Annotated in this window: 53 protein-coding genes (1 of these 53 running past the window's edge); 42 read left to right on the top strand and 11 right to left on the bottom strand. The window is 71.8% G+C overall.

Annotation, left to right across the window (positions count from 1 at the left end; genetic code table 11):
* From ABZY12_RS25550 to ABZY12_RS25540, 3 genes are all read left to right on the top strand, one after another.
* Positions 1-621, top strand: the 3' portion of a protein-coding gene (locus tag ABZY12_RS25550; protein WP_356894168.1) for a lysophospholipid acyltransferase family protein. The gene continues 132 nt to the left of window position 1, outside the view; only the last 621 of its 753 coding nucleotides appear in the window; its start codon lies beyond the left edge, outside the window; it ends in the stop codon at positions 619-621.
* A complete protein-coding gene (locus ABZY12_RS25545; RefSeq protein ID WP_356894166.1) occupies positions 618-1619 on the top strand; it encodes an NAD(P)H-dependent glycerol-3-phosphate dehydrogenase in 1002 nt (333 codons plus the stop codon). The genes ABZY12_RS25550 and ABZY12_RS25545 overlap by 4 nt, the downstream gene beginning before the upstream one ends.
* A 102-nt stretch (positions 1620-1721) precedes the next feature.
* Positions 1722-2861 carry a D-alanine--D-alanine ligase family protein gene (locus tag ABZY12_RS25540; RefSeq protein WP_356894164.1) on the top strand — a complete coding sequence of 380 codons (1140 nt, stop codon included), beginning with the start codon at positions 1722-1724 and terminating at the stop codon, positions 2859-2861.
* Positions 2862-2864: 3 nt separating this feature from the next.
* Here the strand turns inward: ABZY12_RS25540 and ABZY12_RS25535 are convergent, their stop codons facing one another.
* Both ABZY12_RS25535 and ABZY12_RS25530 read right to left on the bottom strand, forming a co-directional pair.
* A complete protein-coding gene (locus ABZY12_RS25535) occupies positions 2865-3347 on the bottom strand; it encodes a DUF3515 domain-containing protein (protein ID WP_356894212.1) in 483 nt (160 codons plus the stop codon).
* A gap of 23 nt (positions 3348-3370) precedes the next feature.
* Positions 3371-3604 (bottom strand): Lrp/AsnC ligand binding domain-containing protein, encoded by a 234-nt coding sequence (locus ABZY12_RS25530; protein WP_356894162.1) that lies wholly within the window; start codon positions 3602-3604, stop codon positions 3371-3373.
* A gap of 218 nt (positions 3605-3822) precedes the next feature.
* On the opposite strand from ABZY12_RS25530, the gene ABZY12_RS25525 reads away from it, so the two are divergent.
* Both ABZY12_RS25525 and thiD read left to right on the top strand, forming a co-directional pair.
* Complete coding sequence (locus ABZY12_RS25525) at positions 3823-4785, top strand: thiamine-phosphate kinase (protein ID WP_356894160.1); 963 nt, start codon at positions 3823-3825, stop codon at positions 4783-4785.
* Entirely contained in the window at positions 4785-5576 is a 792-nt protein-coding gene (thiD, locus tag ABZY12_RS25520; protein WP_356894210.1) for a bifunctional hydroxymethylpyrimidine kinase/phosphomethylpyrimidine kinase, read from the top strand. The genes ABZY12_RS25525 and thiD overlap by 1 nt, the downstream gene beginning before the upstream one ends.
* Positions 5577-5688: 112 nt before the next feature.
* Here the strand turns inward: thiD and rpmB are convergent, their stop codons facing one another.
* Positions 5689-5874: a 50S ribosomal protein L28 gene (gene rpmB, locus ABZY12_RS25515; protein WP_003957616.1), complete on the bottom strand. Its 186-nt coding sequence runs from the start codon at positions 5872-5874 to the stop codon at positions 5689-5691.
* A gap of 257 nt (positions 5875-6131) precedes the next feature.
* Here rpmB and ABZY12_RS25510 point away from each other — a divergent pair, with 257 nt between their 5' ends.
* The gene (locus tag ABZY12_RS25510; protein ID WP_356894158.1) at positions 6132-7718 is read left to right on the top strand and encodes a DAK2 domain-containing protein; all 1587 of its coding nucleotides are present in this window, start codon (positions 6132-6134) and stop codon (positions 7716-7718) included.
* Between the two features lie 50 nt (positions 7719-7768).
* On the opposite strand, the gene ABZY12_RS25505 is transcribed toward ABZY12_RS25510, so the two are convergent.
* Complete coding sequence (locus tag ABZY12_RS25505) at positions 7769-10552, bottom strand: tetratricopeptide repeat protein (protein WP_356894156.1); 2784 nt, start codon at positions 10550-10552, stop codon at positions 7769-7771.
* The gene (locus ABZY12_RS25500; protein WP_356894154.1) at positions 10549-12375 is read right to left on the bottom strand and encodes an HSP90 family protein; all 1827 of its coding nucleotides are present in this window, start codon (positions 12373-12375) and stop codon (positions 10549-10551) included. Before ABZY12_RS25500 ends, ABZY12_RS25505 begins: the two co-directional genes overlap by 4 nt.
* A gap of 277 nt (positions 12376-12652) precedes the next feature.
* Here ABZY12_RS25500 and recG point away from each other — a divergent pair, with 277 nt between their 5' ends.
* The 8 genes from recG to mutM all read left to right on the top strand — a co-directional run bounded on the left by recG (position 12653) and on the right by mutM (position 19984).
* Positions 12653-14818 carry an ATP-dependent DNA helicase RecG gene (recG, locus tag ABZY12_RS25495; protein ID WP_356894208.1) on the top strand — a complete coding sequence of 722 codons (2166 nt, stop codon included), beginning with the start codon at positions 12653-12655 and terminating at the stop codon, positions 14816-14818.
* Positions 14819-14879: 61 nt separating this feature from the next.
* Positions 14880-15464 (top strand): 16S rRNA (guanine(966)-N(2))-methyltransferase RsmD, encoded by a 585-nt coding sequence (gene rsmD, locus ABZY12_RS25490; protein WP_356894152.1) that lies wholly within the window; start codon positions 14880-14882, stop codon positions 15462-15464.
* 26 nt (positions 15465-15490) lie between these two features.
* Positions 15491-15982: a pantetheine-phosphate adenylyltransferase gene (gene coaD / locus ABZY12_RS25485; RefSeq protein WP_356894206.1), complete on the top strand. Its 492-nt coding sequence runs from the start codon at positions 15491-15493 to the stop codon at positions 15980-15982.
* Positions 15983-16092: 110 nt separating this feature from the next.
* Positions 16093-17145, top strand: a complete 1053-nt coding sequence (locus tag ABZY12_RS25480; protein WP_356894150.1) for an ATP synthase F0 subunit B — start codon at positions 16093-16095, stop codon at positions 17143-17145.
* Positions 17146-17330: 185 nt separating this feature from the next.
* Positions 17331-17936, top strand: coding sequence for a DUF177 domain-containing protein (locus ABZY12_RS25475; RefSeq protein WP_356894148.1), 606 nt, complete (start codon positions 17331-17333; stop codon positions 17934-17936).
* A 2-nt stretch (positions 17937-17938) separates the two neighbouring features.
* Entirely contained in the window at positions 17939-18112 is a 174-nt protein-coding gene (gene rpmF, locus ABZY12_RS25470) for a 50S ribosomal protein L32 (protein WP_030496967.1), read from the top strand.
* A gap of 19 nt (positions 18113-18131) precedes the next feature.
* Positions 18132-18944: a ribonuclease III gene (rnc, locus tag ABZY12_RS25465; protein ID WP_356894146.1), complete on the top strand. Its 813-nt coding sequence runs from the start codon at positions 18132-18134 to the stop codon at positions 18942-18944.
* Between the two features lie 179 nt (positions 18945-19123).
* The gene (mutM, locus tag ABZY12_RS25460; RefSeq protein ID WP_356894144.1) at positions 19124-19984 is read left to right on the top strand and encodes a bifunctional DNA-formamidopyrimidine glycosylase/DNA-(apurinic or apyrimidinic site) lyase; all 861 of its coding nucleotides are present in this window, start codon (positions 19124-19126) and stop codon (positions 19982-19984) included.
* A gap of 13 nt (positions 19985-19997) precedes the next feature.
* Here the strand turns inward: mutM and ABZY12_RS25455 are convergent, their stop codons facing one another.
* Together ABZY12_RS25455 and ABZY12_RS25450 are read right to left on the bottom strand one after the other, a co-directional pair.
* The gene (locus tag ABZY12_RS25455; RefSeq protein WP_356894142.1) at positions 19998-20390 is read right to left on the bottom strand and encodes a helix-turn-helix domain-containing protein; all 393 of its coding nucleotides are present in this window, start codon (positions 20388-20390) and stop codon (positions 19998-20000) included.
* Positions 20391-20490: 100 nt separating this feature from the next.
* Positions 20491-21429 (bottom strand): CAP domain-containing protein, encoded by a 939-nt coding sequence (locus ABZY12_RS25450; RefSeq protein ID WP_356894140.1) that lies wholly within the window; start codon positions 21427-21429, stop codon positions 20491-20493.
* Positions 21430-21599: 170 nt separating this feature from the next.
* Here ABZY12_RS25450 and ABZY12_RS25445 point away from each other — a divergent pair, with 170 nt between their 5' ends.
* The 4 genes from ABZY12_RS25445 (at position 21600) to ABZY12_RS25430 (ending at position 28222) form a co-directional block, all read left to right on the top strand.
* Positions 21600-21881: an acylphosphatase gene (locus ABZY12_RS25445; protein ID WP_158990922.1), complete on the top strand. Its 282-nt coding sequence runs from the start codon at positions 21600-21602 to the stop codon at positions 21879-21881.
* A 392-nt stretch (positions 21882-22273) separates the two neighbouring features.
* On the top strand, positions 22274-22489 hold the full coding sequence (locus ABZY12_RS25440) for a hypothetical protein (protein ID WP_356894137.1): 216 nt from the start codon (positions 22274-22276) through the stop codon (positions 22487-22489).
* 177 nt (positions 22490-22666) lie between these two features.
* Positions 22667-26584, top strand: a complete 3918-nt coding sequence (locus tag ABZY12_RS25435) for an AAA family ATPase (protein ID WP_356894135.1) — start codon at positions 22667-22669, stop codon at positions 26582-26584.
* A 204-nt stretch (positions 26585-26788) separates the two neighbouring features.
* The gene (locus ABZY12_RS25430; RefSeq protein ID WP_356894133.1) at positions 26789-28222 is read left to right on the top strand and encodes a sugar porter family MFS transporter; all 1434 of its coding nucleotides are present in this window, start codon (positions 26789-26791) and stop codon (positions 28220-28222) included.
* A gap of 49 nt (positions 28223-28271) precedes the next feature.
* On the opposite strand, the gene ABZY12_RS25425 is transcribed toward ABZY12_RS25430, so the two are convergent.
* Positions 28272-29243, bottom strand: a complete 972-nt coding sequence (locus tag ABZY12_RS25425; protein ID WP_356894131.1) for an LLM class flavin-dependent oxidoreductase — start codon at positions 29241-29243, stop codon at positions 28272-28274.
* Between the two features lie 67 nt (positions 29244-29310).
* Positions 29311-30765, bottom strand: a complete 1455-nt coding sequence (locus ABZY12_RS25420) for a cytosine permease (RefSeq protein WP_356894129.1) — start codon at positions 30763-30765, stop codon at positions 29311-29313.
* A gap of 84 nt (positions 30766-30849) precedes the next feature.
* Between ABZY12_RS25420 and ftsY the strand changes: the two genes are divergently transcribed.
* The gene (ftsY, locus tag ABZY12_RS25415; RefSeq protein WP_356894127.1) at positions 30850-32082 is read left to right on the top strand and encodes a signal recognition particle-docking protein FtsY; all 1233 of its coding nucleotides are present in this window, start codon (positions 30850-30852) and stop codon (positions 32080-32082) included.
* Between the two features lie 156 nt (positions 32083-32238).
* Here the strand turns inward: ftsY and ABZY12_RS25410 are convergent, their stop codons facing one another.
* Entirely contained in the window at positions 32239-32892 is a 654-nt protein-coding gene (locus ABZY12_RS25410) for a bifunctional DNA primase/polymerase (protein WP_356894125.1), read from the bottom strand.
* A gap of 415 nt (positions 32893-33307) precedes the next feature.
* On the opposite strand from ABZY12_RS25410, the gene ABZY12_RS25405 reads away from it, so the two are divergent.
* The 6 genes from ABZY12_RS25405 to ftsH all read left to right on the top strand — a co-directional run bounded on the left by ABZY12_RS25405 (position 33308) and on the right by ftsH (position 43041).
* The gene (locus ABZY12_RS25405) at positions 33308-34783 is read left to right on the top strand and encodes a hypothetical protein (RefSeq protein WP_356894123.1); all 1476 of its coding nucleotides are present in this window, start codon (positions 33308-33310) and stop codon (positions 34781-34783) included.
* 350 nt (positions 34784-35133) lie between these two features.
* Complete coding sequence (locus tag ABZY12_RS25400) at positions 35134-36480, top strand: ammonium transporter (protein WP_356894121.1); 1347 nt, start codon at positions 35134-35136, stop codon at positions 36478-36480.
* Positions 36477-36815: a P-II family nitrogen regulator gene (locus ABZY12_RS25395; RefSeq protein WP_101390346.1), complete on the top strand. Its 339-nt coding sequence runs from the start codon at positions 36477-36479 to the stop codon at positions 36813-36815. The genes ABZY12_RS25400 and ABZY12_RS25395 overlap by 4 nt, the downstream gene beginning before the upstream one ends.
* 22 nt (positions 36816-36837) lie before the next feature.
* Positions 36838-39288 (top strand): [protein-PII] uridylyltransferase, encoded by a 2451-nt coding sequence (locus ABZY12_RS25390; protein ID WP_356894119.1) that lies wholly within the window; start codon positions 36838-36840, stop codon positions 39286-39288.
* Positions 39289-39408: 120 nt separating this feature from the next.
* Positions 39409-40962 carry a signal recognition particle protein gene (gene ffh / locus ABZY12_RS25385; RefSeq protein ID WP_356894117.1) on the top strand — a complete coding sequence of 518 codons (1554 nt, stop codon included), beginning with the start codon at positions 39409-39411 and terminating at the stop codon, positions 40960-40962.
* 138 nt (positions 40963-41100) lie between these two features.
* Positions 41101-43041: an ATP-dependent zinc metalloprotease FtsH gene (gene ftsH, locus ABZY12_RS25380; RefSeq protein ID WP_356894115.1), complete on the top strand. Its 1941-nt coding sequence runs from the start codon at positions 41101-41103 to the stop codon at positions 43039-43041.
* Between the two features lie 105 nt (positions 43042-43146).
* Here the strand turns inward: ftsH and ABZY12_RS25375 are convergent, their stop codons facing one another.
* Positions 43147-43896, bottom strand: a complete 750-nt coding sequence (locus tag ABZY12_RS25375) for a class I SAM-dependent methyltransferase (RefSeq protein WP_356894113.1) — start codon at positions 43894-43896, stop codon at positions 43147-43149.
* A gap of 436 nt (positions 43897-44332) precedes the next feature.
* Here ABZY12_RS25375 and ABZY12_RS25370 point away from each other — a divergent pair, with 436 nt between their 5' ends.
* The 17 genes from ABZY12_RS25370 to ABZY12_RS25290 all read left to right on the top strand — a co-directional run bounded on the left by ABZY12_RS25370 (position 44333) and on the right by ABZY12_RS25290 (position 57627).
* A complete protein-coding gene (locus ABZY12_RS25370) occupies positions 44333-44926 on the top strand; it encodes a hypothetical protein (RefSeq protein WP_356894111.1) in 594 nt (197 codons plus the stop codon).
* A gap of 204 nt (positions 44927-45130) precedes the next feature.
* The gene (gene rpsP / locus ABZY12_RS25365) at positions 45131-45571 is read left to right on the top strand and encodes a 30S ribosomal protein S16 (protein WP_158990950.1); all 441 of its coding nucleotides are present in this window, start codon (positions 45131-45133) and stop codon (positions 45569-45571) included.
* Between the two features lie 2 nt (positions 45572-45573).
* A complete protein-coding gene (locus ABZY12_RS25360; RefSeq protein ID WP_003980229.1) occupies positions 45574-45813 on the top strand; it encodes an RNA-binding protein in 240 nt (79 codons plus the stop codon).
* Positions 45814-45913: 100 nt separating this feature from the next.
* Entirely contained in the window at positions 45914-46513 is a 600-nt protein-coding gene (gene rimM / locus ABZY12_RS25355; protein WP_356894109.1) for a ribosome maturation factor RimM, read from the top strand.
* Positions 46510-47331 carry a tRNA (guanosine(37)-N1)-methyltransferase TrmD gene (gene trmD, locus ABZY12_RS25350; protein ID WP_356894107.1) on the top strand — a complete coding sequence of 274 codons (822 nt, stop codon included), beginning with the start codon at positions 46510-46512 and terminating at the stop codon, positions 47329-47331. The genes rimM and trmD overlap by 4 nt, the downstream gene beginning before the upstream one ends.
* A 127-nt stretch (positions 47332-47458) precedes the next feature.
* Positions 47459-47809 carry a 50S ribosomal protein L19 gene (rplS, locus tag ABZY12_RS25345; protein WP_356894105.1) on the top strand — a complete coding sequence of 117 codons (351 nt, stop codon included), beginning with the start codon at positions 47459-47461 and terminating at the stop codon, positions 47807-47809.
* Between the two features lie 71 nt (positions 47810-47880).
* Positions 47881-48828: a signal peptidase I gene (lepB, locus tag ABZY12_RS25340; protein ID WP_356894103.1), complete on the top strand. Its 948-nt coding sequence runs from the start codon at positions 47881-47883 to the stop codon at positions 48826-48828.
* Complete coding sequence (gene lepB, locus ABZY12_RS25335; RefSeq protein ID WP_356894101.1) at positions 48821-49885, top strand: signal peptidase I; 1065 nt, start codon at positions 48821-48823, stop codon at positions 49883-49885. The genes lepB (ABZY12_RS25340) and lepB (ABZY12_RS25335) overlap by 8 nt, the downstream gene beginning before the upstream one ends.
* On the top strand, positions 49800-50720 hold the full coding sequence (gene lepB, locus ABZY12_RS25330) for a signal peptidase I (protein ID WP_356894204.1): 921 nt from the start codon (positions 49800-49802) through the stop codon (positions 50718-50720). Before lepB (ABZY12_RS25335) ends, lepB (ABZY12_RS25330) begins: the two co-directional genes overlap by 86 nt.
* Before the next feature lie 72 nt (positions 50721-50792).
* Positions 50793-51527, top strand: a complete 735-nt coding sequence (gene lepB, locus ABZY12_RS25325; RefSeq protein WP_356894099.1) for a signal peptidase I — start codon at positions 50793-50795, stop codon at positions 51525-51527.
* A 5-nt stretch (positions 51528-51532) separates the two neighbouring features.
* Positions 51533-52138 (top strand): NUDIX hydrolase, encoded by a 606-nt coding sequence (locus ABZY12_RS25320; protein WP_356894202.1) that lies wholly within the window; start codon positions 51533-51535, stop codon positions 52136-52138.
* A gap of 55 nt (positions 52139-52193) precedes the next feature.
* Positions 52194-52502, top strand: a complete 309-nt coding sequence (locus tag ABZY12_RS25315) for a DUF2469 domain-containing protein (protein ID WP_005311352.1) — start codon at positions 52194-52196, stop codon at positions 52500-52502.
* A gap of 150 nt (positions 52503-52652) precedes the next feature.
* Entirely contained in the window at positions 52653-53018 is a 366-nt protein-coding gene (locus ABZY12_RS25310; protein ID WP_356894097.1) for a YraN family protein, read from the top strand.
* Positions 53018-54631, top strand: a complete 1614-nt coding sequence (locus tag ABZY12_RS25305) for a YifB family Mg chelatase-like AAA ATPase (protein ID WP_356894095.1) — start codon at positions 53018-53020, stop codon at positions 54629-54631. Before ABZY12_RS25310 ends, ABZY12_RS25305 begins: the two co-directional genes overlap by 1 nt.
* Before the next feature lie 2 nt (positions 54632-54633).
* Positions 54634-55941 (top strand): DNA-processing protein DprA, encoded by a 1308-nt coding sequence (dprA, locus tag ABZY12_RS25300; protein WP_356894093.1) that lies wholly within the window; start codon positions 54634-54636, stop codon positions 55939-55941.
* A 238-nt stretch (positions 55942-56179) separates the two neighbouring features.
* A complete protein-coding gene (gene whiG, locus ABZY12_RS25295) occupies positions 56180-57016 on the top strand; it encodes an RNA polymerase sigma factor WhiG (RefSeq protein ID WP_356894091.1) in 837 nt (278 codons plus the stop codon).
* Between the two features lie 53 nt (positions 57017-57069).
* Entirely contained in the window at positions 57070-57627 is a 558-nt protein-coding gene (locus ABZY12_RS25290) for a helix-turn-helix domain-containing protein (RefSeq protein WP_356894200.1), read from the top strand.
* The last annotated feature ends 44 nt before the right edge of the window (positions 57628-57671 follow it).

Below are 57671 nucleotides of genomic sequence, written 5' to 3'. Positions count from 1 at the left end.
GTCAACCACAACTCTTATCTGGACCCGCTGTCCTACGCGCACTACCAGTACAACACCGGGCGCGTCCCGCGCTTTCTCGCCAAGGCCGGCCTCTTCAAGGGCTCGTTCGTCGGCATGATGCTGCGCGGCACCGGACAGATCCCCGTCTACCGCGAGACCACCGACGCGCTGGACGCCTTCCGCGCCGCCGTCGAGGCCATCGAGCGCGGCGAATGCGTCGCCTTCTACCCCGAGGGCACCCTCACCCGCGACCCCGACATGTGGCCCATGGCCGGCAAGACCGGCGCCGCCCGCGTCGCACTGCTCACCAAGGCCCCCGTCATCCCGGTCGCCCAGTGGGGCGCCAACCTCGCGATGCCGCCGTACGCCAAGGAGAACAAGCTCAGGCTGTTCCCGCGCAAGACGCTGATCGTCCAGGCCGGTCCGCCGGTCGACCTCTCCCGGTTCTACGGCAAGGAACCGACGCCCGACGTGCTGCGCGAGGCGACCGAGGTCATCATGGCCGCGATCACCGCACTCCTGGAGGACGTACGCGGGGAGAAGGCGCCGGCCCAACCGTACGACCACCGCAAGGCACGGCTGGAACAGCGGCGCAAGGCCGCCGGAGAGGGCAAGAAGTGACCAAGGCAGCCGTCTTCGGTACGGGATCGTGGGGCACCGCCTTCGGCATGGTGCTCGCCGACGCGGGCTGCGAGGTGACCCTCTGGGGGCGCCGCGCCGAACTCGTCGACGCGATCAACACCACCCGCACCAACCCCGACTACCTCCCCGGCATCGAACTCCCGGCGAACGTCCGGGCCACCACCGACCCCGCCGAGGCCGCCCGCGACGCCGAGTTCACCGTGCTCGCCGTCCCCTCCCAGACCCTGCGCGGAAACCTCGCCGACTGGGCCCCCAAGCTGGCCCCCGGCACCGTCCTCGTCTCCCTGATGAAGGGCGTCGAACTCGGCACCGCCAAGCGGATGAGCGAGGTCATCGCCGAGGTCGCCGACGTCCCCGCCGCGCGCGTGGCCGTCCTCACCGGCCCCAACCTGGCCAAGGAGATCGCCGCCCGGCAGCCCGCCGCCGCCGTCGTCGCCTGCTCCGACGAATCCGTCGCCCAGCGCCTCCAGGCCGCGTGCATGACCCCGTACTTCCGCCCGTACACCAACACCGACGTCGTCGGCTGCGAACTCGGCGGAGCGGTCAAGAACGTCATCGGGCTGGCCGTCGGCATCGCCGACGGCATGGGACTCGGCGACAACTCCAAGGCCACGCTCATCACCCGCGGCCTGGCCGAGACCACCCGCCTCGGCCTCGCCATGGGCGCCGACCCGCTCACCTTCTCCGGCCTCGCCGGACTCGGCGACCTGGTCGCCACCTGCTCCTCGCCGCTCTCCCGCAACCACACCTTCGGCACCAACCTGGGCCGCGGCATGACGCTCGAGGAGACCATCGCCGCGACCAAGCAGACCGCCGAGGGCGTCAAGTCCTGCGAGTCGGTCCTCGATCTGGCCCGCCGCCACGGCGTCGACATGCCGATCACCGAGACGGTCGTCTCCATCGTCCACGAGGGCAAGCCGCCGATCGTCGCCCTCAAGGAGCTGATGTCCCGCAGCGCGAAGCCCGAGCGACGCTGAGCGACGCCGAGCGGCCCGCCGGGGGAGCCCCGTTGGGCCGGACGCGCGCGGCGCACCGGGGCACTTAAGCCTGTCGGAGACGCAAGGTACGCTCAACGCGATATGAGCGAGAACACCCAGAGCCCCCGCAAGCCGCGCGTGGCCGTCGTCTTCGGCGGACGCAGCTCGGAGCACGCCATCTCCGTCGTCACCGCCGGTGCCGTCCTGCGCGCCATCGACCGGGACAAGTACGACGTGCTGCCCATCGGCATCACCACCGACGGGCGCTGGGCGCTGACCGCCGACGCCCCCGAGCGGATGGCCATCGCCGAGCGCTCCCTGCCGAACGTCTCCGACCTCGCCGAGTCGGACCGGGGCGGGGTGGTCCTCTCCGTCGACCCCGCCAACCGCGAGGTCGTGTACGCCGAGCCCGGCGCCGTGCCCAAGGCCCTCGGCGACGTCGACGTCGTCTTCCCCGTGCTGCACGGCCCGTACGGCGAGGACGGCACCCTCCAGGGGCTCCTGGAGCTCTCCGGCGTCCCCTACGTCGGCGCGGGCGTCCTCGCCTCCGCCGTCGGCCAGGACAAGGAGTACATGAAGCGGGTGTTCACCTCCTTCGGCCTGCCCGTCGGGCCGTACGAGGTCATCCGGCCCCGCGAGTGGGACCAGAATCCGGCGGCCGCCCGCAAGAAGATCGTCGAGTTCGCCGCCGAGCACGGCTGGCCGCTGTTCGTGAAGCCCGCCCGAGGCGGCTCCTCCATGGGCATCACCAAGGTCGACGACCTCTCCGGCCTGGACGAGGCCATCGAGGAGGCCCGCCGCCACGACCCCAAGATCCTCGTGGAGTCGCTGCTGCGCGGCCGCGAGATCGAGTGCGGCGTCCTGGAGTTCGAGGACGGCCCGCGCGCCAGCGTGCCGGCCGAGATCCCGCCCGTCACCGACCACGACTTCTACGACTTCGAGGCGAAGTACATCGACTCGGCGTCCGGCATCGTGCCCGCGCCGATCGGCGACGAGGCCACCGCCGAGGTCCAGCGCCTGGCGGTCGCCGCCTACGAGGCCGTCTCCTGCGAGGGCCTGGTCCGCGCCGACTTCTTCCTCACCGAGGACGGCGACTTCGTCATCAACGAGATCAACACCATGCCCGGCTTCACGCCGATCTCCATGTATCCGCGCATGTGGCAGGAGAGCGGCGTCAGCTACCCGGAGCTCGTCGACCGGCTGATCCAGGCCGCGCTGACCCGCTCCACGGGCCTGCGCTGACCGCTACACGCTCTTCGGGACCGCCTTCTCGACGGGGGCGGCGAGATCCACGAGCGGGCCGACGTCATGCGCGTACCGCTCGTCCAGCGTCACCTCGACGTACGCCTTCCGGTACGTCGTGGTGAAGCGGGGTCCGTCGCCCTGCCGCGGCTCGAACAGCCAGTTCACACCCTCGGCGTCGACCCCCTGTGCCTGGGGATCGTTCATCTTGTCGGGCCGGGGGACGCCGCAGCGCAGTACGATCGCCGCGTCCCCCCACCCGGCGGTCAGCTCGGAGTCAGGCTCCGGGTCGTTCCGTTCCAGCCCCGCCACGGTGTCGGGAAGCTCCTTCGCCAGCGCCCGGCAGAAGGCGGCTTCCTCCGCCGGAGGGCTGGGAACCGGGGCCGACACCTTCGCGTCCGGGGAGGAGCAGCCCGCGGCGGACAGCAGCAGCACGGCCGCGGCCGCGGCGGCGACGGGCAGGCCGAAGGGCCGGTGGGAAGACATCACCGGCCAAGCGTAGACGGGGGCTACAGATGCACGACCGGGCAGGTGAGGGTCCGCGTGATGCCGTCCACTTGCTGGACCTTGGCGACCACCATGCGGCCGAGGTCGTCGACCGTGTCGGCCTGGGCGCGGACGATCACGTCGTACGGTCCCGTCACGTCCTCCGCCTGGATCACCCCCGGGATCTTGGAGATGGTCTCGGCGACGAACGACGCCTTGCCCACCTCGGTCTGAATGAGGATGTACGCCTGTACCACGGAACCTCCAGGGCGACCACGAGGATCTTGTGGGAGAAAGGGACGCCACGGTACCGCGTCGCCGCGGGCCGCGGGGAGACCTGCGCGCCCCGAGGCGCCCACAGTGTGGCGAAGGCACGACAGAAGTTGACGGTCTACTTGACGGTATCTGGCGCAGTGACGGCTCGCGACCCGCGGTCGGCGCGCACGGCCGGCACGACAATACGAGGTGAGACGCGGTGAAGGGCACAGTCGGCGAGTTGGGGGAGTTCGGGCTCATCAAGGAGCTCACGTCCCGGCTCACCTCCACCCCGGCGGTACGGGTCGGGCCGGGCGACGACGCCGCGGTCGTCTCCGCACCCGACCGGCGCGTGGTGGCCAGCACGGACATCCTGCTCGAAGGACGGCACTTCCGCCGCGACTGGTCGACGGCGTACGACGTCGGTCGCAAGGCTGCGGCGCAGAACCTGGCCGACATCGCCGCGATGGGCGCCGTTCCCACCGCGCTCCTCCTCGGCCTCGTCGTCCCCGCGGAACTGCCCGTCACCTGGCCCACCGAACTCATGGACGGCCTGCGCGACGAGTGCCAGGTCGCCGGCGCGGCCGTCGTCGGCGGCGACGTCGTCCGCGGCGACACCATCACCGTCGCCATCACCGCCCTCGGCGACCTGCGCAACCACGATCCGGTGACCCGCGGCGGGGCGCAGCCCGGCGACGTCGTCGCGTACACCGGCTGGCTCGGCTGGTCAGCCGCCGGCTACGCCGTCCTCTCCCGCGGCTTCCGCTCGCCGCGCGCCTTCGTCGAGGCCCACCGGCGGCCCGAACCGCCGTACCACGCGGGCCCCGCCGCGGCCGGGCTCGGCGCCACCGCCATGTGCGACGTCAGCGACGGACTCATCGCCGACCTCGGCCACATCGCCGAGGCCAGCAAGGTCCGGATCGACCTGCGCTCCGGCCTCATCGACATCCCCACCCAGATGCACGACATCGGCCAGGCCGTCGGCGTGGACCCCCTGCAGTGGGTGCTCACCGGCGGCGAGGACCACGCGATCGTGGCCACCTTCCCGCCGGACGTGAAGCTGCCGGCCCGCTGGAAGGTCATCGGCGAGGTCCTCAACCCCTCGGCGCTGCCGCAGGTGACCGTGGACGGCGCGCCCTGGCACAGCACGGGCGGCTGGGACCACTTCGGGGAGACGGAGTGATTCCGCCCCTGGTCCTGACCGTCGCCGGATCCGACTCCGGCGGCGGCGCGGGCATCCAGGCCGACCTGAAGACCATGCTCGCCCTCGGCGTCCACGGCATGAGCGTGATCACCGCCGTCACCGCCCAGAACTCCCGGGGCGTCCAGGGGGCGTGGGAACTGCCCGAGGAGGCCGTACGGGCCCAGTACCGGGCCGTCGTCGACGACATCGGCGTACAGGCTGTGAAGACCGGCATGCTCGCCTCGGCGACCCTCGTGGAGACCGTCGCCGAACTGCTCGCCGCGACGGACGCGCCCGTGGTCGTCGACCCGGTGGGCGTCTCCAAGCACGGGGACGCGCTGCTCGCCGCCTCCGCGCTGGACTCCGTACGGACGAGGCTGCTGCCGGTCGCGACCGTCGCCACGCCCAACCTGGACGAGGTGGCGCAGCTCACGGGGGTCCACGTCGTCCACGAGAGCGACATGCGGACCGCCGCCGAGGCGATCCTGTCGTACGGCCCGCGCTGGGCGCTGATCAAGGGCGGACACCTGCCGACCGGCGAGGGGGCTGTGGACCTGCTCACGGACGGCGACGAGGAGCACTGGCTGCGCGCGCCGCGCCACGACAACCGGCACACGCACGGCACGGGCTGCACGCTGGCCTCGGCGGTGGCGTCGGGCCTCGCGAAGGGGCTGCCGGTACCGGAGGCGGTGCGGGAGGCGAAGGCGTATGTGACGGGCGCTATCGCGGCCGGTTTCGCGCTGGGCGCGGGGATCGGCCCGGTGGACCACGCCTGGCGGCTGCGCGTTTAGCGGCTGCGCGCTTAGCGGGCTCGGTCTCCGGGCACGGCAAAAGGCCGGTTCACCGAGGTGAACCGGCCTTTCAAGGCAACCGCAGGGGCTGCGCTACGACCAAACGTCGGCGTTAGCGCGAGACCTTGCCGGCCTTGATGCACGAGGTGCAGACGTTGAGCCGCTTCGGCGTCCGACCGACCACGGCACGCACGCGCTGGATGTTCGGGTTCCAGCGACGGGACGTACGGCGGTGCGAGTGCGAAATGTTGTTGCCGAAGCCCGGCCCCTTGCCGCAGACGTCGCAGTTGGCAGCCACGGGTCACTCCAAAGACTTCAGATTTACAGTGAAATCCGGCGCACCGGAATCAGAGTTCTGAAGTGGCTTGCCGGGGGAATGGCCCGACTCTCGCCGGGCAACCGAAGCAGCATACAACGGCTGCTCCCGTGAAACGAAACTACCATGACCTCGGCGGCCCCCGCCCCGGGCCCAGGTCACGAGCGGGTCTACCCTGCGGTGAGTTCGCTGCCGAGGCCGCCCCCGGCCGCCCAGGCCGTCCACAGGAGGATCACCCGTTGCCGCAGACCGCGCAGACCCTCGACGCCGCAGCGGTCCGATCCTGGTGCGTGAGGGCGCTGGAGGCGCTCGGCCGGGAGCGCGAGGAGATCGACGCGATCAACGTCTATCCGATCGCCGACGGGGACACCGGGACCAACCTCTATCTGACCGTGGAATCCGCCGCCCAGGCGGTCGAGGCGGTCTTCGCGGCCGACGAGCCGGACGCCGTGGACGCGATACGGGCCATGGCGCACGGCGCCCTCATCGGGGCGCGCGGCAACTCCGGGACCATCCTGTCGCAGCTGCTGCGCGGCATGGCGTCCGTCCTCGCCGACGGCCGGGACGGCGATCACCTGGCCAGGTCGCTGACGGCGGCCTCCGCCGCCGCCCGCCAGGCCGTGGCACACCCGGTCGAGGGCACCATCCTGACCGTCGCGCACGCGGCGGCGGACGCCTGTGCGGGGGGCGGGGACCTCGTGACGGTGGCCAGGGGGGCGTACGAGGGGGCCAGGACGGCCCTGGAGGCGACCCCTGGGCAACTGGCCGTCCTCGAGCGCGCGGGGGTCGTGGACGCCGGTGGACGCGGTCTGGTGGCGGTCCTCGGCGCCCTGGTCGAGGTGGTGTCGGGCGAGGCGCAGGTGCGGCCGGTACGCCCCGGGCGACCCGTGCGGGACGAGGAGGAGTGCGCGGCCGAGGAAGGGCGGCGCGGGCCGGCGTTCGAGGTGATCTACCTCCTGGAGGCGGAGGACGCGGCCGTGGCACGACTGCGGGCCCGGCTGGACGACCTGGGGGACTCCCTGGTCGTCGTCGGCGGCGACGGGCTGTGGAACGTCCACGTCCATGTCGACGACGCGGGAGCGGCGGTCGAGGCGGGCGTGGAGGCGGGACGCCCGTACCGGATCCGGATCACCCACTTCGCGGGGGTGGCACCGGCCGAGCGGGCGCAGCGCGCGGTGGTCGCGGTGGTCCCCGGCGAGGGCATCGCGGGCCTGTGCGAGGAGGCGGGCGCCACGACGGTCCTGGCGCGGGCGGGGGAGCCGCCGGGCAGCGGGGAACTGGTCGACGCGATCCGGCGGGCCCACGCGCGCGAGGTGGTCCTCCTGCCGAACGACACCACCCTGCGGCACACGGCGGGCGCGGCGGCCGAACAGGCCCGCGCCGAGGGCATCCGGGTCGCCCTGATCCCGACCCGCGCGGCCGTCCAGGGCATCGCGGCCCTGGCCGTCCACGAACCGGAGCGCCGCTTCGACGAGGACGTGGTGGCGATGACGGCGGCGGCGGGCGCCACGCGCTACGCCGAACTGGCCGTCGCCGAACGGCAGTCCTTCACCTCGGCGGGCGTGTGCCAGGCCGGCGACGTCCTCGGCCTGATCGAGGGCGACGTGGCGGTCATCGGCCAGGACCTGACGACGACGGCACGGACGGTCCTGGACCGGATGCTGTCGGCGGGCGGCGAACTGGTCACCCTGATCGTCGCGACCGACACCCCCGAGACCCTGGCGCCCGCCCTGGAACGCCACGTCCGCGACACGTACTTGGCGGTCGACACCACGACCTACCACGCGGGCCCTGGCGCACCGCCCCTCCTCATCGGCGTGGAGTAGCCCTCGGCGGACCCCCGCCCCGTGGTGGGGCGGGGGATTCACCCGTCCGCTCAGGCGGCCGCGCGCTTCAGGAGGTCCGCCGCCTCCACGTGCCGGGGCGCGTCCTCGTCCGGGTACTCCGCCAGTACGCCCCGCGCCGCGTCCGCCGCCGCCGAACCGTCGCCCAGGTCCAGGTGGAGCCAGCCCACCAGCAGCTCCGCCGCAGCCCGGCCGTCCCCGAAGTCCGGGCCCGCCTCGGCGAAGGCGGCCGCCGCGCGCCGCGCGTACGGCAGGGCGGCCCGCAGCTCCCGCTCCCCGGCCCCCTCCGCGCCCGCGATCAGCTCGGCGGTCTGGCGGTACGTGTCCGCGCGTTCCGCCGCGTCCTCCCCGCACGCCTCCGCGGCCGCGTCCATCAGCTCCACACCCCCCGACTCCGGCCCGGCGATCCACGCACGGACCCGGACCGTGCGGACGTACGCCGTCGTGTCGCCCAGCTCCCGCCACAGCTCGCCGGCCCGCTCGTAAGCCGCCGCGGCCTGCGGCTTCAGCTCCGCCCGCATCAGCGCCTGGGCCGCCAGGTTCGCCAGCATCGCGTGGTCCCGCTGCTCCGGCCACTCCTTCGCCAGCTCCGCCGCCCGCAGCCACTGCTCCGCCGCCGACCGGGGTTCGCCCAGCTCCGTCAGACAGTCGCCCAGCCACCACAGGGTCTGGACGACCATCCCGTCACCGTGGTCCTCCACGGACAGGTCCGGCAGCACCGCCTCCAGGACCGCCGCCGCCTCCGCCGTCCGCCCGTCGCGCAGCAGCCAGCCGCCGAGCAGATGCCGCGCGTACGTCCCGAGGCCCCGGCTCTCGCCCGCCTCGTCCGCCCAGTGCGCCGCCTCCAGCGCGTGCTCCGCCGCCTCCCCGAACCGTCCGGTCCCGCCCAGCACTTCCGCGAGCCGCAGCCGTAGCCGCGCCTGACCGGCCGCCGGAGCGTGCGCCGCCCCGTGCTCCAGGGCCGCCCGCGCCGCCCGCTCGGCCGTCGCCTCGTCCCCCAGGTGCTGGGCGATTCCGGCGATGTCGGCCTCCGGCTCCGCCGCGTACCAGGGCGTCCCGGCCGCGAGGAAGAGCTCCGCCGACCGCTGGTACCGGGTGATCGCCTCCGGCAGATCACCGTCCCGCGCCGCCAGATCGCCCAGCAGCGACTCGGCCTCGGCGACCCGGTCCGTGGCCGAAGAGCCGCCGTCGCCTTCCTCGCCGTACGCCTCGGCGAACTCCAGGACTTCGCCGACCGCCTCCGCCGTCCTCAGCATCCGCGCCCGCAGCAGCAGCGCCCCGGACACCTGGCGCGGCGTCGCCCCGCCGTCCTCGAACAGCGCGCGCAGCCGGGCGATCGGCTCCGCCACCGCCGCGAGCGCCTCCTCCGGCTTCTCGTCCATCCAGAGCGCGTAGGCGGCCCGGGCCCGCGCGGCCGCGGCCTTGCCGGGATCGCCCACGGCCTCGTACCCCTCGGCCGCCGCCAGGAACAGCCTCACGGAGCCCTCGGGGCCCTCTTCCAGGGACATCGCCCGGTGATCGGCCAGCTCGGCCCGGGCGAGGGCGTCGAGCGTCACCTCGCCCGCGTCCACCGCCCGCCCCAGCGCGGCCCACGCCTCACGGGCCTCCGGACGCCGCTCCCGGGACAGCCGCCGCGCCTCCGCGAGCGGATCACGGGAGACCACCGCGGGATCGGGCACCCGCGCCGGCGCCCGCAGAGGGACCGGCGCCGACGCCCGTACCCCCAACGGCAGCCGGTCGAGGAACGGCCGCGCGTCCATCCGCTTCCGTACGACCTCGCTCACCCGCCCCGTACCGTTGCGCTCGTCGAAGCGACGGGCGATGGCCAGCGCCTCCACGCGCGCGTGGACGCCCAGCTCCCGCGCCGTCCACGACGATCCGGCGGGCCCCGGGACCGACTGCTCGCCGTGCCCGAGCGCCACCAGACGGTCCATGAGCAGCGCCGTCACGGCGAGGAAGTCCGCGTGACTGTCCGGGTCGCCGCTGTCGGTGAAGTACGCCGGACGCTCCGCCAGGATCTCCAGACCCCGCGCCTCGTTGCCGGTCAGCGCGCAGAACTCGATGTGCAGCGCCGCCGAGCCGCGCATGCTCTCCATCGGCCGCACCAGCCGGTAACCCCGCAGATGGTTCGCCCGCGCCTGCTCGGCCCGGCCCAGCCGGAGCAGCGGCAGCAGCGAGGACGCCAGGACCGCGTGCGGTTCATGAGCGCAGGTGTGCTCGCCGTCCAGGACCGGCGCCCACGTCTCCAGGGCCTTGTCGTCCTCACCGAGCTCCGCGCGCCACAGGCCCTGCGTGTGCAGCTCGCAGGCGTGGCAGTCGGCCATCCGGTCGCGGTCGGCCGCCAGCCAGGCCGCGTACGCCCGCGCCGCCCGCTCCATGTCCCCGACATGCCGCGCCACCCGGAACTCACCCTGACGCACGGCCCGTTCCGAGTGCCCGGCGAGGCGGTAGCGGTGCTCCATCTCGCCGAGCCACTTCTCGATCGAGGCGAGCGGGATGTGCGGCTGGTCGAGCATGCCGCTGGAGACCCACTTGAAGACCCAGTGCAGCGAGTGCGTCTCGTACGCGTCGAAGTCCGCCGGGTTCTCGTCCCACATCCGCAGCAGCCGGGCGAAGGGGACGAACATCTTCGCCTTCTCGGAGCTGTAGTTGTAGACCTGCAGCTGATGGCCGAGGGCCTCGATCACGGCCAGCGGCTCGCCGATCCGCTCGGCCTCGGCGAGCAGCCGTTCGGCACGCGCGTTGCGCGCCGCGCCCTCCGGCTGCTCGTAGTTGTCCCGCATGGCCTCGCGCAGAGCGTCGAACGTCAGGGTCATGCCTTCTTCTCCCCCTTGTGGTTCTCCCCGTCGTGGGTGGCCCAGTCGAGCAGCCCGGCGAAAGCCCGGTTGAGGAGCGCCGAGTCGGCGGGACGCAGCGGCCGCTGGGCCATCAGCAGCGCCTGGCCGTAGAGCGCCTCGACGGCCGTCCCGGCCAGCCCCGGGTCGTCGAGGGCGCCGATCCGGCGGACCTGCGGATTCAGGTGGTTGAGGACGAGCCGGGCCCGCGGCGCGCTGCCGCGCAGCGAACCGAGGATGCCCGCCCACAGACCGTCGGCCTCCTCCTCGGCGTCCGCGCGGGCCCGCTCATGACGGGCCGAGCGGTCGTCCAGGTGCAGCGCGGCCACCGTCAGCGGGTGGAAGGAACGCAGCGACACATCGCAGCCCAGTGGATCCAGCGTGGCACGCGCCACCGACAGGAACCGCGAGAGCGCCAGCTCCTGCGCCGGATCGACCGCGTCCAGATGGGCGGTGACGGTGTCCGCGTCCAGTTCGGCGACGGGGGTGCCCGGCCGCACCTCGGGGAGCCGTTCGACCAGCTCCGTGTCGTAGGTGTAGCCGCCGTTGACCACGCCGATGCCCTGCGCGGAGGCGATGGCGGCGACCTGCCGGAACTCCTCGACGGTACGGGTGTAGTGCACCACCGGGTGACGCCGGGCGAACTCCTCCAGGGAGACCCGCCCGTCGGTCGTCTCGAACGGCAGCCAGGGCAGCATCGTCCGCAGCATCTCGCCGTCGTGCCGAGCCAGGGACTTCACCCCGAGGTGGTGCACGGCGAGGAAGGCCTCCAGCCGCTCGGGCGCGCCGACGGCGAGGCCGGCGAGCCAGTCACGGATCGCCGCGCCCAGCGCGTCCCGTACGCCCGCCAGCGTCTCGTCCTCGTACAGCGACTCGCGCGAGGCGGTCGGCCGCAGGCTGTCCGTGTCCAGGACACAGCGCACGAAGAACGCCCAGTCGGGCAGCAGGCCGTCGGCCCGCTCGGTCAGCAGCATGCCCTTGAGGTGGACCCGGTGGCCCGCCCGCTGGGCCGGGCTCACCGCCGACGGCAGGACGTAGGCCACACCCCGGATGCCGGCCAGCGGCAGGTCCAGGTCGATCGAGTCGAGCGGGGTGAAGCCGAACAGCTCCTGACAGTGCCCGGCGAGTGCGACCCGGCGGGCGGCCGGGCTCGGGTACGGCCGGTCCCAGGGCGCGGGCAGATCGGTGACCGGCCGGTCCCCGACCCGTACTTCGTACGGGAGGAGGGAGCCGTACTCCCGGGCCAGCGACAGCACCTTCTCCTCGGCCAGCCACTCGCCCGAGCCGGGGCGCGCGGCGAGATGCACCGTGGTGCCGGGCTCCGTCCGGGCGCCGTCGGGGAGCGTACGGACGGTGTACGAACCGTCCTCGCGGGCCGTCCACTCCACCGGAGGGGCGTCGGGCGTGCGGGCGCTGCGGCTGACCACCCGGATCTCGGCGGCGACGACGAAACAGGCGAGCAGCCCGATGCCGAACTGCCCCAGGAACTCGGCGCGGGCGGACGCGATGCCGTCGGTGCCGGCGCGCTTGGAACTGCGGCCGATCGTGGCGAGGAGGCTGTGGACGTCCTGCTCGGTCAGCCCGATGCCGCTGTCCTCGACGCGCAGGCCGGCGCCGTCGGCGTACAGCCGGACCCGGGCAGGCGCGTCCGGCTGCTCGGCGCGGCGGGCGGTGATGGCGTCCACGGCGTTCTGCAGCAGTTCGCGCAGATAGACCCGGGGGCTCGAATAGAGGTGGTGGGAGAGGAGATCCACGAGGCCGCGCAGATCGACCTGGAAGGTGTGCGGTGTCTGGTCAGCAGTCATCGTCGCTGCGCCGGTGGGGGGACGGGCGACGGCGCGGGTCGGGCGATCCCGTCGGCCGGTGATCGCGGAAGGGGAGGGAAGAGCCGCCATCCTAGGCGTCACGGAGCCGACGTGACCAGCGGATATCCACAGCCTGCGGGACGGTTGTCGGTCCGGTGGTGTGCAATGGAACGCGTGCCCGTGCTCGACGAACCACTGAACCGACTGCCCGAGGGGAGCCGCCGTGCTGCTCGGTGACCCGCTCAAGAACGTCCTCGGGGCCGCCACCGCGAAGGTGATGGCCGACCATCTCGACCTGCGTACGGTAGGCGACCTGCTCCACCACTATCCGCGGCGGTACGCCGAGCGCGGGGAGCTGACCGCCCTCGCCGATCTGCCCCTGGACGAGCACGTCACGGTCGTCGCGCAGGTGGCCGACGCCCGGGTGCTGACCTTCAACAAGGGCGGACGGGGCAAGGGACAGCGGCTCGAGGTCACGATCACCGACGGCAGCGGCCGGATGCAGCTGGTCTTCTTCGGCCGGGCGGTCTTCTTCCACCAGAAGGAGCTGCTGCCGGGCCGGCGCGGCATGTTCGCCGGCAAGGTCGGGGTCTTCAACCGCAAGCTCCAGCTTTCCCACCCCGAGTACAAACTCCTGGACGCCGACAGCAGCGACGAGACGGTCAAGGCGTTCGCGAGCGAGCTGCTGCCCATCTATCCCGCCTGCAAGCAGCTGGAGTCCTGGACCATCGAGCAGTCGGTCTCCATCGTCCTGGACTCCATGGCCGCCACCGGCTGGGCCGGGCTCGCCGACCCCCTGCCGCCCGCCCTGCGCGAGGGCCGCGGTCTCGCCGCCCTGCCCGAGGCGCTCCAGAAGGTGCACCGCCCCCACACCAAGGCGGACATCGAGGACGCCCGGCAGCGGCTGAAGTGGGACGAGGCGTTCGTCCTCCAGGTCGCCCTCGCCCGCCGGCGCTTCGCCGACACCCAACTGCCCGCCGTCGCCCGCCGTCCCGTCCCGGACGGCCTCCTCGACACCTTCGACGCCAAACTCCCCTTCACCCTCACCGACGGCCAGCAGAAGGTCTCGAAGGAGATCTTCGACGACCTCGCCACCGAGCACCCGATGCACCGGCTCCTCCAGGGCGAGGTCGGATCCGGAAAGACGATGGTCGCCCTGCGGGCGATGCTCGCCGTCGTCGACGCCGGGGGACAGGCCGCCATGCTCGCCCCCACCGAGGTCCTCGCCCAGCAGCACCACCGGTCGATCACCGAGATGATGGGCGAACTCGCCGAGGGCGGCCTGCTCGGCGGCTCCGAGCACGCCACCAAGGTCGTGCTGCTCACCGGCTCCATGGGCGCCGCCGCCCGCCGCCAGGCCCTGCTCGACCTCGTCACCGGCGAGGCCGGGATCGTCATCGGCACCCACGCCCTCATCGAGGACAAGGTCCGGCTCCACGACCTGGGCCTGGTCGTCGTCGACGAGCAGCACCGCTTCGGTGTGGAGCAGCGCGACGCCCTTCGAGGCAAGGGGCACTCCCAGGGGGAGAAGCGGACGCCCCACCTGCTGGTCATGACGGCCACACCCATCCCGCGCACGGTCGCCATGACCGTCTTCGGCGACCTGGAGACCTCCGTCCTGGACCAGCTGCCCGCCGGGCGCTCGCCGATCGCCAGTCATGTCGTCCCCGCCGCCGACAAGCCGCACTTCCTCACGCGCGCGTGGGACCGCGTCCGCGAGGAGGTGGAGAACGGCCATCAGGCGTACGTAGTCTGCCCTCGCATCGGCGACGGCGAGGACGACCCGAAGGCCAAGAAGAAGTCCACCCCCGAGGACGAGGCGGAGAAGCGCCCGCCGCTCGCCGTCCTCGACGTCACCGAGAAGCTGAGGGCCGGCCCGCTCGCCGGGCTGCGCGTCGAGGTCCTGCACGGCCGGATGCACCCCGACGACAAGGACGACGTCATGCGCCGCTTCGCCGCCGGCGAGGTCGACGTCCTCGTCGCCACCACCGTCATCGAGGTCGGCGTCAACGTCCCCAACGCCACCGCCATGGTGATCATGGATGCCGACCGGTTCGGCGTCTCCCAGCTCCACCAGCTCCGCGGCCGCGTCGGCCGCGGCTCCGCCCCCGGCCTGTGCCTCCTGGTCACCGAGATGCCCGAGGCGAGCCCCGCCCGGCAGCGCCTCGGCGCCGTCGCTTCCACCCTCGACGGCTTCGAACTCTCCCGGATCGACCTCGAACAGCGCCGCGAGGGCGACGTCCTCGGCCAGGCCCAGTCCGGCGTCCGCTCCTCGCTGCGGATGCTCACCGTCATCGACGACGAGGACGTCATCACGGCCGCCCGCGAGGAGGCCACCGCGGTCGTCCTCGCCGACCCGGAGCTCACCGCCCACCCCGAGCTGCGCACGGCCCTCGACGCCCTCCTCGACAAGGAGCGGGAGGAATTCCTGGAGAAGGGATGACCCGGACTACCCTCTAACGTATTGCGTACGCAATACGTTGAAGAGGGAGAACGAGGCCACCATGACCCGCGTGATCGCCGGCACCGCCGGCGGGCGCCGACTGGCCGTGCCGCCGGGCAACGGCACCCGCCCCACCTCCGACCGGGCACGCGAGGGCCTCTTCTCCACCTGGGAGTCCCTCCTCGGCACCCTCGACGGCGTCAGGGTCGCCGACCTCTACGCGGGCTCGGGCGCCGTCGGTCTGGAGGCGCTCTCCCGGGGCGCCGCCCACGCCCTCCTGGTCGAAGCCGACGCACGAGCCGCGAAGACCGTCCGTGAGAACATCCGCTCCCTCGGACTGCCCGGCGCCGAACTCCGTACCGGCAAAGCGGAACAGATCGTCACCGGCCCGCCCCCCGCGGCCCCTTACGACCTGGTCTTCCTGGACCCGCCGTACGCCGTCTCGGACGACGATCTTCGCGAGATCCTCCTCACACTCCGCTCCGGGGGCTGGATCGCGGACGCTGCCCTCGTCACCGTGGAGCGCAGCACCCGAGGCGGGGAATTCGGCTGGCCGGCCGGTTTCGAGTCACTGCGAGCCCGTCGCTACGGCGAGGGAACGTTTTGGTACGGTCGCGCCGCCTCTACGTGCGAAGACGCACGATGACCGGACCGGAGAGCGAGGGACCCAAGTTGCGCCGCGCCGTCTGTCCGGGGTCATTCGACCCCATCACCAACGGACATCTCGACATCATCGCCCGCGCCTCCAAGCTGTACGACGTCGTACACGTCGCGGTGATGATCAACCAGTCCAAGAAGGGGCTGTTCACCGTCGACGAGCGGATCGAGCTGATCCGCGAGGTGACCGCCGACTTCGGAAACGTCGAGGTCGAGTCCTTCCACGGCCTCCTCGTCGACTTCTGCAAGCAGCGCGACATCCCGGCCATCGTCAAAGGCCTCCGCGCGGTCAGCGACTTCGACTACGAGCTGCAGATGGCGCAGATGAACAACGGCCTCTCGGGCGTCGAGACCCTGTTCGTCCCCACCAACCCCACCTACAGCTTCCTGTCGTCCTCCCTGGTCAAGGAGGTCGCCGCCTGGGGCGGCGACGTCTCCCACCTGGTGCCCGAGGCCGTACTCGGACGGCTCACCGAGCGCCTCGCCCAGCAGCGCGGCGGGCAGTGACCACGCGCCACCGCCGCTGACAGACCGTCACCCGGTGTCGGACGGGGGACGACTGCCCTTACAGTCGTCCCGTCCGTCTTCATTCAGCTGTAGAGAGTGGCGAGCACCCGGTGGACGTGCAGAAGAAGCTCGACGAGATCGTTTCGACGGTCGCCAACGCCCGCTCCATGCCCATGTCGGCATCCTGCGTGATCAACCGCGCCGAGCTGCTCGCCATGCTCGAAGAGGTACGGGAGGCCCTCCCGGGCTCCCTCGCCCAGGCCCAGGAGCTCCTCGGCGGGCGGGAACAGATGGTCGAGCAGGCCCGTCAGGAGGCCGAGCGGATCATCGAGGCCGCCCACGCCGAGCGCGGCTCCCTGATCTCCGACACGCAGGTCGCCCGTCAGTCCCAGGACGAGGCCGACCGGATCCTCGCCGAGGCCCGCCGCGAGGCCGAGGAGATCCGCGCCGAGGCCGACGACTACGTCGACTCCAAGCTCGCCAACTTCGAGGTCGTCCTCAACAAGACCATCGGCTCCGTCGACCGCGGCCGCGAGAAGCTCCTCGGCCGGGGCCCGGGTCTGGACGAGCAGGGGTACGCCGACGAGGACGCCCCCGAGTACAGCTCGGACCCGCAGACCCTGATCCACCGGGCCGACGCGTACGTCGACGCCAAGCTGGGCGCCTTCGAGGCCGTGCTGTCCAAGACCTTGGAGGCGGTCGGCCGGGGCCGGCAGAAGCTGCACGGCAGGATCGCCACCGACGACCTCGGCGCCCACATGGCGGCCCAGGACGCCGCCGGCGGCGTGGTGCACACCAGCGACGCCGACTATCTGGCCGGGCTCGCGGAGCTGGCCGACCCGGAGCCGGTGCGGCAGTACGTCCCGCAGGAGGCCCCGCAGCCCCCGCAGCAGGCCCCGCAGATCCCGGCCCAGCAGCCCGATCCGTACGGCTACCAGCAGCCCCAGGAGGCGTACGCGTACCAGGGGCAGGATCCGTACGCGTACCAGAACCAGGACCCGTACGCGTACCAGCAGCAGTACGCGTACGACCAGCAGCCGCAGGCCCAGCAGCACCAGCAGCAGGTCCAGCAGCCGCAGGCCGCCGCTCTCGACGAGACCAGCTTCTTCGACACCAGCATGATCGACCTGGAGCAGCTGCGCCGGTACGAGCAGGGGCACTGAACCCCGGTGCGGCACGGGCCCGGATTGGGCCCTGAGCGAAGCGTCCAGTATCCTGGCTCTTCGGTCGCGCGTATGCCCGCGATCCATGCTGCCCGCTTCGTCTCTCGATTCGAACACGGCAGCCCTCTCACGATCCGAAAGCAGGAAGAGCCCTGAGTACGCGCCTCGACCACCGCAATCCCCTCGTGTTCGACACACACGAGCTGGGGCGGCGTCCTGGTGCCCTGCAGCGGCTCTCCCGTTCGGTCGCGGCCCCCGCCGACTTCGGTGTCGAAGGGGTCGTCGGCGTGCCGGAAGGCGCGCCCGTGGAGATCGAGCTCCGTCTCGAGTCGGTCATGGAAGGGGTGCTTGTCACAGGCACCGCCCGTGCATCGGCCGAGGGGGAGTGCGTAAGGTGTCTGGAGCCCGTCGAGCTGGAGCTCGACGTGGACTTCCAGGAGATGTTCTCGTACCCCGACTCCGACGACCGGGGCCGCTCCAAGGCGGCCGCGGGCGACGAAGCCGAGGAAGACGAGGACATGATCCCCCTCGAGGACGGCATGTTCGACCTCGAACCCGTGCTGCGTGATGCGGTGGTGCTCGCACTGCCGATGCAGCCGGTGTGCCGGGAGGACTGTGCGGGTCTGTGTTCCGAATGTGGAACCAACCTGAACGACAATCCGGACCACCACCATGACGCCGTCGACATCCGTTGGGCGGCACTGCAGGGACTCGCCGGTTCGCTGGGAACCGGGGAGAAGGACAACATGAGCGGCGCCGAAGCGGGCGTCGACGAGAAGCAGGAGAAGTAGCCGTGGCTGTTCCGAAGCGGAAGATGTCGCGCAGCAACACGCGCCACCGCCGGTCGCAGTGGAAGGCTGCGGTCCCCACCCTGGTTTCGTGTGAGCGTTGCCAGGAGCCGAAGCAGCAGCACATCGCGTGCCCGAGCTGCGGCACCTACAACAAGCGCCAGGTCCTCTCGGTCTGAGTGGCTGGTGAGAGGCGCAATGTCTGAGTCCCACAAGACGGACAACAAGACGGACAATGCCTCGTCCCACACGCTTCTGGAAGGGCGGCTCGGGTATCAGCTCGAGTCCGCCCTTCTGGTGCGTGCGCTGACGCATCGCTCGTACGCGTACGAGAACGGCGGTCTGCCCACCAACGAGCGTCTGGAGTTCCTCGGGGACTCCGTGCTCGGACTGGTGGTCACGGACACGCTGTACCGCACCCACCCCGACCTGCCCGAGGGCCAGCTGGCCAAGCTGCGGGCCGCGGTGGTCAATTCTCGTGCGCTGGCGGAGGTCAGCCGCGGCCTCGAACTCGGCTCCTTCATCCGGCTCGGCCGGGGCGAAGAGGGCACGGGTGGCCGGGACAAGGCGTCCATCCTCGCCGACACCCTTGAAGCGGTGATCGGCGCGGTCTACCTCGACCAGGGCCTCGACGCGGCGTCCGAGCTGGTGCACCGGCTCTTCGACCCGCTGATCGAGAAGTCCTCGAACCTCGGTGCGGGACTGGACTGGAAGACCAGCCTCCAGGAGCTCACCGCGGCCGAGGGCCTGGGGGTTCCGGAGTACCTCGTCTCCGAGACGGGCCCGGATCACGAGAAGGTCTTCACTGCTGCCGCCCGCGTCGGTGGTGTCTCGTACGGCACCGGCACCGGCCGCAGCAAGAAGGAAGCGGAGCAGCAGGCCGCGGAATCCGCGTGGCGTGCGATCCGCTCGGCCGCGGACGAACGCCTGGCGGCGGCGAAGGCCGCGGCCGAGGCGGGAACGGAAGAGAGCGCCGACGTCTCTTCCACCGCGGACCAGGCTTCGGCCTGAGACCACCGCTTCCTGACGACCCCGCCCGGGGCCCTGAACAGGGTCCCGGGCGGGGTCGTTCTCCGTTGTTGTCCGTCGTTCTCCGCCCGGGCCCCTCGCCCGGGCCCCTCGCCCGGGCGGAGACCGTCCGAGCGGTAGGCTTCGGACATCGTTTCCCGTACCCCTTCCGGAGGAGCCCCGTGCCCGAGCTGCCCGAGGTCGAGGTCGTGCGGCGCGGTCTCGAGCGCTGGGTCGCCGGGCGGACCGTGGGCGAGGTCGAGGTCCTGCATCCACGGGCGGTGCGGCGGCACCCGGCCGGCGGGGAGGACTTCGCCGCGCGGCTCAAGGGGCACCGGTTCGGGACCGCCCGGCGGCGCGGCAAGTACCTCTGGATCCCGCTCGCCGACTCCGACGCCTCCGTCCTCGGCCATCTCGGCATGAGCGGCCAGCTGCTCGTCCAGCCGGAGACGGCGCCGGACGAGAAGCATCTGCGCATCCGCGTCCGCTTCGACGACGATCTCGGCACCGAGCTGCGCTTCGTCGACCAGCGGACCTTCGGCGGACTCTCGCTCCACGAGAACACGCCGGACGGCCTGCCCGACGTCATCGCCCACATCGCGCGCGACCCGCTGGACCCGGCGTTCGACGACGCCGCCTTCCAGGCCGCGCTGCGCCTGCGCCGTACGACCATCAAGCGCGCGCTGCTCGACCAGTCGCTGATCAGCGGGGTCGGGAACATCTACGCCGACGAGGCGTTGTGGCGGGCCAGGCTGCACTACGAACGCCCGACCGCGAGCCTGACCCGCCCCCGCTCGGCCGAGCTGCTCGGCCATGTACGCGACGTGATGAACGCGGCGCTCGCGGCCGGCGGGACCAGCTTCGACAGCCTGTACGTCAACGTGAACGGCGAATCCGGCTACTTCGACCGTTCCCTGGACGCGTACGGCCGCGAGGACGAGCCGTGCCGGCGCTGCGGTACGCCGATGCGCCGCCGCCCCTGGATGAACAGGTCCAGCTACTTCTGCCCGCGCTGCCAGCGCCCGCCGCGCGCCACCCTCTGAGGAGCGCCGGGCGTCACGTCGCGACGGGCACGCTCGGCACGCGCGCCGCGTCGTAGCTCTCGCGCGCCGACAGCACCTGCGGCATCCGCCCCTCGACCAGGTCGATCAGCCGGCGCAGCTGCTCCGCGATCTCCCGGCCCAGCGGCGTCAGCCGGTAGTCCACCCGCGGCGGATTGGTCGGCTGTGCCTCGCGGTGGACGAGCCCGTCACGCTCCAGCGCATGCAGGGTCTGCGCCAGCATCTTCTCGCTCACGCCATCGACCCGGCGGCGCAACTCATTGAAGCGGAACGTGCCCTCGTACAGCGCCCCGAGGGTGAGCGAACCCCAGCGCCCGGTCACATGCTCCAACGTCTCGCGCGAGGCGCAGGCCCGGGCGAACACGTCGAACACGAGGTCGTCAGTCATCCCTCCACGATACGCGCGAAGCGCTGCGTCCAGGAGTGCGCTCACTCAGGGATTGCGCTCCGGAGAGGTGGCCGGCGCTCTCACCGAGGGCGGCTACGGCTCAGAAGCCGAAGTCCTGGGTCCACCAGGGGCCGCCGTCCGCGAAGTGCACCCCGACGCCCAGCGACTTGTAGTCGCAGTTCAGGATGTTCGCGCGGTGGCCGTCGCTGTTCATCCAGGACGACATCACGGCCGCGGCGTCCACCTGCCCGCGGGCGATGTTCTCACCGCCCATGCCTGATATGCCCGCCTTGGCCGCTCGGTCCCACGGCGTCGCGCCGTCCGGGTCCGTGTGGTCGAAGAAGCCGCGCCGTGCCATGTCCTCGCTGAAGGCGTCGGCCAGCTCCGCCAGCTCCGCGTCGGAGCGCACGGGGACACAGCCGACCTTGGCCCGCTCCTGGTTGACCAGGCGGACCACCTCCGCCGCGGTGGCCGCGTCACGGCTCACCGGCGCCGGGGCCTCGGTCCGCACGACCGGCTTCTCGGTCGTGGGCGCCGGCTTCGGCTTGAGCTTGGGCTTCGCCGTCCTCACCGTCTTCGACGGCTGAGGGGAGGGCTTCTTCGGCGTCGGGGAGGCCGTCGTCTTCGACGGGGTGGGCGACGGCTTCGCCGACGCCTTCGCCGACGGCGAGGCACTCTTCCCGGCAGCGCCCGTACCCGCACCCTTGCTCGCGCTCGCCGTGGGGGAGGAGGACCGGTCGGACGGTGTCGCCGAGGCGCCGCCCTGCGTCGTCAGCTCAGGAGCCTGCTGGGACTGGGGCTGTGAGTGCGACCGGGTCTCGCCCGAGCCCGCGCTGCCGACGGTGTACGTGTCCCCACCCGGCAGCAGACCCGAGGCGACGGCGACCGCGCCCACCGCCACGGCGGCGGAGGCGCCGAGCAGCCCGGTGCGCACGGGCGCGCCCCGCTTCTTGGGGCGGGCACCCCTGTGCCGGCGGTCCCCGTCCGCCGCGTAGCCTTCTGCGGCGGGCGCGGCGCCGGAGCGACGATGGCGTCCCATCTGCTCTGCCTTCCTGACGACCTGTGCTGTGCTCTTTGCTGATCTTTGCTTCTGTGGAGCCTGTCGAAGGGGACTCGCCCATGTGGGTGAGTCTCATTCGGTCGGGACTGTACGCCATGACGCGCGGGGGCGGTGCCCTTCCGCGGTGATCGGCCCGTTAGCGTGCAGCCATGAACGAAGACGTACGGCTCACCGCCTGGGTGCGCGGCCGAGTACAGGGAGTGGGCTTCCGCTGGTTCACCAGGGCAAACGCGCTGGAGATCGGCGGCCTGGTCGGATTCGCGCTCAATCTCGACGACGGACGGGTGCAGGTCGTCGCCGAAGGGCCGAGTGAGAATTGCCACCGTCTGCTCGACTGGCTCCGCTCCGACGACACACCCGGGCGCGTCGACGGAGTCACTGAGATCTGGGACACCCCGCGCGGCGGCTACGACGGCTTCGCGATCCGCTGACGATCGTTTTCGCCCACTCCGCCCGGTGGTCCGCCCGACCGCCGGGCGGACGTTCGAGCAACATCCCTTGACGGGGAAATGACCAGGTGGTTGCCGAGAAGGGCTTGCCTTGTCCGGCCGCACGAGGAAGGATGATCTCCACAGCCCCAGAGGCACCGATGTCGCGAGGCCCGCCGCATGTTCTGCGGCCGTGGCCCCCCGGTCGCCCCTTGATGCGGGGCGTGATCGTGTTGACCGTCAAACTTTTTGGTGAGACTCTGGAAGCCCCGCGCACCTTAGCTGTTTGGCAGTGAGAACCGGCACGACAAGAAGTACTGCCGAGCACCGCGGGTGCGAATCCCTCACGACCCACACCGCATCGGTCGGTCACTCATTGTGGAGGACCATCCATCATGGCAAAGGCGCTTCTCGGTTACGTCGGCGGCTCCGACCCGCGACTCCTCGCCGAGATGCGACGGCTTCAGCAGCGCGTCCAGGACCTCGAGTCCGAGCTTGTACGGATTCAGTCCGAGAACGACGCGCTCAACGCTGCCGCCGCACAGCACGGAGAGTCGCTGCTCGACCGCATGGACCTCGACGTACCCCAGGCGGAGCCTGCGCTCACCTGATGTCCCAGCCCGCAGGGGCCAGGTGAGAAACACTCTCGCTGGCACAGCCAGATATGCAAGGGACGCTTCGGCGTCCCTTCTTTCTTGCGTCCCCCATGTCCCACCCCTTGTCTTGAGTGAGGGTGTGCCCTGCACCTTCAGGGGCGAAACGCACGCGCCCGGGTAGAGTCCGGGGGCGTGCATCTCAAGGCCCTGACACTCCGCGGTTTCAAGTCGTTCGCCTCCGCCACCACGCTGCGGTTCGAACCCGGAATCACCTGTGTCGTGGGCCCCAACGGATCCGGCAAGTCCAACGTCGTGGACGCGCTGTCCTGGGTCATGGGAGAGCAGGGCGCCAAGTCGCTGCGCGGCGGCAAGATGGAGGACGTCATCTTCGCCGGAACGACCGGGCGGCCGCCGCTCGGCCGCGCCGAGGTCTCGCTGACCATCGACAACTCCGACGGCGCGCTGCCCATCGACTACGCCGAGGTCACCCTCACCCGGATCATGTTCCGGGGCGGCAGCAGCGAGTACCAGATCAACGGCGACACCTGCCGGCTCCTCGACATCCAGGACCTGCTCTCCGACTCCGGCATCGGGCGCGAGATGCACGTGATCGTCGGCCAGGGACAGCTCGACTCCGTCCTGCACGCCGACCCGATGGGGCGTCGCGCCTTCATCGAGGAGGCGGCCGGCGTCCTCAAGCACCGCAAGCGCAAGGAGAAGGCGCTGCGGAAGCTGGACGCGATGCAGGCCAACCTCGCGCGCGTGCAGGACCTCACCGACGAACTGCGGCGCCAGCTCAAGCCCCTCGGCCGGCAGGCGGCTGTCGCCCGCCGCGCCGCGGTCATCCAGGCCGACCTGCGCGACGCGCGGCTGCGGCTGCTCTCCGACGATCTCGTACGGCTCCAGGAGGCGCTGAAGGCCGAGGTCGCCGACGAGGCCGCGCTCAAGGAACGCAAGGAGAGCGCCGAGGCCGAGCTGCGGGCCGCGCTCGCCAAGGAGGCGGACCTGGAGGACGAGGTGCGGCGGCTCGCCCCGCGCCTTCAGCGGGCCCAGCAGACCTGGTACGAACTCTCCCAGCTCGCCGAGCGGGTGCGCGGCACGGTCTCGCTCGCCGACGCGCGCGTGAAGAGCGCCACCGCCCAGCCGCCGGAGGAGCGTCGCGGACGCGATCCGGAGGACATGGAGCGCGAGGCGGCCCGTATCCGCGAGCAGGAGGCCGAACTGGAGGCCGCGCTGGAGGCGGCCGAGCGGGCTCTCGAGGACACCGTCGCGCACCGCGCCGAGCTGGAACGCGAGCTGGCGGTGGAGGAGCGACGGCTCAAGGACGTGGCCCGGGCCATCGCCGACCGGCGCGAGGGGCTCGCCCGGCTGCACGGCCAGGTCAACGCGGCCCGCTCGCGTGCCGCGTCCGCCCAGGCCGAGATCGACCGGCTCGCGGCCGCGCGCGACGAGGCGCGGGAGCGGGCGACCCAGGCTCAGGAGGAGTACGAGCAGCTCAAGGCCGAGGTCGACGGGCTCGACGCGGACGACACCGAGCTGGGAGAGCGGTACGAGGCCGCCCGCCGGGACCTCGCCGAGGCGGAGGCCACCCTGACGGCCGCCCGGGAGGCCGCCACCGCCGCCGACCGCAGCCGCGCGGCGACCCGCGCCCGGCACGAGGCCCTGGCCCTGGGCCTTCGCCGCAAGGACGGGACCGGTGCGCTGCTCGCCGCCCAGGACATCGTCGAGGGCCTCCTCGGCCCCGCGGCGGAACTCCTCACGGTCACACCCGGGTACGAGATTCCCGTCGCCGCCGCCCTCGGCGCCGCGGCCGACGCGATCGCCGTCTCGGGCCCCGCCTCGGCGGCCCAAGCGCTGCGCCTGCTACGCAAGCAGGACGCCGGCCGCGCGTCCCTGCTGCTCACGGGCGCGGAGGCCCACGAGGCCGTCGACTCCGACATCGGCCAGGGCGCGCACGGCGGCTTTCCGTCACCACGCACGGCCATGGCCCCCGAGGACCGGCCGGACGCCGCAGCCGGCGCTGGCCTCGCGGCGTCGGAGACGTACGACCCCGCCGGCGGACGGGAGGCCGGCGCGCAGGGCCCCGTCGCGGCGGAGCCGGGCGACGGCCTCGCCTCCCGGGACGCATTCGGCGGCTTCGCATCGCCGGAGGCGCATCGCCCCGTCGCGGCGGAGCCGGGCGACGGCCTCGCCCCGCGGGACGCGCACGACGGCCTCGCGGCGCGCGAGGCGGACGGCGTCGTCGCCGGACGGGAGCCCCGCGCCCACGGCGCCGCCACGCAGGATGCGCACCCGGGCCCCGCGCTGCGTCGCACGCCCGCCGTCTCCTTCGTGCGCGGGCCCGAGGAGATCATGGGTGCCGTGCGGCGCCTGCTCGACGGGATCGTGGTGGTCGGGAGCCTGGAGGAGGCCGAGGAGCTCGTTCGTGTCCGGCCGCGGCTGACCGCTGTCACCGCCGAAGGGGACCTGCTCGGGGCGCACTTCGCGCAGGGCGGCTCCGCCGGGGCGCCGAGTCTGCTCGAAGTGCAGGCGTCCGTCGACGAGGCCGCCGCCGAGCTGGCGGAGCTCGACGTGCGCTGCGAAGCGCTGGCGCTGGCCCAGCAGGAGGCCGCCGAACGCCGCCGCGCCGCCGCCGCGCTCGTCGAGGAGCTGGCCGAACGCCGCCGCGCCGCCGACCGCGAGAAGTCCGCCGTGGCGCAGCGGCTCGGCCGCCTCGCGGGCCAGGCCCGCGGCGCCGCCGGCGAGGCCGAGCGGACCGCCGCGGCCGCCGCCCGCGCGCAGGAGGCCCTGGAGAAGGCGCTGTACGAGGCGGAAGAGCTCGCCGAGCGGCTCCTCGTCGCCGAGGAGGCCCCGGCCGACGAGGAGCCCGACACCTCCGTGCGCGACCGGCTCGCCGCCGACGGCGCCAACGCCCGCCAGACGGAGATGGAGGCCCGGCTTCAGCTCCGTACCCACGAGGAGCGGGTCAAGGGTCTCGCCGGCCGCGCCGACTCGCTCGACCGGGGAGCACGCGCCGAACGCGAGGCACGCGCGCGTGCGGAGCAGCGCCGCGCCCGGCTGCGCCACGAGGCCGAGGTCGCCGCCGCCGTCGCCGCCGGAGCCCGGCAGCTGCTGGCCCACATCGAGGTCTCCCTGGTCCGCGCCGAGCAGGAGCGTGCCCTGGCCGAGGCCGCCAAGGGCGCCCGAGAGCAGGGCCTGGCGGCCGCCCGTGCCCGGGGCCGCGACCTGAAGGCCGAGCTCGACAAGCTCACCGACTCCGTCCACCGGGGCGAGGTCCTCGGTGCGGAGAAGCGGCTGCGGATCGAGCAGCTGGAGACCAAGGCCCTGGAGGAGCTCGGCGTCGAGCCGGCCGGCCTGGTCTCCGAGTACGGCCCCCACCAGCTCGTACCGCCGTCGCCGCCCGCCGAGGGCGAGGAGCTTCCCGAGGACCCGGAGCACCCGCGCAATCAGCCGCGCCCCTTCGTCCGTTCGGAGCAGGAGAAGCGGCTCAAGGCCGCCGAGCGGGCGTACCAGCAGCTCGGAAAGGTGAACCCGCTGGCTCTGGAGGAGTTCGCGGCGCTGGAGGAACGCCACCAGTTCCTCTCCGAGCAGCTGGAGGACCTGAAGAAGACGCGAGCCGACCTCCTTCAGGTCGTGAAGGAGGTCGACGTCCGCGTCGAGCAGGTCTTCACCGAGGCGTTCCGGGACACCGCCCGGGAGTTCGAGGGCGTCTTCTCACGTCTCTTCCCGGGCGGCGAGGGGCGGCTGGTCCTGACCGACCCCGACAACATGCTCACCACCGGCGTCGACGTGGAGGCCCGCCCGCCGGGCAAGAAGGTCAAGCGGCTCTCGCTGCTCTCCGGCGGCGAGCGCTCGCTGACCGCCGTGGCGATGCTGGTCTCGATCTTCAAGGCCCGCCCCAGCCCGTTCTACGTGATGGACGAGGTGGAGGCGGCGCTGGACGACACCAATCTCCAGCGGCTGATCCGGATCATGCGGGAGCTCCAGGAGTCCTCGCAGCTGATCGTGATCACCCACCAGAAGCGGACCATGGAGGTCGCGGACGCCCTCTACGGCGTTTCCATGCAGGGCGACGGGGTATCGAAGGTCATCAGCCAGCGGCTGCGCTGACCCTAGTCATTCAAGACTTGAACGCAAGATGACGCGCCGTTGTCTCAAATTCACAAGAGAACAAGTCTTGACTTCGAAACTTGAAGGAATAGTCTCTGCAACGTTGCTTTTACCTTCAAGTGGTGGGCGGCGGGAAGTTGTGCGCCACTTGAAGGGCTCGCCCCCCATGCCCCGGCGACGCTGCCGGAGCCTCCAGGAGTCCATGTGACCAGCACCGCGCAGGCGCCCACGCCGCCGCCTTCCGAAGGCCGAGCCGCCCACCCGGACCACCTCGGCCACGTCATCTTCATCACGGCGTCCGCCGCGATGGGCGGTTTCCTCTTCGGGTACGACAGCTCCGTCATCAACGGCGCCGTCGAAGCCATCCGGGACCGGTACGACATCGGCTCCGGGACGCTCGCCCAGGTCATCGCGATCGCCCTGATCGGCTGTGCCATCGGCGCCGCGACCGCCGGCCGGATGGCCGACAAGATCGGCCGCATCCGCTGCATGCAGATCGCCGCCGTGCTGTTCTCCATCAGCGCCGTCGGCTCGGCCCTGCCCTTCGCCCTCTGGGACCTCGCCTTCTGGCGGATCGTCGGCGGCTTCGCCATCGGCATGGCCTCGGTGATCGGCCCCGCGTACATCGCCGAAGTCGCCCCCGCCGCCTACCGCGGCCGCCTCGGCTCCTTCCAGCAGGCCGCCATCGTCATCGGCATCGCCATCTCCCAGCTGGTCAACTACGGCATCCTGCAGCTGGCCGACGGCGACCAGCGCGGTGAGATCGGCGGCCTCGAAGCCTGGCAGTGGATGCTCGGCGTGATGGTGGTCCCCGCCGTCCTCTACGGGCTGCTCTCCTTCGCCATCCCCGAGTCCCCGCGCTTCCTGATCTCCGTGGGCAAGGTCGACCGGGCCAAGGAGGTCCTGGCCGAGGTCGAGGGCCACAGCGTCAACCTCGACCACCGCGTCGCCGAGATCGAGCTGGCCATGCGCCGGGAGCACAAGTCCACCTTCAGGGACCTGCTCGCCACCGGCCGCCGCTTCAAGCTGCTGCCCATCGTCTGGGTCGGCATCGGACTCTCGGTCTTCCAGCAGCTCGTCGGCATCAACGTCGCCTTCTACTACTCCGCGACGCTCTGGCAGTCGGTCGGCATCGACCCGTCCAGCTCGTTCTTCTACTCGTTCACCACGTCGATCATCAACATCGTCGGCACGGTGATCGCGATGGTCCTGGTCGACCGTGTGGGTCGCAAGCCGCTCGCGCTGGTCGGCTCCATCGGCATGGCCATCGCCCTCGCCTTCGAGGCGTGGGCCTTCTCCGCCGACCTCGTCGACGGCAAGCTCCCCGGCACCGAGGGCGTCGTGGCGCTCGTCGCCGCCCACGTCTTCGTGCTCTTCTTCGCCCTCTCGTGGGGCGTGGTGGTCTGGGTCTTCCTGGGCGAGATGTTCCCCAACCGGATCCGCGCCGCCGCCCTGGGCGTCGCCGCCTCCGCGCAGTGGATCGCCAACTGGGCCATCACCGCGAGCTTCCCGTCCCTCGCGGACTGGAACCTCTCCGGCACCTACATCATCTACACGGTCTTCGCCGTGCTCTCCATCCCCTTCGTGCTGCGGTACGTGAAGGAGACCAAGGGCAAGGCGTTGGAGGAGATGGGCTAATCCCCGCTGCCCCTCTCCTCGATCACGAGAACTGCCCCGGCTCAGGGCCCTATGCCCCGAGCCGGGGCAGTACGTCTTCCCCGAACAGCCGCAGACTCCGCCAGCCCTCGTCGACCGGCATCCCGCCGCACAGCGGATGCAGCACCAGACTGTCCAGCCCGAGAGCCAGACACTCCTCCGGCGTGACGATCCGGTAGACCCCCTCCGCGCGCAGCCCCGCCACCGTCGTCGCCGTCGACCGCACGGCCGAGCGGATGTCCTTCGACTGCCAGGAGGCGTACGTCCGCGCCTCGTGCAGGAAATGCTCCCCGTACAGCTCCCAGGACCGGTCCGGGTCCGCCGAGAGATGCAGCAGCGGCGTCTGGTGCGCCGGCATCATCGTCCAGCCCTCCGTGCCGTACTCCGCGCACAGCCGCTGGTAGTACGCCTCGAGCTCGGGCAGATGGGCGCTCGGGAAGAACGGCAGGCCCAGCCGGGCCGCCCGCCGCGCCGCCGCCTTAGAGGAGCCGCCCACCAGCAGCAGCGGATGCGGCTGGGTGAAGGGCCGCGGAGTGATCCGTACCGTACGGCCCTGATACGTGAAGGGCTCACCGGACCACGCCCGCAGCAGGGTCTCCAGGAGCAGGTCCTGCAGCTTGCCGCGCCGGCCCCAGTCGACCCCGCGCTCCTCGTACTCCTCGGGCCGGTAGCCGATGCCCGCCACCGTCACCAGCCGGCCCCCGCTCAGCAGGTCGAGGACCGCGATCTCCTCGGCCAGCCGCAGCGGGTCGTGCAGCGGACCGATGGCGGCGGACACGGTGACCGCGATCCTCCTCGTCGCCCCGAACACGGCGCCGGCGAAGGCGAAGGGGGAGGGGATCCAGTTGTTCGCGGCCCCGTGGTGCTCCTCGGTCTGGACCGTGTCGATCCCGTGCCCGTCGGCGTAGGCGGCCATGGCGAGAGCGGCGCGGTAGCGCTCCGAGAGGGACTCGGGGGTCGCGCGGGGATCGACGAGGTTGAACCGTACGACTGTGAAGGGCATGGGAAGTCCCCCTCCGCGGGCGGGCAAGCGTGGAAGCCGGCGAAGGGGGACGTTATCTGACGCAGCGTCAGATGGAAACAGTCTCGCGGACCTCGACGGGCTCCGCCGGCACCCCGGCGGACGTCCGCGGCAGCACGGCGTACAGCGCACCCGCGACCACGATCGTCGCCGCCCAGCCGAGCCCGTTCTCACCGATCCACGAGGACGCCAGCGGGCCGGAGAACCAGTCGACCTTGGTGAACAGCAGACCCGCCACCAGCGCCACGGCCCAGGCCGTCATCGCCTGCCAGGCGAAACCGCCCCGGTACCAGTAGGCACTCGTCCTCGTGGTGTCCATCAGAGCCGCCCCGTCGTACGACCGACGGCGCAGCATGTCGACGCCGAAGACGCCGATCCACGCGGAGAACGCCACCGCGAGCAGCGTCAGGAACGAGATGAACGAACCGATGAAGCTCGTCGCCACCACCATCAGCAGGAAGCCGAAGACCAGGCTGATCACGGCGTTCACACTGACCGCCGCGGCGCGCGACACCTTGATCCCCAGCGTCTGAGCGGTGAACCCGGCCGAGTACATCGACATCGAGTTGATCAGCAGCATCCCGATCAGCGCGATGAGCAGGTACGGGACGGAGATCCAGGCCGGCAGCAGCTCGCCGATGAACGACACCGGGTCCTGCGCCGAGGCGAGACCGGGCGTCGCCACCGCCATCACCGCGCCCATCAGCACCATCGGCAGGACGACGATCCCGGCGCCGCCGATCGTGGAACCGACCATCGCCCTGGCGGAGGCGGTACGCGGGAGGTAGCGGGTGAAGTCCGGCCCCGAGGGGACCCAGCTGATGCCACCCGCCGCGATGGTGCCGATGCCCGCGATCATCATCGCCGTCGAACCGGCCGGCTTGTCGAAGACCGCCGACCAGTCGGTGTCGGCGATCAGATAGACCAGCACGAGCACCGAGAACGCGCCGAACAGATACGTCGACCACTTGCTGCACACCCGCAGCGCGTTGATGCCGAGCCCGGAGACCAGGAACGTACAGGCGACGAAGAGCAGCAGCGTGACGACGATCAGCAGCGTGTTCGACTCGATCCCGAAGAGCAGGTCGAGCACGGTCAGCACGGCATAGGCGCCGGTGACCGCGTTGATGGTCTCCCAGCCCCAACGGGCCACCCAGATCAACGAGCCGGGGAAGAGGTTCCCCCGCTGTCCGAAGACGGCCCGCGACAGCGCCATGCCCGGCGAGCCGCCGCGCTTCCCCGCGATCGAGATCAGCCCGACGATCCCGTACGACAGGACCGGCGCCGCGATCGCGACGACCAGCACCTGCCAGAAGTTCAGACCGTTGAAGACGATCAGGCCGGCGCCCATCGTGAGAAGAAGCACACTGATGTTGGCGGCGACCCAGGTCGGGAAAAGCTCGCGCACACGGCCCGTGCGCTCGGCGTCGGGGACGGGTTCGAGACCTCGGGTCTCCATCGCGCCGTCGTTCGTCGCGCCTTCGGCTTCGGAGGCGTGGGGCATGGGGGTACTCCGTACAGATGTGGGGGACCCACCCAGCGTACGTGCTCCTCCTTCGGTCCGGTCGTGGCCGATACTGGACGGGTTATGGAACTCATCCTTGCTGTAGTCATCGCTCTCGTCGTCGCGGTCGCCGTGACCAGCGGGCTCGTGATCAGCGGCCGCAAGAAGAAGCAGCTGCCGCCGGCCGAGGCGCCGTCCACCACGCCGACCATCACCGCTCCGCCCGCCGAACCGCATGTCGGCGACGAGGCGGAGACACCGCGGGAAGAACCACGCCGCACGATCGAGGAGGTCGACCTCCCGACCGCCGAGGAGGCCGTCGAGACCCCGGCCGCCCTCGAGGACCCCGTCGTCGCGGAGGCGCCCCCCGCCCCGGAGATCGAGGTGCCCGAGCCGACCGCGGGCCGTCTCGTACGGCTCCGGGCCAAGCTCGCCCGCTCGCAGAACTCGCTCGGCAAGGGGCTGCTCACGCTGCTGTCCCGCGAGCACCTCGACGAGGAGACCTGGGAGGAGATCGAGGAGACCCTCCTCACCGCCGACGTCGGAGTCGCCCCCACCCAGGAGCTCGTCGAGCGGCTGCGCGAGCGCGTCAAGGTGCTCGGCACCCGCACCCCCGACGAGCTGCGCGCGCTGCTCCGCGAAGAGCTCGTCGCGCTGCTCGGCGACTTCGACCGCTCGGTGAAGACCGAGAGCGCCCCGGGCACCCCCGGCGTCGTCATGGTCGTCGGCGTCAACGGCACCGGCAAGACCACCACCACCGGCAAGCTCGCCCGGGTGCTCGTCGCCGACGGCCGCACGGTCGTCCTCGGCGCCGCGGACACCTTCCGCGCCGCCGCCGCCGACCAGCTCCAGACCTGGGGCGAGCGCGTCGGCGCCCGCACCGTGCGCGGCCCCGAGGGCGGCGACCCGGCGTCGATCGCCTTCGACGCGGTCAAGGAGGGCATCGCGGAGGGCGCCGACGTCGTCCTCATCGACACCGCGGGCCGGCTGCACACCAAGACGGGTCTGATGGACGAGCTCGGCAAGGTCAAGCGCGTCGTCGAGAAGCACGGCCCGCTCGACGAGGTCCTGCTCGTCCTCGACGCCACCACCGGCCAGAACGGCCTCGTCCAGGCGCGCGTCTTCGCCGAGGTCGTCGACATCACGGGCATCGTGCTCACCAAGCTCGACGGCACGGCCAAGGGCGGCATCGTCGTCGCGGTCCAGCGCGAGCTGGGCGTCCCGGTCAAGCTGGTCGGCCTGGGCGAGGGCCCGGACGACCTGGCTCCCTTCGAGCCCGGCGCGTTCGTCGACGCCCTGATCGGCGACCAGGCCTAGGCGGCCGGCTACCTGGGCCATGCGAGGGCCTGGGCCTCGGGGCCCGGGCCCTCGCAGGGGTGGTCCGGGTGCCGGGCCTCCGGTGGGGGGCGTCCGGACTGCGTCTCACCGGGCCCACCCGTGGGTGGGCCCGGGGCAGGGGCCCCGCGAGCGCCGCTAGAAGTGCGTGCGGTGGCAGATGTACGCCAGGGTCCCCAGGAGCAGCCGCGCCTGCGGCGGCGCTCCCGCCGTGTCCAGGGTCGGGGGGCGCAGCCAGCGGACCGGGCCCAGGCCGCCGAGGTCCGAGGGCGGCGCGGTGATGTGCGCACCGGGGGCCGGGCAGCGCAGGTCCAGATCGGCGTCGTCCCAGCCCATCCGGTACAGCAGCCCCGGCAGCTCCGCCGCCGCGCCCGGCGCCACGAAGAACTGCGCCCGCCCGGTCGGCGTCACGCACACCGGGCCCAGCGGCAGCCCCATGCGCTCCAGCCGGACCAGCGCCCGCCGGCCCGCCGTCTCGGCCACCTCGATCACGTCGAAGGACCGGCCCACCGGCAGCAGCAGCGCCGCGCCCGGGTACCGCGACCACGTCCGGGTCGCGTCGTCGAGACCCGCTCCCGCCGGGACCTCCTCGGCGAACGGGAGCGGATGCGCCCCCGGGGCCGGACACGACGCGTCCCCGCAGGAGCACCGGCCGGAGACCGCCCGTACTCCCGGGACGACGTCCCAGCCCCACAGTCCGGTGTACTCGGCCACCGCTGTGCACTCCGTGCCGCGGACGCGGCGGCGTGCGCCGGACCGCATCTCACGCATGCCGCCGATCGTGAAGCCCATGCCCCCTCCAACGGGTCGGACGCGCGGGTGGTTACGACCCGGAGTACCGTCGTCACGCTCCGTCGCACTCACTGGGTGTGCGGTCGCGAGTGAGGTGGTGCGGACCGCCGCGCGCGCCTCCTCGCGCTTCGCTCCGCCGACCCGGGTTCGTCGCATGTCAAGTGAATCGTGTTCGGCGGCGGGCGAGTTCATTCGAAGGGGTGGCGAATGGTGGCGTTTCTTGAATCGCTCCCCCGGACGGGTGATCGTAGGGTTACTTTCGGTGCACGAGCCCAAGTATTCGTTGCGTGTGGGTATGCCGGAGGCAACTCGGTTCCCTGTTCGAAGCGGTGCAAGCCCCGGACGGGAGCCGCGACGCACGGCATTCTGATAGTGCTTCGCGCGACAGGACATCAATGTGGATGGGGGCGTTCCAGTGGGCGGCAACGGCGCAGACGGTACGACTGCCGGCAAGCGCCCCAACGAGCAGCTGAGTTCGTGGTTCGTGCGCAGCGGCTGGTCGAAGGGCGAACTCGCGCGCCAGGTGAACCGCAGAGCCCGGCAGATGGGCGCGCACCACATCAGCACCGACACCTCACGGGTACGGCGCTGGCTCGACGGCGAGCAGCCCCGCGAGCCCATCCCGCGGATCCTCTCCGAACTGTTCTCCGAGCGGTTCGGCTCCGTCGTCGCCGTCGAGGACCTCGGACTGCGCACCGCCCACCAGTCGCCCTCCGTCTCCGGCGTCGACCTGCCCTGGGCCGGGCCCCAGACCGTCGCCCTCCTGAGCGAGTTCTCCCGCAGCGACCTGATGCTCGCCCGCCGCGGCTTCCTCGGCACCTCGCTGGCCCTCGCCGCCGGACCCGCCCTCATCGAGCCCATGCAGCGCTGGCTCGTACCAACCCCCGTCGGCGAACCCGAGCCCGTCGAACCGGCCTTCGACACCCGCCGCCCCCACCGGCTCTCCACCGGCGAACTCGACCTCCTCGAATCCACCACGGCCATGTTCCGCCAGTGGGACGCCCAGTGCGGCGGCGGCCTGCGCCGCAAGGCGGTCGTCGGCCAGCTCCACGAGGTCACCGACCTGCTCCAGGAGCCGCAGCCCGCCGCCACCGCCCGACGCCTCTTCAAGTGCGCCGCCGAACTCGCCGAACTCGCCGGCTGGATGAGCTACGACGTGGGCCTGCAGCCCACCGCCCAGAAGTACTTCGTCCTCGCCCTGCACGCCGCCAAGGAGGCCGGGGACAAGCCCCTCGGGTCGTACATCCTCTCCTCGATGAGCCGTCAGATGATCCACCTCGGCAGGCCCGACGACGCCCTCGAACTCATCCATCTCGCCCAGTACGGCAGCCGCGACTGCGCCACCGCCCGCACCCAGTCCATGCTGTATGCGATGGAGGCCCGCGCCTACGCCAACATGGGCCAGCCCAGCAAGTGCAAGCGGGCCGTGCGCATGGCCGAGGACACCTTCGCCGACGTCGGCCTGGACGGCGAGCCCGAGCCCGACTGGATCCGCTTCTTCTCCGAGGCCGAGCTCAACGGCGAGAACTCCCACTCCTACCGCGACCTCGCCTATGTCGCCGGCCGCTCCCCGACGTACGCCTCCCTCGCCGAACCCGTCATGGAGCGGGCCGTCCAGCTCTTCGAGAAGGACCCCGAGCACCAGCGTTCGTACGCACTCAACCTCATCGGCATGGCCACCGTGCACCTCCTCAAGCGGGAGCCGGAACAGTCCGCCCGCCTCGCGGAGAAGGCGCTCGTCGTCGCCAAGAAGGTCCGCTCCGAGCGGGTCAACAACCGGCTCCGCAAGACCGTCGACACGGCCGCCCGCGACTTCGGCGACGTCGCGGAGGTCGTCCGGCTCACCGACCGGCTCACCGCCCTGCTGCCCGAGACCGCCGAGGCGGTCTGACCCCCCGCCGCCCTCGCACGGCCCTTCGAACCCCGGCCGCGACAGACATCCCGTACCGCCCGACTCGGCTCCCCCGCCGCAAGGTCACTGGGACGACTGCCGCGGCCGGTCCACGTCCGCGGACGGGCGCGGGACAGCCGCGGGCAGGGTACGCGCGTTACCTTCCCGTGACACAGCCGTTCACCGTCGCGTAACACGCCCCCTCCCTTCGTCACTGCGTCGAAACATCGTGCGGCATCGACGGAAACCGCGCTGCGCCAACCTCTGGCGCATAACCGGCCAACCTCACGGCCGAAGCCGCTCTCCGGCCCCGCCCCCGCACAGGCCGTACCGACGACGAGGAGACGCCGATGGCACCAGCCATCACGACCCTGGCAGCAGACGCCCCCGAGCTGTCCGCCGCCAACACCGGGTTCATGCTCATCTGCTCCGCCCTGGTCATGCTGATGACCCCGGCCCTCGCCTTCTTCTACGGAGGCATGGTCCGCGTCAAGTCCACCCTCAACATGCTGATGATGAGCTTCATCAGCCTCGGGATCGTCACGATCCTGTGGGTGCTCTACGGCTTCAGCATCGCCTTCGGCACCGACTCCGGATCGGTCATCGGCTGGTCCTCCGAGTACGTCGGCCTCAGCGGCATCGGCGTCACCGAACTGTGGGACGGCTACACCATCCCGGTGTACGTCTTCGCCGTCTTCCAGCTGATGTTCGCCATCCTCACGCCGGCCCTGATCAGCGGCGCCCTCGCCGACCGGGTGAAGTTCACCGCCTGGGCCCTGTTCATCGCCCTGTGGGTCACCGTCGTCTACTTCCCCGTCGCCCACTGGGTGTGGGGCTCCGGCGGCTGGCTCTTCGAGATGGGCGTCATCGACTTCGCCGGCGGTACGGCCGTCCACATCAACGCCGGTGCCGCCGCCCTCGGCGTGATCCTCGTCATCGGCAAGCGCGTCGGCTTCAAGAAGGACCCGATGCGCCCGCACAGCCTCCCGCTGGTCATGCTCGGCGCCGGGCTGCTCTGGTTCGGCTGGTTCGGCTTCAACGCCGGCTCCTGGCTCGGCAACGACGACGGCGTCGGCGCCGTGATGTTCGTCAACACCCAGGTCGCCACCGCCGCCGCCATGCTCGCCTGGCTGGCCTACGAGAAGATCCGCCACGGCTCCTTCACCACCCTCGGAGCCGCCTCCGGCGCGGTCGCCGGTCTGGTCGCGATCACCCCCGCCGGCGGCTCCGTGAGCCCGCTCGGCGCGATCGCCGTCGGCGTCATCGCCGGCCTCGTCTGCGCCATGGCCGTCGGCCTGAAGTACAAGTTCGGCTACGACGACTCCCTCGACGTCATCGGCGTCCACCTCGTCGGCGGTGTCATCGGCTCCCTGCTCGTCGGCTTCTTCGCCACCGGCGGTGTCCAGTCCGACGCCAAGGGCCTCTTCTACGGCGGCGGTCTCGACCAGCTCGGCAAGCAGGCCATCGGCGTCTTCGCCGTCCTCGCCTACTCTCTGATCGCCTCCGCGATCCTCGCGCTGATCATCGACAAGACGATGGGCATGCGGGTCAGCGAGGACGACGAGGTCTCCGGCATCGACCAGGTCGAGCACGCCGAGACCGCGTACGACTTCAGCGGAGCCGGCGGCGGCGCCTCCTCGCGCTCCACCGCCGCCCCCGCCCCCGCCGTCACGCAGACCAAGAAGGTGGACGCATGAAGCTCATCACCGCAGTCGTCAAGCCGCACCGGCTCGACGAGATCAAGGAAGCCCTCCAGGCCTTCGGAGTCCAGGGCCTGACGGTCACCGAGGCCAGCGGCTACGGCCGCCAGCGCGGCCACACCGAGGTCTACCGCGGCGCCGAGTACACCGTCGACCTCGTCCCCAAGATCCGTATCGAGGTCCTGGTCGAGGACGACGACGCCGAACAGCTCATCGACGTCGTGGTCAAGGCCGCCCGCACCGGCAAGATCGGTGACGGAAAGGTGTGGAGCGTGCCCGTCGAGACGGCCGTACGCGTCCGCACCGGCGAGCGCGGGCCGGACGCACTGTAAGCACACGGATAGGAGCCGCTGGGTGACGAGCCTCGATGTGAGTACGCAAGCGGAAGACTCGGGACCCAGCGGTTACGCGGCGGCCCGGCTGCGCCTTCTCGGTGAGAAGGCGCAGTCAGGGCCGCCGCGCCGTTCCGCCCTGTCCCGGCTCACCGACGACTGGCTGACCGGACTGTTCACCGCCGCCAGGCCACCACGGGGGGTGGCTCTCGTCGCCGTCGGCGGCTACGGACGCGGCGAGCTCTCCCCACGCAGCGACCTCGACCTGCTGCTCCTGCACGACGGCACCGCCGACGCGCGTCAGATCGCCGCCCTCGCCGACCGCATCTGGTACCCGGTCTGGGACCTGGGCCTCGCCCTCGACCACTCCGTCCGCACCCCCGCCGAGGCCCGCAAGACCGCCGGGGACGACCTCAAGGTCCAGCTCGGGCTGCTCGACGCCCGGCCCGTCGCCGGCGACCACGGCCTCGTCGCCGGACTGCGCACCGCCGTCCTCGCCGACTGGCGCAACCAGGCGCCCCAACGGCTTCCCGAGCTCGACGCGCTGTGCCGGGAGCGGGCCGAACGGATGGGAGAGCTGCAGTTCCTCCTGGAACCCGATCTGAAGGAGGCCAGAGGCGGCCTCCGCGACGCCCAGGTCCTGCGCGCCGTCGCCGCCTCCTGGCTCGCCGACGCTCCCCGCGACGGCCTGGACGCGGCCCGGCGCCGGCTCCTCGACGCCCGCGACGCCCTCCACCTGGCGACCGGCCGGGCCACCGACCGGCTCGCCCTCCAGGAACAGGACGCGGTCGCCGACGAACTCGGCCTCCTGGACGCCGACACCCTGCTGCGCGAGGTCTACGAGGCCGCGCGGATCATCTCGTACGCCACCGACGTCACCTGGCGCGAGGTCAACCGGGTACTGAAGGCACGCTCCACCCGGCCCCGGCTGCGCACCCTCCTCGGCGGACGGTCGGGCGGCGGAAAACCGCCGGTCGAACGCACCCCACTGGCCGAGGGCGTCGTCGAGATGGACGGCGAGGTCGTCCTCGCCCGCGGCGCCAGGCCCGAACGCGACCCCGTCCTGCCCCTGCGGGCCGCCGCGGCCGCCGCCCAGTCCGGGCTCCCGATCTCCCTGCACGCCGTACGCCGCCTCGCGGCCGCCGCCAAGCCGCTGCCCGTGCCGTGGCCGGCCGAGGCACGCGAGGAGCTGGTCACCCTGCTCGGCGCGGGCGAGGCGACCGTCCCCGTATGGGAGGCGCTGGAGGCCGAAGGACTCATCACCCGGCTCCTGCCCGACTGGGAACGCGTCCGCTGCCGCCCCCAGCGCAACCCCGTCCACACCTGGACCGTCGACCGGCACCTCGTCGAGACGGCCGTACGGGCGTCCTCGCTGACCCGCCGCGTCGGCCGGCCCGACCTGCTCCTCGTCGCCGCGCTGCTCCACGACATCGGCAAGGGCTGGCCCGGCGACCACTCGGTGGCCGGCGAGACCATCGCCCGCGACCTCGCCACCCGCATCGGCTTCGACCGCGCCGACGTGGGCGTCATCGCCACCGTCGTACGCCACCACCTGCTGCTCATCGAGACCGCGACCCGGCGCGACCTGGACGATCCCGCGACCGTCCGGTCGGTCGCCGCCGCCGTCGGCACGCTCGGCACCCTGGAGCTGCTGCACGCCCTCACCGAGGCCGACGCCCTGGCCACCGGCCCGGCGGCCTGGTCCTCCTGGCGCGGCTCGCTCGTCACCGACCTGGTGAAACGGGCCGCGGCCGTCCTGGCGGGGGAACCGGTCGCCGACCCCGAAGCGGCCGAGCCCAGCGCGGAACAGGAACGGCTCGCCGTCGAGGCGCTGCGGACGGGGGAGCCGGTGCTCGCCCTGCACGCCCAGCCGGAGGAGCCCGTGGACCCGGACACCCCCGAGCCCGTGGGCGTCGAACTCCTCATCGCCCTGCCGGAGCGGACCGGGGTCCTGCCCGCGGCGGCCGGCGTCCTCGCCCTGCACCGGCTGACGGTGCGCGCCGCCGACCTGCGCGCCATCGAACTCCCCACTGAACTCGGCGCGGGCGCGGTACTGGTCCTGAACTGGCGGGTCGCGGCGGAGTACGGCTCCCTGCCCGAGGCCACCCGGCTGCGCGCCGACCTCGTACGCGCCCTCGACGGCTCCCTGGACATCCCCGCCCGTCTCGCCGAACGCGAGGCCGCCTACCCCAGGCGCCGCGGGGCCACGGCCCCACCGCCGCGCGTCACCGTCGCCGCCGCCGACTCCCGCCTCGCCACCGTCATCGAGGTCCGCGCCCACGACGCCCCCGGCCTCCTCCACCGCATCGGCCGCGCGCTGGAGGGCGCGGACGTACGGGTCAGGAGCGCCCACGTCTCGACCCTGGGCGCGAACGCGGTGGACACGCTCTACGTCACCCGCCCGGACGGCTCGCTGCTCGCCGACGAGGAGGCGGCGGAGCTGGCGCGGACCCTGGAGAGCGCCCTGCGGTGAGAGCGTGACGGCGCGGCCACGGGCGGGGTGGGGGAATCGCCGCCCGGGCCGCGCGCCGCACCCGATACCCTGGAGGGCAATCCGTCCGCCCGCCCCCGACACCGAGGATCCGCGACCACCGTGTTCGATACCCTCTCCGACCGCCTTGCAGCGACATTCAAGAACCTCCGGGGCAAGGGCCGCCTGTCCGAGGCGGACATCGACGCCACCGCGCGCGAGATCCGTATCGCCCTCCTGGAAGCCGACGTCGCGCTGCCCGTCGTGCGGGCGTTCATCAAGCAGGTCAAGGAGCGCGCGACCGGCGCCGAGGTCTCCCAGGCCCTGAACCCGGCCCAGCAGGTCATCAAGATCGTCAACGAGGAGCTCGTCGGCATCCTCGGCGGCGAGACCCGGCGCCTGCGGTTCGCCAAGACCGCCCCGACCGTGATCATGCTCGCCGGTCTCCAGGGTGCCGGTAAGACCACCCTCGCCGGAAAGCTCGGTCTCTGGCTCAAGGGCCAGGGCCACTCCCCGCTGCTCGTCGCCTGCGACCTCCAGCGTCCCAACGCCGTCACCCAGCTCGGCGTCGTCGCCGAGCGCGCGGGCGTGGCCTTCTACGGCCCGCAGCCGGGCAACGGCGTCGGCGACCCGGTCCAGGTCGCCAAGGACTCCATCGAGTACGCCCGCGGCAAGCAGTACGACATCGTCATCGTCGACACCGCCGGCCGCCTCGGCATCGACGCCGAGATGATGCAGCAGGCCGCGGACATCCGTGACGCCGTCAGCCCCGACGAGGTCCTGTTCGTCGTCGACGCCATGATCGGTCAGGACGCGGTCAACACCGCCGAGGCCTTCCGCGACGGCGTCGGCTTCGACGGCGTCGTGCTCTCCAAGCTCGACGGCGACGCCCGCGGTGGTGCCGCGCTCTCCATCGCGCACGTCACCGGCAAGCAGATCATGTTCGCCTCCAACGGCGAGAAGCTGGACGACTTCGACGCGTTCCACCCGGACCGCATGGCGTCCCGCATCCTCGGCATGGGCGACATGCTGTCGCTCATCGAGAAGGCCGAGCAGACCTTCAGCCAGGAAGAGGCCGCCAAGATGGCCTCCAAGCTGGCGTCCAAGAAGGGCCAGGAGTTCACGCTCGACGACTTCCTCGCCCAGATGGAACAGGTCCGCAAGATGGGCTCCATCTCCAAGCTGCTCGGCATGCTGCCCGGCATGGCGCAGATGAAGGAGCAGATCAACAACATCGACGAGCGTGACGTCGACCGCACGGCCGCCATCATCAAGTCGATGACGCCGGGCGAGCGGCAGGACCCGACCATCATCAACGGCTCGCGCCGCGCCCGTATCGCCAAGGGCTCGGGCGTCGAGGTCAGCACCGTCAAGGGTCTGGTCGAGCGGTTCTTCGAGGCCCGCAAGATGATGTCGCGCATGGCCCAGGGCGGCGGCATGCCCGGAATGCCGGGGATGCCGGGCATGGGCGGCGGGCCCGGCCGGCAGAAGAAGCAGATCAAGCAGGCCAAGGGCAAGCGCAAGAGCGGCAACCCGATGAAGCGCAAGGCCGAGGAGCAGGCCGCGGCGGCCCGCCGCGAGCAGGCCCAGCAGGGTGGCGCCTTCGGGCTCCCGGCGGCCGGGCAGGGCCCGCAGGACTTCGAGCTCCCGGACGAGTTCAAGAAGTTCATGGGCTGACGAAGGCCGGACGATTCGAGGGGCCCGGGACGGTACGAAACCGTCCCGGGCCCTTTTTCACACCCGCGCCCCATCCGTAATGCCGGGTTGATCCCCTTCTCGCATCATGGGGGCTGACGTCGGCTTGAGGAGAGCAGCGTGGCCAACTCCGTACCCCCGCGCGACCGGACCGACCAGCCGTGGCGCTCGGAAGGGGCCCCGCCGCCCCCGCCGTCGAAGAAGAAGATGCCCGGCGGCTGGCGGGGGCTCGTCCTCGTCGCCCTGGTCGTCTATCTCCTCACCAACATCGTGCTGTCCTTCTTCAACGGCGGCGACGGTCCGACGATCTCGTACACCGAGTTCAGCAGGCAGGTGAACGCGGGCAACGTCACCAAGATCTACTCCAAGGGCGACGCCATCCAGGGGGAGCTGAAGAACAAGCAGCCCGTGCCCGACGGGGAGGGCGACTACACCCAGTTCACCACCCAGCGGCCCGCCTTCGCCGACGACAGCCTCTGGGACGAGCTGACGCGGCAGAAGGTGACCGTCACCGCCGAGCCCGTCGTCCGGGAACGCAGCTTCCTCGCCAACCTCCTGATCTCGCTCGCGCCGATGCTGCTGCTCGTCCTGCTGTGGGTGTTCATCGCCCGCCGCATGAGCTCCGGGATGGGCGGCGCGGGCGGCATGCTCGCCCGCAAGGCACCGCCCAAGCCCGTCGAGCTGGAAGGCGCCAGGCGCACGACCTTCGAGGACGTCGCCGGCATCGACGAGGTCGAGGGCGAGCTCAACGACGTCGTCGACTTCCTCAAGAACCCGGACGCCTACCGCCGGATGGGCGCCAAGATGCCACGCGGCGTGCTCCTGGCCGGACCGCCCGGAACCGGCAAGACCCTCCTCGCGCGGGCGGTCGCGGGAGAGGCCGGAGTGCCGTTCTTCTCGGCCTCGGCGTCGGAGTTCATCGAGATGATCGTGGGCGTGGGCGCCTCCCGGGTACGCGAGCTCTTCGCCGAGGCCCGCAAGGTCGCCCCCGCCATCATCTTCATCGACGAGATCGACACCATCGGCCGGGCCCGCGGCGGCGGCTCCGGCATGGGCGGACACGACGAGCGCGAGCAGACGCTCAACCAGATCCTCACCGAGATGGACGGATTCACCGGCTCCGAGGGCGTCATCGTCCTCGCCGCCACCAACCGCGCCGACGTCCTCGACCCGGCGCTCACCCGGCCCGGCCGCTTCGACCGGATCGTCCACGTCAACCCGCCCGACCGCGGCGGCCGCGAGGCCATTTTGAGGATCCACACCCGGGAGATCCCGCTCGCCCCCGACGTCGACCTGGTCCAGGTGGCCCGCACGACCCCCGGCATGACGGGCGCGGAGCTCGCCAACCTCGCCAACGAGGCCGCCCTGCTCGCCGTGAAGCGGCAGCAGAAGCAGGTCGGCCAGTCCGACCTCTCCGACGCCCTGGAGAAGGTCCAGCTGGGCGCCGAGCGTCCGCTCGTCATGCCGGAGGAGGAACGGCGCCGCACCGCGTACCACGAGAGCGGGCACGCCCTCCTCGGCATGCTCCAACCCGGCGCCGACCCGGTCCGCAAGATCACCATCGTCCCGCGCGGCCGGGCCCTCGGCGTCACCCTGTCCACGCCGGACGCCGACAAGTACGCCTACACCGAGGAGTACCTGCGCGGCCGGATCATCGGCGCGCTGGGCGGGATGGCCGCCGAACAGGTCGTCTTCGGCGTCGTCACCACGGGCTCCGAGAGCGACCTCGAGCAGGTCACCAACATCGCCCGCGGCATGGCGGGCCGCTGGGGCATGAGCGAACGCGTCGGCCGGCTCACCGCCATCCCCGGCGACGCCCAGCAGGCGTACGGCCTGTCGGCGGCGCCCGCCACCCTCGACACGGTCGCCGAGGAGATGCGCCGGATCGTCGACGAATGCTACGAGAGCGCCGTCCGGCAGCTCGGCGACCACCGCGACCAGCTCGACGCCCTGGCGGCGGCCCTCCTCGCCAACGAGACGCTGGAGGAGGACGCCGCCTACCGCGCCGCCGGCATCACCCGCCTGAGGAAGGACACGGAAGCACCGCCGGAGGAGACATAGGGCGTGTCTTTCGGACCTTGCCGGGCTCGCGGCGTCCCGCACGCACCGGACGCCGCTCCCTGATCCGGCCTGATCCAAAAGACACGGCCTGGAGGACCCGGCGGATCAGGGCACGCGGGCGATCAGGTAGCGGAAGACGTTCGGCATCCACACCGTGCCGTCGGGGCGGATGTAGGGGTCCAGGGCCTCCAGGATCTCCTTCTCGACCTGCGCCGGCTCCGTCGCGCGGACCGCCGCGTCGAAGTCGCCCGTCGAGAGCAGCCCGCGGACCGCGCTCTCCGGGTCCGCGTAGCCGAACGGGCACGCCACCCGGCCCGAGCCGTCGGGCCGCAGCCCCGAGCGGAACACCACGTCCTCCAGATCGTCCCGCAGCGCCGGACGCCACCCCGTCAGCCGCGACGCGACCCGCAGGACCGACGCCGTCGCACACCGCTCGGGCGGCCCCCACCCCGCCAGCACCACCGCCGCCCCCGACTGGGCCAGAGGAGTGACGGCGGCCAGCGCCGGGCCGAGGCCGGCCGCCGGATGAAAGGCGGTGACGACGTCGTACGGAGCGGGGGACAGGCCCACGGCGTCCCCCGGATCGCCCCTGACGACCGTGTGCCCCGAGCCCTCCGGAAGCCGCTCCCTGGCCAGCTCCACGCGCGCGTGATCCTGGTCCACGCCGGTGACCTGTGCGCCCCGCGCGGCCGCCATCAGCAGCGCGAGGCCCGACCCGCAGCCGAGCCCGAGGACCCGGGACCCGGGACCCAGGCCGAGACGGTCGTACACCGCCTCGTACAGCGGGACCAGCATGCGTTCCTGGATCTCGACCCAGTCACGCGCGGGGTGGTGCGGGACGAGCGTAGGTGTCATGGAATGCGCCCCAATCAGTACCTGGTCGACAGCCCCCGTGTCCGTGTGCGCCCGCATCCCCCCGTATGCCAGGGAACTGCGCATCCGTCCCCGCGTCCAGTGGTGGCGCCGCACCACTTTCCCTTCGGGTGACGGCCTTTTCCTTCGGGCGACGGCTCCGGTGATGACTCCTTGACGACTCCCCCAAGGGGCGGTGCGCCGCCTTGCACCCGCACCCGGTACTGTCCTGCCACAGCCCCCGGGGCGCGTACGCCACCCCTACGCGCCGGGGCGTATGCGCCGCTACGCACCAGCTTGCAGCGAGCTGCGCGGCTTCTCCGCAGATCGGCGCACTGGCCCTCGTCACGACACAACAGCGGCAACTGACGGGTACGTGCAAATTATTTGGGATGCCCCGTAATGGAACCCGGGAGCGCCCCGGCTCGTTGTACGCGACGTGAGCACGACACCACCTGTTCTCGCCGCAGAGCTGGCACAGGCGTGGGCCGACATTCAGCGGCACCACCCCGAGCTGCCCGACCTTGCCGCGCCCGAGTCCCTGATCGGAGAGTCCTCGTCCGCCTGCGGCGCCGAACTCTCCTTCGAACGACTGCTCCATGAGGCAGTCCACGGCATCGCAGCCGCCCGAGGAGTCCGTGACACCTCGCGCGCCGGCCGCTACCACAACCGCAGATTCCTGGCGATCGCCGAGGAGATGGGCCTGGACCACCCCGAGGAGCCCCACGCGAGCAGTGGCTTCTCCCTGGTCACGCTCAACCCCGAGGCGAGGCGGCGCTACCGCCCCACGATCGAGCGGCTCCAGCGCGCCCTCAAGGCCCACACCGTCGCGACGGCCGCCGACACCAAGCGCTCCTTCCGCGGCCCGGCCGCCCGCCACGGCTCCTCCGGCGGCGGCGTCCGGGTCAAGGCCGTCTGCGACTGCGGGCGCAACGTCCGCGTGGTCCCCTCGGTCCTCGCCCAGGCCCCCATCGTGTGCGGCGGGTGCGGCAAGCCCTTCCGTATCCCGGAGACGGTCGGCGCGGCGAGATGAGAGACGGCCGGCGTACGGCCCGGGCCGGGGCCACGGCCCGGGTCCGGCGCGCCGCGCGCGTGTGGCACAATGGCTAGCTGTACTCGACAGCCGCACAGGACCCCTCTCTCCTCCGGCTGACGCGTCCATCGGGCACCCGAGTACCGCAACCCCACGTGGCATCTCATGTGCCCAACCACGTCAAGACCAGGAGACACCACTCCAGTGGCAGTCAAGATCAAGCTCAAGCGCCTCGGCAAGATTCGCCAGCCGCACTACCGCATCGTCGTCGCCGACTCCCGCACCCGCCGGGACGGTCGTGCGATCGAGGAGATCGGTCTGTACCACCCGACGTACAACCCGTCGAAGATCGAGGTGGACTCGGAGCGTGCGCAGTACTGGCTGTCCGTCGGCGCCCAGCCGACCGAGCCGGTTCTCGCCATCCTGAAGCTCACCGGCGACTGGCAGAAGCACAAGGGCCTGCCGGCCCCGGCGCCGCTGCTGCAGCCGGAGACGAAGGAGGACAAGCGCGCCTCCTTCGACGCGTTCGCCAAGACCCTCGAGGGCGACGACGCCAAGGGTGAGGCCATCACCCCGAAGGCGAAGAAGGCCGACAAGAAGGCGGACGAGGCCGAGGCCGCGTCCACCGAGTCGACCGAGGCCTGATCGTGCTCGAGGAGGCTCTCGAGCACCTCGTGAAGGGCATCGTCGACAACCCCGACGACGTGCAGGTCGCCTCGCGCACTCTGCGCCGCGGGCGCGTGCTGGAGGTCCGGGTGCACCCCGACGACCTCGGCAAGGTGATCGGCCGTAACGGCCGCACCGCACGCGCGCTGCGGACCGTCGTCGGCGCCATCGGCGGCCGTGGCATCCGCGTCGACCTCGTCGACGTGGACCAGGTCCGCTGAGAAGAGTCGGCTGTTTCACCATAGATGCGCCGGCAACGGGCCGGGGAGGGCATAGCGCCCGCCCCGGCCCGTCGTCGTCCGACAGGAGAGTGTGTACGTCGTGCAGCTGGTAGTCGCGCGGATCGGCCGCGCCCACGGGATCAAGGGCGAAGTCACCGTCGAGGTGCGTACGGACGAGCCCGAGCTCAGGCTCGCGCCCGGAGCCGTCCTGACCACCGACCCGGCCTCCGCCGGACCGTTGACCATCGAGACCGGTCGCGTCCACAGCGGCCGACTGCTGCTCCGCTTCGAAGGCGTCCGCGACCGCAACGCCGCCGAGGCTTTGCGCAACATCCTCCTCATCGCCGACGTCGACCCCGACGAGCGGCCCGAGGAGGACGACGAGTACTACGACCACCAGCTCATGGACCTGGACGTGGTCCTCACCGACGGCACCGAGATCGGCCGGATCACCGAGATCTCCCATCTGCCGTCCCAGGACCTCTTCATCGTCGAGCGGCCCGACGGCACCGAGCTGATGATCCCGTTCGTCGAGGAGATCGTCACCGAGATCGACCTGGAGGAGCAGCGGGCCGTCATCGACCCGCCGCCCGGACTGATCGACGACCGCGCCGAGATCGTCTCCTCCCGGGACGACGGCGCGCCCCAGGACGACGACGCACACCGGGACGACGACGCACGCCGGGACGACGACGCATGAGGCTCGACGTCGTCACGATCTTCCCCGAGTACCTCGAACCGCTGAACGTCTCCCTCGTCGGCAAGGCACGCGCGCGTGGACAGCTCCACGTCCACGTCCACGACCTGCGCGAGTGGACCTACGACCGGCACAACACGGTCGACGACACCCCCTACGGGGGCGGCCCCGGCATGGTCATGAAGACCGAGCCCTGGGGCGAGGCCCTCGACCAGACCCTCGCCGACGGCTACGAGGCGGGAGCCCACGGCCCGGTGATCGTCGTCCCCACCCCCAGCGGCCGCCCCTTCACCCAGGAACTCGCCGTCGAGCTCTCCGAGCGGCCCTGGCTGATCTTCACCCCCGCCCGCTACGAGGGCATCGACCGCCGGGTCATCGACGAGTACGCCACCCGGATGCCCGTCTACGAGGTGTCCATCGGCGACTACGTCCTGGCCGGCGGCGAGGCCGCCGTCCTGGTCGTCACCGAGGCCGTGGCCCGGCTGCTGCCCGGCGTCCTCGGCAACGCCGAGTCCCACCGCGACGACTCCTTCGCCCCGGGCGCCATGGCCAACCTCCTCGAAGGCCCCGTCTACACCAAGCCGCCGCAGTGGCGTGGCCGTACCATCCCCGACGTACTCCTGAGCGGGCACCACGGGAAGATCGCACGCTGGCGACGGGACGAGGCGTTCCGGCGTACGGCGCGCAACAGGCCGGATCTGATCGAGCGCTGCGACCCGGCCCTCTTCGACAAGAAGGACCGGGAGATCCTCTCCCTGCTGGGCTGGGCACCGGAGCCCGGTGGCCGATTTTGGCGCAGGCCCGACGGCGTGGAAGAATAGGCCGCTGCCGTTTGTCCGGCGTGCGCCCCTGCCACAGGGGGAACGACGCCCGCCCGCGCGACCGGCGCTCCATCCACTTCGAACGTACCGCTGATGACCTGTGGCATCAGCGAGGAAAGAGACCTCCATGGCCTCCCTGCTCGACTCGGTCAACGCGGCTTCGCTCCGCACCGACCTCCCCGCCTTCCGCCCCGGCGACACCGTGAACGTCCACGTGCGCGTCATCGAGGGCAACCGCTCCCGTATCCAGCAGTTCAAGGGCGTTGTCATCCGCCGCCAGGGCTCGGGCGTCAGCGAGACCTTCACGGTCCGCAAGGTCTCGTTCTCCGTCGGCGTCGAGCGCACCTTCCCGGTGAACAGCCCGATCTTCGAGAAGATCGAGCTCGTCAGCCGCGGTGACGTCCGTCGCGCCAAGCTCTACTACCTGCGTGAGCTGCGCGGCAAGGCCGCCAAGATCAAGGAGAAGCGCGACAACTGAGCTACGGCTCACCGTTCGCGCGGGGCTTCGGATCACTGACTCTCAGGGCGGCCGGATAGGCTCTGCCCCCGATGGACACCGAAGCACAGCACACGGAGCGCGACCGCTCCTCCGAGACGGAGGAGCGGTCGCGCTCCGCGCGTATGTCCGGGGCCGCCGAGCCGGACCGGACGGAGGCCCCGGCCGAGGTCGAGGAGCCGGATCGGGACGAGGGGCTGCCCCGGGACGAGGGGTTGCGGCCCGGAGGTGCGGAGCCCGGGGACGGGGCTGCGCTCCGGGCCGAAGAGCCGGGTGCGCCGAGGTCCGGCGCCGAGGACGCCGACACAGACACACCGGAGGAGGCCCCCGCCGGGCCGTCCTGGCGGCGTACGGGGCTCGTCGGCGGCGCCTGCGTGGTCTTCCTGCTGTTCCTGCGCCACTTCGTGCTGCAGCCGTTCCTGATCCCCAGCGGCTCGATGGAGCCGACGCTCCAGGTCGGGGACCGGATCCTGGTGAACAAGCTGGCGTACCGTTTCGGCGATGCCCCGCGCCGCGGCGACGTCGTCGTCTTCGACGGCACCGGCTCGTTCCTCCAGGAAGCTCCCGAGGAGAATCCGGTCACCGGCCTGCTGCGGGGCGCCGCCTCCTCCCTCGGCCTCGCGGAGCCCGCCGAGACCGACTTCGTGAAGCGCGTGGTGGGTGTGGGCGGCGACCGGGTCGTCTGCTGCGGCAAGGACGGCCGGCTCACCGTCAACGGCGTACCGGTCGAGGAGTGGTACGTCATGCTGGGCGACGCGCCCTCCGCCGTGCCGTTCGACATCGTCGTACCGCAGGGCACCCTGTGGGTGATGGGCGACCACCGCAGCCAGTCCAGCGACTCCCGTGACCATCTGGGGCAGCCTGGCGGCGGGATGGTGCCCGTCGGCCGGGTGATCGGGCGCGCGGACTGGATCGGCTGGCCCATCGGGCGCTGGTCGGGTGTGCCGGAGACCGGCGCCTTCGACGCCGTACCCGCTCCCGCGGCGGCCGGCCATGGGTAACCGGGGCAGACCGCCGGGGGAGCGCGGCGACGCCCTGCTGCCGACCGGCACCCGCGCCGCGGGCGGAGTCGCGCGCCCGCGGCCGGGCCGGGCGGAGCGGCGCAAGCTCGCCCGCAAGGTCAAGCGCCGCAGGCGGCGCTCCGCCGTGAAGGAGATACCGCTCCTGATCATGGTCGCCCTGCTGATCGCCCTCGTCCTGAAGACGTTCCTGGTGCAGGCGTTCGTCATCCCGTCCGGCTCCATGGAGCAGACGATCCGGATCGACGACCGGGTCGTGGTGGACAAGCTGACACCCTGGTTCGGGTCGAAGCCGCAGCGCGGCGACGTCGTCGTCTTCAAGGACCCCGGCAACTGGCTCCAGGAGGAGGCGACGCCGCCCGCCGACGACCCCGTCGGCGTCAAGCAGATCAAGCAGGTCCTGACCTTCATCGGGCTGCTGCCCTCGGCCGACGAGCGGGATCTGATCAAGCGGGTCGTCGCGGTCGGCGGCGACACGGTCGAGTGCTGCGGCGAGGACGGCCGGCTCACCGTCAACGGCGTACCGCTGGACGAACGGTATCTGCATCCCGGGAACGTTCCCTCGAAGATCCCCTTCAAGGTGAAGGTGCCGGTGGGCCGGATCTTCGTGCTGGGCGACCACCGGTCGGACTCCGCCGACTCGCGCTTCCACCTGGACGAGAAGGACCGGGGGACGATCTCCGAGGAGGACGTCGTCGGGCGGGCCGTCGCCATCGTGTGGCCCGTGGGGCACTGGCGCCGACTGGAGGAGCCGGAGACCTTCGCCGCGGTACCGGACGGCCGTTCGGGATCCGCGTCGGCACTCGGTATGTCGCATAGTGTGTCCTCGCGGAATCTGAACGGATTGCCCTGGCTCCCGACCCCTGCGGAACTCCCGCTCGTTATGGGAGTGGTGGGCCTGTCCCTGTTCGGGGGCAGGCGATTGCACGGACTGAGGAGTGGATGTGGGGGATTTGGCCGTCGGCGCACGATCCGGACACGACGAGCCCGACAAGCGGGCGGAGGGGCTCGCCGAGTCGTCGGTCGCCATGACGGATGACTCCGCAGGCCGCTCCGACGCCGATCCAGGCCCCGCCGACTCCGGGGACGCGGCGGGGGAGAGGGGAGCCGGTGCGAAGAAGCCGCGTTCCTTCTGGAAGGAGCTCCCCCTGCTGATCGGTATCGCCCTGGTGCTCGCGCTGCTGATCAAGACCTTCCTCGTGCAGGCGTTCTCGATCCCCTCGGAATCGATGCTGAACACCCTGCAGAAGGGCGACCGGGTCCTCGTGGACAAACTGACCCCGTGGTTCGGCTCCGAGCCGGACCGCGGCGAGGTCGTCGTCTTCCACGACCCGGGCGGCTGGCTGGAGAACCAGCCGGTCACCGACCCGAACGTGCTGCAGAAGTTCCTCAGCTTCATCGGCCTCATGCCGTCCGCCGAGGAGAAGGACCTGATCAAGCGGGTCATCGCGGTCGGCGGCGACACGGTCTCCTGCAAGGAGGGCGGCAAGGTCGTCCTCAACGGCAAGGAGCTGAACGAGACCGGCTATCTCTACCCCGGCTCCATGCCCTGCCAGGACTCCTTCGGCCCGATCCACGTCCCCCAGGGCAGCATCTGGGTGATGGGCGACAACCGGCAGAACTCCCTGGACTCGCGCTACCACCAGCAGCTTCCCGGCGGCGGCACCATCTCCAACGACCAGGTCGTCGGACGCGCGATCGTGGTGGCCTGGCCCGTGACCCGCTGGGCCACGCTCCCCGAGCCCGCCGTCTTCGACCAGCCGGGGCTGAACCAGGCGCTCGCCGTGGCCCCGGGCGCGGCCGGACTCGCGGGCGCGCTGCCGCTGGTGCTGTGGCGCCGGAAGCGGCTCACCTCTCGGCATACCGCGGAGTAGCGACCCGCGGGTAGGGTGCCGTCCCAGATCGTCGAACCGAGCTACGAATCCTTCGTGGTGGGGAGCGCTGGGATGAGCGGAACGATACGTACGGAAGGCGGCCGCGGCCGCCTCGGCAGTGTGCTGTCGGGGCTTGCCGTGGCCGTCGGCTGTCTGCTCTTCATCGGCGGCTTCGCCTGGGGCGCCGTGCTCTACCAGCCCTACACCGTGCCCAGCGACTCGATGACCCCGACCCTGGAGGTCGGCTCCCGGGTCCTCGCGCAGCGGATCGACGGCGACGAGGTGCGGCGCGGCGACATCGTCGTCTTCAGTGATCCGCGGTGGGGCGGTATGCCCATGGTCAAGCGGGTCGTCGGCGTCGGCGGCGACACGATCGCCTGCTGCGGCGCGGACGGACGGCTCACCATCAACGGGAAGCCGGTCGAGGAACCGTATCTGCGGCCCGGCTATCCGGCCTCGGGACAGGAATTCTCGGCCACCGTGCCGGCGGGGAACCTCTTCCTCCTCGGCGACGAGCGGCACAACTCCCTCGACTCCCGTGTCCACCTCCAGGAGGCCGGCCAGGGCTCCGTACCGCGCTCCGCGGTCACCGGGCGGGTCGACGCGATCGCCTGGCCCATGGACGGCGTCCTGGCGCGTCCCACGAGCTTCGCGGCCCTGCCGGGCGGGATCTCGGAGCCGGGGCCGGTCACGACGCTCTTCTACGCTGTCGTCGCCGGGTGTGTACTGATCCTGGCCGGGGCGGCGTACGGGCCGCTGGCGGGGCGGCTGACCGCACGGCCGCGGAAGGAGACGGCGGGCGTATGACGGGCATGGGTGAGAGGGCGGGCGCGACCGGCACACCAGGCGGCAATGGAGGCGGGGATGGTGCCGGGACCGGCGCTGTGGCCGGTGCTGTGGCCGGCGGGAGCGCTGCCGCGCCCGGCGTCGACGGGCGAGAGCTGCGACGGGTCGCACGGGTCGTGCTGCTCGATCCCGACGACCGCGTCCTCCTCCTGCACGGATACGAGCCCGACGCCCCGGAACAGACCTGGTGGTTCACCCCCGGCGGCGGTGTGGAGGGCGACGAGTCCCGCGAGCAGGCCGCGCTGCGCGAACTGGTCGAGGAGACGGGAATCACCGAGGTCGAACTGGGCCCGGTGATCTGGCGGCGAATCTGCTCGTTCCCGTTCGACGGGCGACGCTGGGACCAGGACGAGTGGTACTACCTGGCACGAACCACCCAGACCGCGACCGTGCCCGGCGGACTCACCGAGCTCGAGGCGCGCAGTGTCGCGGGGCTGAGGTGGTGGACCTCCGCCGAACTGTCGGCGGCGCGTGAGACGGTGTACCCGACCAGACTCGCCGAGTTGCTGCACACGCTGCTCGACGAGGGACCTCCGAGTGCACCGCTGGTTCTCGCCCCGGAAATCGTTTAGGGGTGCGAGAGCCTGGCGCACAATAGGGGGACGCACGGCTGAAGGGGAACATGCCATGAGCGCCGAGGACCTCGAGAAGTACGAGACCGAGATGGAGCTGAAGCTCTACCGGGAGTACCGCGACGTCGTCGGGCTGTTCAAATACGTGATCGAGACCGAGCGGCGCTTCTACCTCACCAACGACTACGAGATGCAGGTGCACTCGGTCCAGGGCGAGGTGTTCTTCGAAGTATCCATGGCGGATGCCTGGGTCTGGGACATGTACCGGCCCGCCAGGTTCGTGAAGCAGGTCCGCGTCCTCACGTTCAAGGACGTGAACATCGAGGAGCTCAACAAGAGCGACCTGGAGCTTCCCGGCAGCTGACGGGCCTCATCGGCGGTCGCTGCCGATCCGGTCGGCGACCGTCCGAAATCACCCGCACGAGTGAGGCCGATTTCCACAGGCGACCGCTCCTCCACAGCCTCCCGCACGGAACGTCGCCGGGTGTCACCGTCGGTGCCGGAGGTGGTACCGATGAACGCCACGAAAGCACTCGGACGGTACGGAGAGGAACTCGCCGTCCGCCGGCTCACCGAGACCGGCATGACCGTCCTCGCCACGAACTGGCGCTGTGGACGCGCCGGAGAGATCGACATCGTCGCCCGGGACGGCGACACCGTCGTGATCTGCGAGGTGAAAACCCGCCGCGAAGGTCCCTTCGAGCACCCCATGGCCGCCGTCACCCCCACCAAGGCCGACCGCCTCAAACGGCTCGCCGCCTGCTGGCTCGACCGCCACGGCGCACCCCCGCCCGGCGGCGGCGTCCGCATCGACCTCATCGGGGTCGTCCTGCCCCGCCGCGGCGCACCCCGCCTCACCCACGCCAGGGGCGTGGTCTGATGGGATTCGCCCGCACCTGCTCTGTCGCCCTCGTCGGGGTCGAAGGCGTCGTCGTCGAGGTCCAGGCCGACCTGGAAGCCGGAGTCGCCGCGTTCACCCTCGTCGGACTCCCCGACAAGAGCCTCAGCGAAAGCCGCGACCGAGTCAGGGCCGCCATCGTCAACTCCGACGCCGAATGGCCCCAGAAGAAACTCACCGTCGGACTCAGCCCCGCGTCCGTCCCCAAAGGCGGCAGCGGCTTCGACCTCGCCGTCGCCGCCGCGGTGCTCGGCGCCGCCGAACGCATCGACCCCCGCGTCATCGCCGACCTCGTCCTCATCGGCGAACTCGGACTCGACGGCCGCGTACGCCCCGTACGAGGCGTCCTGCCCGCCGTCCTCGCCGCGGCCGACGCCGGCTACCGACAAGTCGTCGTCCCCGAACAGACCGCCGGCGAAGCCGCCCTCGTACCCGGAGTCTCCGTCCTCGGCGTCCGCAGCCTGCGCCAGCTCATCGCCGTCCTCACCGACGAACCCGTCCCCCAGGAGGAACCCGCCGAGGAAGGCCGCCCCGACGCCATGCTCGCCGGACTCCTCGTCCCCGGCGCCGGCGTCGGCACCGGACTGGCCGCCGACCCCGCCGACGGACCCGACCTCGCCGACGTCGCCGGACAACACGGCGCCCGCAGGGCCCTCGAAGTCGCCGCCGCCGGCAGCCACCACCTGCTGCTCTCCGGCCCACCAGGCGCCGGCAAGACCATGCTCGCCGAACGGCTCCCCGGCATCCTGCCCCCACTCACCCGCCAGGAGTCCCTGGAAGTCACCGCCGTCCACTCCGTCGCCGGCATCCTCCCGCCGGGCGAACCCCTCGTCCGCCGCGCGCCCTACTGCGCACCCCACCACTCCGCGACCATGCAGTCCCTCATCGGCGGCGGCAACGGACTCCCGCGACCCGGCGCCGTCTCCCTCGCCCACCGAGGCGTCCTCTTCCTCGACGAGGCCCCGGAGTTCTCGGGCAAAGCACTGGACGCCCTGCGCCAGCCCCTCGAATCAGGGCACGTCGTCGTCGCCCGCGCCGCCGGAGTCGTACGCCTGCCGGCCCGCTTCCTCCTCGCCCTCGCCGCCAACCCCTGCCCCTGCGGACGCCACACCCTGCACGGCGCCGGATGCGAATGCCCCGCCTCCCTCATCCGCCGCTACCAGGCACGGATCTCCGGACCCCTCCTCGATCGCATCGACCTGCGCGTCGAAGCCGAACCCGTCACCCGCTCCGACCTCCTCGCCCAAGGCGGCCGGGGCGAATCCACCACGGCCGTCGCCGACCGCGTCCGCGAGGCACGCGACCGAGCCGCCACCCGCCTCGCGGACACCCCCTGGACCGTCAACAGCGAAGTGCCGGGACACGAACTCCGCACCCGCTACACCGTCACCCCCGGCGCCCTCGCGGCCGCCGAACGAGACATCGAACGCGGCATGCTCACCGCCCGCGGCCTCGACCGGGTCCTCCGCGTCGCCTGGACCGTCGCCGACCTCGCCGGACGCGACCGGCCCGACGCCCAGGACGTCGGCCTCGCCCTGGAACTGCGCACCGGCATCGCCCGGGGCGTGGCCGTGGGAGCGGGCGACCACTCATGAACATGGACGACGAGCGCCTCGCCCGCGCCGCCCTCACCCGCATCGTCGAACCCGGCGACGAACACGCCGGCCGCTGGCTGGACCGATACGGCGCGAACGGGTTCCTCCAGCGCCTCAGGGACCCGGCCCGGCAAGAACCCGACACCGGCCCCCTGCCCGAGCAAGGGGCAGGCACCCTGCCCGAGCCACGGGCCGGAACCCCCGAACCATTGGTCGGAACGCTGCCCGAGCCACGGGCCGGCGCCGCCCACCCCGCGAGCGGCGGACTCCCGCCCGAGCGTTCCGCCGACCTCGGACCGTTCCCCGGAACCGGTGAGAAGCGGATCGACGGATGGCGACGGCGGGCCGCCGACGCCGAACCCCGACGGGACCTCGACGCCATCGCCCACCACGGCGGACGCTTCGTCATCCCCGGCGACACCGAATGGCCCCGACAACTCGACGACCTCGGCGACGCCCGCCCCATCGGCCTCTGGATCCGCGGCCCGGCCGACCTGCGCTCCTGGGCCCTGCGCTCCGTCGCCGTCGTCGGCGCCCGCGCCTGCACCCCGTACGGCGCCCACATCGCCACCACACTCGCCTCCGACCTCGCCGAACGCGGCTGGGTCGTCGTCTCCGGAGCCGCCTTCGGCATCGACGGCGCCGCCCACCGAGGCGCCCTCGCCGCCCACGGCGCCACCGTCGCCGTCCTCGCCTGCGGCGTCGACACCCCCTACCCCCGCGGCCACGCCGGCCTCCTCGGCCGCATCGCCGAACAGGGCCTCGTCATCGGCGAGTTACCACCCGGCAGCCACCCCACCCCCAGCCGCTTCATCCTCCGCAACCGCGTCATCGCCGCCCTCACCCGAGGCACCGTCGTGGTCGAGGCCGAATACCGCAGCGGCTCCCTCGCCACCGCCCGCCACGCCCAACGCCTCGGCCGCCACACCATGGGCGTCCCCGGCGCCGTCACCAGCGGCCTCTCCGCCGGCGTCCACGAACTCCTGCGCGGCCACGCCACCCTGGTCACCGACGCCGCGGAGGTCGTCGAACTCGTCGGCGACATGGGCGAACTCGCACCCGCCCGCCGCGGCCCCGTCCTGCCCAGAGACCTCCTCGCCCCCGCCACGGCCCGGGTCCTCGAAGCCCTGCCCGCCCGCCGCCCCACCCCCGTGGCCGAGATCGCCGGACGAGCCGGCACCACCCCCGACGACACCCTCGCCCGGCTGTACGAACTGCACTCCTTGGGGTACGTCGAACGGCAAGGAGAAGACTGGCGGTTGACGAACAGCCCGCCCGAAGGGTCGAACGCGCGGCGAGGCGGTACTTGACCTGGGGCATTCGGGTGAAAAGGTGATGCCGATGAACAACCGAGTTCTCTCGGCCGCACCCGAGGAGCCGACACACGCCACGGCCAGGGTTCGAAGATGTGGCCGACGCCCCCACCCGGACCGGCGCTATCCACCGATGTTCGCGCACCGCGACAGTCCAGTCACGCTACGCTCGCCAGGATTCACTACCGGACACCCACCCCGACTCACTCCACAGCAGAACGGCTCAAGGCAACGCATGCCCCAGCACACCTCCGGGTCTGACCGCGCTGCGGTGCCCCCAGCGGCCCGGGGCACCGTGCGACCGCCCGCACCGACATCGCTCGACGAGCTCTGGCGGTCCTACAAGGACACGGGAGACGAGCGGCTGCGGGAGCAGTTGATCCTCCACTACTCCCCGCTCGTCAAGTACGTCGCCGGCCGCGTCAGTGTGGGACTGCCGTCCAATGTGGAGCAGGCGGACTTCGTCTCCTCCGGGGTCTTCGGCCTCATCGACGCCATCGAGAAGTTCGACGTCGAGCGAGCCATCAAGTTCGAGACGTACGCCATCACCCGCATCCGCGGCGCGATGATCGACGAGCTGCGCGCCCTCGACTGGATCCCCCGCTCCGTACGCCAGAAGGCCCGCAACGTCGAGCGCGCGTACGCCACCCTCGAAGCCCAACTGCGGCGCACCCCGACCGAGACCGAGGTCGCCGCCGAGATGGGTATCGCGGTGGAAGAACTGCACGCGGTTTTCAGCCAGTTGTCCCTCGCGAACGTGGTCGCGCTCGAAGAGCTGCTGCATGTCGGCGGAGAGGGCGGCGACCGGCTGTCGATCATGGACACGCTCGAGGACACCGCCGCCGACAACCCCGTCGAGGTCGCCGAGGACCGCGAGCTGCGCCGCCTGCTGGCCCGGGCCATCAACACCCTCCCCGAACGGGAGAAGACCGTCGTCACGCTCTACTACTACGAAGGACTCACCCTCGCCGAGATCGGCCATGTCCTCGGCGTCACCGAGAGCAGGGTCAGCCAGATCCACACCAAGTCCGTCCTCCAGCTGCGCGCAAAGCTGGCCGATGTAGGACGCTGACGCCGCGGGGCCGGTCGTACAGTGGAGCCGTGCCCAGGATTCGAGCGGCCTCCGTGGCCGAGCACCGGTCGATGCAGCGCGGCGCCCTGCTGGACGCCGCGCGATCCCTGCTGTCCGAAGGCGGGACGGAAGCGCTGACCTTCCCCGCCCTCGCCGAGCGCACGGGCCTGGCCCGCTCCTCGGTGTACGAGTACTTCCGCTCCCGCGCGGCCGTGGTCGAGGAGCTGTGCGCCGTCGACTTCCCCGTCTGGGCGGCCGAGGTCGAATCGGCGATGGCCGAGGCCGGCACCGCCGAGGGCAAGGTCGAGGCCTACGTCCGCAAGCAACTGGAGCTGGTGGGCGACCGACGTCACCGCGCCGTCGTCGCGATCTCCGCGAGCGAACTGGACGACGGCGCCCGCGAGAAGATCCGCGCAGCCCACGGCGGCCTGGTCGCCATGATCGTCGAAGCCCTCGGCGACCTCGGCCAGGACCAGCCCCGCCTCGGCGCGATGCTCCTCCAAGGCGTGGTGGACGCTGCCGTGCGCCGCATCGAACTCGGAGCGGCCGAGGACCCGGCCCGGATCGCGGAGGCCGCGGTCTCCATGGCCCTCCGCGGCGTCCGGGGCTGACCCCCCTCCCCCTGGGCCCGGGGTGGGGGGCGCGCGGGGGGGGC

It is taken from the genome of Streptomyces sp. NPDC006551 (assembly GCF_040611675.1).
In the GTDB taxonomy this organism is placed as follows: Bacteria; Actinomycetota; Actinomycetes; order Streptomycetales; family Streptomycetaceae; genus Streptomyces.
Note: the sequence above shows the minus strand (reverse complement) of the source record. Positions and strands in the feature narration are given on the sequence as shown.

What these genes read in the sequence shown, in the direction of transcription:
- ABZY12_RS25540 (WP_356894164.1), top strand. Translation starts at nt 1,722, where the DNA reads ATGAGCGAGAACACCCAGAGCCCCCGCAAGCCGCGCGTGGCCGTCGTC.
- ABZY12_RS25535 (WP_356894212.1), bottom strand. Translation starts at nt 3,347, where the DNA reads ATGTCTTCCCACCGGCCCTTCGGCCTGCCCGTCGCCGCCGCGGCCGCG.
- ABZY12_RS25505 (WP_356894156.1), bottom strand. Translation starts at nt 10,552, where the DNA reads ATGACCCTGACGTTCGACGCTCTGCGCGAGGCCATGCGGGACAACTAC.
- ABZY12_RS25500 (WP_356894154.1), bottom strand. Translation starts at nt 12,375, where the DNA reads ATGACTGCTGACCAGACACCGCACACCTTCCAGGTCGATCTGCGCGGC.
- recG (WP_356894208.1), top strand. Translation starts at nt 12,653, where the DNA reads ATGGCCGACCATCTCGACCTGCGTACGGTAGGCGACCTGCTCCACCAC.
- rsmD (WP_356894152.1), top strand. Translation starts at nt 14,880, where the DNA reads ATGACCCGCGTGATCGCCGGCACCGCCGGCGGGCGCCGACTGGCCGTG.
- rnc (WP_356894146.1), top strand. Translation starts at nt 18,132, where the DNA reads ATGTCTGAGTCCCACAAGACGGACAACAAGACGGACAATGCCTCGTCC.
- ABZY12_RS25455 (WP_356894142.1), bottom strand. Translation starts at nt 20,390, where the DNA reads ATGACTGACGACCTCGTGTTCGACGTGTTCGCCCGGGCCTGCGCCTCG.
- ABZY12_RS25450 (WP_356894140.1), bottom strand. Translation starts at nt 21,429, where the DNA reads ATGGGACGCCATCGTCGCTCCGGCGCCGCGCCCGCCGCAGAAGGCTAC.
- ABZY12_RS25445 (WP_158990922.1), top strand. Translation starts at nt 21,600, where the DNA reads ATGAACGAAGACGTACGGCTCACCGCCTGGGTGCGCGGCCGAGTACAG.
- ABZY12_RS25440 (WP_356894137.1), top strand. Translation starts at nt 22,274, where the DNA reads ATGGCAAAGGCGCTTCTCGGTTACGTCGGCGGCTCCGACCCGCGACTC.
- ABZY12_RS25425 (WP_356894131.1), bottom strand. Translation starts at nt 29,243, where the DNA reads ATGCCCTTCACAGTCGTACGGTTCAACCTCGTCGATCCCCGCGCGACC.
- ABZY12_RS25420 (WP_356894129.1), bottom strand. Translation starts at nt 30,765, where the DNA reads ATGCCCCACGCCTCCGAAGCCGAAGGCGCGACGAACGACGGCGCGATG.
- ftsY (WP_356894127.1), top strand. Translation starts at nt 30,850, where the DNA reads ATGGAACTCATCCTTGCTGTAGTCATCGCTCTCGTCGTCGCGGTCGCC.
- ABZY12_RS25410 (WP_356894125.1), bottom strand. Translation starts at nt 32,892, where the DNA reads ATGGGCTTCACGATCGGCGGCATGCGTGAGATGCGGTCCGGCGCACGC.
- ABZY12_RS25400 (WP_356894121.1), top strand. Translation starts at nt 35,134, where the DNA reads ATGGCACCAGCCATCACGACCCTGGCAGCAGACGCCCCCGAGCTGTCC.
- ABZY12_RS25395 (WP_101390346.1), top strand. Translation starts at nt 36,477, where the DNA reads ATGAAGCTCATCACCGCAGTCGTCAAGCCGCACCGGCTCGACGAGATC.
- ABZY12_RS25375 (WP_356894113.1), bottom strand. Translation starts at nt 43,896, where the DNA reads ATGACACCTACGCTCGTCCCGCACCACCCCGCGCGTGACTGGGTCGAG.
- trmD (WP_356894107.1), top strand. Translation starts at nt 46,510, where the DNA reads ATGAGGCTCGACGTCGTCACGATCTTCCCCGAGTACCTCGAACCGCTG.
- rplS (WP_356894105.1), top strand. Translation starts at nt 47,459, where the DNA reads ATGGCCTCCCTGCTCGACTCGGTCAACGCGGCTTCGCTCCGCACCGAC.
- lepB (WP_356894103.1), top strand. Translation starts at nt 47,881, where the DNA reads ATGGACACCGAAGCACAGCACACGGAGCGCGACCGCTCCTCCGAGACG.
- lepB (WP_356894101.1), top strand. Translation starts at nt 48,821, where the DNA reads ATGGGTAACCGGGGCAGACCGCCGGGGGAGCGCGGCGACGCCCTGCTG.
- lepB (WP_356894099.1), top strand. Translation starts at nt 50,793, where the DNA reads ATGAGCGGAACGATACGTACGGAAGGCGGCCGCGGCCGCCTCGGCAGT.
- ABZY12_RS25320 (WP_356894202.1), top strand. Translation starts at nt 51,533, where the DNA reads ATGGGTGAGAGGGCGGGCGCGACCGGCACACCAGGCGGCAATGGAGGC.
- ABZY12_RS25315 (WP_005311352.1), top strand. Translation starts at nt 52,194, where the DNA reads ATGAGCGCCGAGGACCTCGAGAAGTACGAGACCGAGATGGAGCTGAAG.
- ABZY12_RS25310 (WP_356894097.1), top strand. Translation starts at nt 52,653, where the DNA reads ATGAACGCCACGAAAGCACTCGGACGGTACGGAGAGGAACTCGCCGTC.
- ABZY12_RS25305 (WP_356894095.1), top strand. Translation starts at nt 53,018, where the DNA reads ATGGGATTCGCCCGCACCTGCTCTGTCGCCCTCGTCGGGGTCGAAGGC.
- dprA (WP_356894093.1), top strand. Translation starts at nt 54,634, where the DNA reads ATGGACGACGAGCGCCTCGCCCGCGCCGCCCTCACCCGCATCGTCGAA.
- whiG (WP_356894091.1), top strand. Translation starts at nt 56,180, where the DNA reads ATGCCCCAGCACACCTCCGGGTCTGACCGCGCTGCGGTGCCCCCAGCG.